Source organism: Magnetospirillum gryphiswaldense MSR-1 v2 (assembly GCF_000513295.1).
Taxonomy (GTDB): Bacteria; Pseudomonadota; Alphaproteobacteria; order Rhodospirillales; family Magnetospirillaceae; genus Magnetospirillum; species Magnetospirillum gryphiswaldense.
The window spans coordinates 2,540,864-2,595,656 of record NC_023065.1 but is presented as its reverse complement, the minus strand read 5'-3'; the positions used below and the strand labels follow the sequence as shown (position 1 = coordinate 2,595,656).

The following is a 54,793-nucleotide window of genomic DNA, read 5'->3' as shown; positions in this document are numbered from 1 at the left end:
TTCCTGTTCCGGCGAGAAGGCGTCGAAAGTCTGGGTGCTGTCGGACAGGCGCTCCATGAAGTCCATGCCGCAGCCCTCGATGCAGGACGCGGTGAACGACCGATAGGCGATGATGCCCTGGAAAATCTGCTGGGACAAAGTCGTGCGGAAGCTCGCCGGAACGGAGACCCGTCCCTTGCGATCAACCTTATTCACGATAGTGGAGAGGAAAAGTCCCATCCCCCATGTCCGCCTTGCCGAAATGTGCCCGTTATCCCCAGAACCCCCCTACCGCGACGCACACTTCGCCCTAAGGCGTCTCTCGGTGGGTTCTTATGGGATAACATGGGTAAATATGGGCGTCAATGGTATTGACTAGTAAAACCATGGTCCGAACTGGTTGTTGTCAAATCAATTGACATTCTCGCAAAGTAGACGAACAAAGCCGTACAACGCCTTGATTCACTTGAATGAATCGGCATCGAAAGGTAAACAGAAGGTAAATTTGTTCGAGAATTGTTCCCAGGCGTCGGCCCTCGCCATAGGGAGATTCCGATGGGCCGGCATGGGGGGAGAGAAGGGGGAAATTTGCGCCAGACGGCCTGTAAGCCGGGTTCTGTCCCATGGTTACCCATGGCGACGGCCATTCATCTGGGACGTCCGTTACCGGACGCCTCACGCGACCGACCCGGGCGACTACGCGAAAGCGCGTTTGGTTCCGGCCAAAAGGCCGAAAACTGTCGCCCCTATTTGGTCTTGCTCCCGGTGGGGTTTGCCGTGCCGTTCCCGTTGCCGGGTCCGCGGTGCGCTCTTACCGCACCCTTTCACCCTTACCGCTGCGGACAGCGGCGGTTTGCTTTCTGTGGCACTTTCCCTAGGGTCACCCCCGCCGGACGTTATCCGGCACCGTGCTTCCGTGGAGCCCGGACTTTCCTCCCCACACGTTGCCGTGCAGGGCGGCCGTCCAGCCGTCTGGCGCGGGCGCATCGTGGCGATTGCGGCCGGCGGCGTCAAGGATGGTGTTACCACAGTAAACAAAGAAAATTTTATGCAAAAGTCCTTGGTGTTTACTGTGTCGTCCATCGGGTGATGACCCGATAACTTGCGAGTTCCTGGGGTAAATTCTGTTTATTGACGAAGTGTTAATAAGAAAAAGCCGGTACTGCCATGGGCAGACCGGCTTTTTGCGATAAAAATACGGATATCAGCCGAACAATTTGTCGATTTCGTCCTGGCTGATGCCTTGGTTTTCCAGAGCCGGGCCGTTGAGCAGCTTGGAATCGTCGTCGCGGTGATCGTCGGGCTGCTTGGGGACGATTTCGGCGATATTCTCGGGGCCCCAGATGTCGATCATGGCGTTGACGCGGGACTCGATGTACTTCAGCGTCTTGACCACCTTGGTGATGCGCTGGCCGGTGATGTCCTGGAAGTTACAGGCCTCGAACATGGTGATGACGGTTTCGTTGATGTCTTCGGCCAGGCGCTTCACATAGGCGTCATCCCCGTGCGAGCCGATTTCGCTGGTCAGCGATTCGATCTTTTCGGCGGCTTCCAAGATGGTTTGGGTGGCGCCTTCGGTGGCCTCGACGATGGCGTCGAGTTCAAAGGTGACGGCCAGGATGCGATCTTCGTCGGAATCCTTGGGACGCAGGGCGGCGATTTCGTGCTTGGTCTGTTCAATACAGACGGCCAGGGCGCGCAGCTCGGTCTTCAGCATCGAGACTTCGGCCTGCTTTTGCGTCACCATCTCGTCCATGTTGGCGACCTGGGCGTCCAGGGGCGGGGCTTCCTCGCCGCGCATGGTGTGTTCCAGCGTGCGGATGTCGTGACGGATCTCGTTCAGAACCTTCAGCACCTCATCATTGGAGGCGCCGCCCAACATGACCGGGGTCTCGCCCTTGGCCGCCTGGGCCTTGAGACGTTGGATCTCCGCGGTAAACAGCTTGCGTTCAGTCATCATTTCGGGCCGCGCCCTCCCCCCGCCAATCTAATTACATGCAACACCGGCTTAATCCGCATCCCCATGCGTGCCGGCTGCGGCCTCGACCCAAGGGCGATAGGCGATATCGGCCCTCAAGATATGATCCGTCAGCCATCTTTTCAGAAAAACCATCAGATCGTCATCAAGAACTTGCCGTTCCCCGGCCATCCAGCGCTGGCGGGCCTCGCGCACCCGGTTTTCCAGGTCGCGGTGGCTTTGGATGTGCTGCTCGCGTTCGGGATAGCCGATCTGGGTCATCAGCGCTTCTTCGCGGTGGAAGTGGTGTTCCACGTATTCCACCAGCACATTGATGACGCTGCCGACCACGGCGCGGCTTTGGCCGGTTTCGATGGCGTCGTGCAATTGATTGATCAGGTTGATGAGGATGCGGTGATCCGAATCGATCATGGCGCTGCCGACGCTATACGTCTCGCTCCATGTCAGGACCGCCATCTCGTACCTCATCCCTGTGCCCAGCAATTCAATAGCATTGGATGGATGCTTGATACAAGCGGGCGGCGGATTACACTGCATGACGGGGCAGGGGGGCGATGGAGGCCCGAAGGTGGAGCGTTGGCGTCTGGCCACTTTTAATCTGGAAAGTCTGGACGACCGTCTGTCCGGAGCCGACGATTTCGCCGACCGTATGGCGGTGTTGCGCCCGCAATTGCAGCGTCTGCGCGCCGATATCCTGTGTCTGCAGGAGGTCAACGCCCACACCATCGACGGCAAGCACGGTCCGCGTGAAGCTACGGGCCTGGACCGTCTGCTGGAGGGCACCGCTTACGCGGACTATCACCGGGTGATCAGCCTGAACCGCGGCGGCAAACGCCCGGCGGACCGCCACAACCTTGTCATCCTGTCACGCTTTCCCCTGCTGTCCCATGGCCAGGTTTGGCATGATCTGGTGCCGCCGCCGGCGATCTTGCCGGTGACCGCGCGCCCGGCTCCCGATCAGGCCCAGGCGGTGGAATGGGATCGCCCCATCCTGTGGGCCGATGTTGATTTGGGGCATGACCGGGTGCTGCACGTGGTTAACCTGCATCTGCGTGCGCCCAGGGCGGCTTGGCTGGCCGGTCAAAAGACCGAACACGGTCGCTGGCTCAGCGTCGGCGGCTGGGCCGAGGGCTTTTATCTGGCGGCGGTCAAGCGCGCCGGTCAGGCCTTGGAAGCGCGGCTTGTGGTCGAGCAAATGTTCGATGCGCAAGGGGATGCGCTGGTGGCGGTATGCGGCGATTTCAACGCCGGCGATCGCGAGGCGCCGGTCAGAACCCTGCGCGGCGACGAGGAAGATACCGGCAACGGCCATCTGGCCGCCCGTATGCTGGTGCCGGTGGAGCGCTCCATCCCCGAAAGCCAGCGCTTCAGCGTGGTTCATCATGGTCAGCGGGTGATGCTGGATCACATCTTGGTGTCGCGCCCGCTGTTGGGCTGTTTGGCCGCGTGCGAAATCCACAACGAGACCCTGGGCGACGAACTGGTCGGTCCGGCGACGGTGTGGACCGCCCCCGACAGCTTTCACGCCCCCATGGTGGCGGAATTCATCGGCGACTGACCCATGGACGGCCTGCGCAGGGCGGCGTCGGCGCGGCGACCGAACGACACCAGATGGCGCATCAGATTCTGGCGCAGGAAAGACTTTTCCGGGTGGTTGTTGAGCAGGTCGTGGATGCGCTCGAAGCGGTCAAGGTCGCTGGGCACCCGGCAGTCATGCCGGTGCGCGGGCAGGGCGTCACCGCAGAACGGGCAGCGCGTATAAGGCATGGCATGGCCCCCTTTTGCACTCAAACCATGACCCGATCATCGATCAGGACCGGGGCCAAGGCAAAGTGGCATACGGCGGAGGCGGCCCGTTCAAGAGGATAGGGTTGTGCGCTGCAACATATACCTTAGGGGCTTGGGTTCAGGCGGCGCCGGCCCGCCCACTCAGGCACGGGACGTAACGGGAATCCTCGCTCCGGATGTGGTGGACCAGCCAGTCGCTGAGGAAGCCGTGCAGTTCCGCCGCCACCACCGCCGACGGGTCGCGGTCATAGGCGCTTTCCAGCCCGCGCACATGTTCGGCCATGATGCGGTGCGACTGGCGGTGGGCGGCCAGATCGTCATAGCCGGCGGCTTCCATCAGCCGCTCTTCCTCGCCGAAATGGTAATAGACATAGCGGATCAGCTCGCCCAGGACCAAGCCGGTGACATCGCGGGAATTGCCGGCGCTGACCGCGGCCCCCAACTGGTTGAGCAATTCGATCAGGCGGCGGTGATGATCGTCCAGATGGTCGATTCCGACGCTCATATCTTCATTCCACAGCACGATGGCCATGCGTTTCCCCCTTTCCGGTTTTTGAGTGCCCGGATTTTCAGTGGGGGAAAGCATAGCATGGTGCGCCGCAAAATGGGTAATGCCGTACGTGCAAGGCGGCATTGACCTGGCGTTACGGGCCTTCGACCAGGACGATCTCGGCTTCATCGATGCAATGGATGTCCAGACTGGGTTCATCCGTGATGGCCAAGCCGTCGCGTGGGGCCAGAGCGATGCCGTTGATCACCGGATTGCCGCGCGCCGCCACCAGATAGGCATGTCGGCCGCGTAAGGGGTGGGTGATGCGGTCGCCGGGACTGATGATGCCGCCCAAGACGCGAGCGTCCTGGTTGATCATGGGGGCCTCATCCTCGGTGAAACCCGAGGCCAACACCTGCAATTGCCCCGGCTGGCGCGGAAACTGCCGGGTTTCCCAGCGCGGCGTCAAGCCGCGTGCCCGCGGCAGGATCCAGATCTGGAACAAGGTGGTGGGCCCGTCTTCTTGGTTGTATTCCGCGTGACGGATGCCGGTGCCGGCGCTCATCACCTGAACTTGGCCGGCTTCGGTGCGGCCTTCGTTACCCAGGCTGTCCTGGTGAGTGATGGCGCCTTCGCGCACATAGGTGACGATCTCCATGTCGCGGTGACCGTGCGGGTCGAAACCGGTGTGGGCGGCGATGGTATCGTCGTTCCACACCCGCACCACGCCCCAGCCCAGGCGCTGATGGTCGAGGTAATCGGCGAAGCTGAAATGGTAATGGGCGTGCAGCCAGTCGTTGTCGAAAGTGCCCAAGCGGGCAAAGGGGCGATGGTCGAGCATGGTCAGTCCAGGGTTGTTGGACCTTGGATATCGTGGTGAAACCCGGTTTCGCCAAGGGGTGTCTGGTATTTTGCCTTATTCGGGTGTACATCCGGGCCATGACGGTGCGGCGAGGACACGATGGTGGCACAATGGCTTGAGACATTATTGAGCCGCGATCCCCTGGCGCCGCGCCGGGCGAAATTCTATCGCTGGTTCATCATGCTGGCGGTGGTCGCCTTCACCGGCGAAACCGTGCTCGATACGGTGCCGGGCATCTTTGGCGCCTGGGAGCCGGTGGTCATCCTTGCCGACCGCCTGTTCCTGACCGTGGTGGCGGTTGATTTTTTCGTGCGGCTGGCGGCGGCGTGGCTGTCGCCTGAGCGTTGGCAGGCGGTGGTGGGCTATGTGTTCAGCCCGTTCGGCCTGTTCGACCTGATCGCCTTCGCCCCCGTCGCTCTCAGCGATCTGCTGGGCTGGCCGCACGACGTCGACACCGCCTTCGGCATCCTGGCCTTTCTCAAGCTGGCCCGTTATTCCCCCGCCCTGGAAACCCTGGGGGCGGTGTTGCTGTCGGAATGGCGGCCCCTGCTGTCGGCCATGTTCATCATGGCGCTTTTGGTTCTGTTCACCTCGACGGTGCTGTATTTCGTCGAGCGGCACCTCAATCCCGGCATGATCAGCATCCCCCATGCCATGTGGTGGAGTGTGGTCACCCTGGCCACCTTGGGCTATGGCGACGTGGTTCCGCTCAGTGCCTTGGGCAAGGTGCTGGGCGCTTTTGTCGGTGTGTTGGGCCTGGGCATGTTCGCGTTGCCGGCGTCGATCCTGGCGTCGGGTTTCACCGAGGAAATGCGGCGGCGCAATTTCGTCAACACCTGGCATCTGGTGGCCAAGGTGCCGTTTTTCGCCAAATTGCAGGCGGCGCAGATCGCCCAATTGGCCGCCTTGCTGAAAATGCAGCGCATCATCAGCGGCGAGGTGCTGATGCGGGAGGGCGACGATGCCGATTGCATGTATTTCCTGATTTCCGGTCAGGTGCAGGTCAGCGGTCCCGCCGGCACCTTTGTGTTGAAGGCGGGCGATTTCTTCGGCGAGATCGCACTTTTGCAACATTGCCAGCGTACCGCCACCGTATCCGCCTTGACCCGCTGTCAGGTGCTGGTATTGGATGCCCGCGACTTCCAGCAATTCACCGACAAGTCGCCGGAGATACTGGCCACCATCCGCGCCACCGCGCAAGCGCGCCTGTCGCAAGGGGAAGAGCAGACGTCGTGAGTGAACCGAAACTGAAAGCCAAGCTGTTCATCCACGCCGCCATTCGGCGTTGCAGTTTGCAGGCGCTGCCGGCGGTGGTGGCGCATAAAGGCGACGAGGATTCCGGCACCATCCTGGTGCGGGTCTACATGGGCGGGCGGCAATGCCGGGTCTATGGTCAGGTGCGCGACGCCGAGGGGCGGTTGGGCTGGCTGTGCGCCACCGGGCCGCAGCCGGTGGACGAGGAGCGGGCCGAGGCCTATGTGGCGCGGGCGCGGGCCATCGATGGCGATCTGTGGGTGCTGGACGTGGACAGCGCCGACGGTTCGGCCCCGTTTCTCGAGCCGTTGTTCCGCGCTTGAAGTCTTGCGCCAGCCTGAAATTGGTTTAGAACCAAGCGCCGTATTGCCCCAAGTTGCGCAAAGGACATGCCATGACCCGTACCTTGATTTCTTCCGGCTCTCCGTTCGAGGAAGTGGCCGGCTATTCCCGCGCCGTGGTTCAGGCCCCGTGGGTGTTCGTTTCCGGCACCTCCGGCTTCAAGGACGGCCAGATCGCCGACAGCGAAGTCGAGCAGGCCGACCAGGCGCTGCAGACCATCGCCGCCGCCCTGGATAAGGCCGGCAGCACCATGGCCGACGTCGTCCGCGTCGTCGTCTATGTCACCGACGCGTCCTATTTTCAGACCGTCGGTCCGGTGTTGGGCAAGTATTTCAAGGCGACCAAGCCGGCCAATACCACCATCGTCTGCGGTCTGGTCGATCCGCGCATGAAGGTGGAAATCGAAGTGACCGCGCTCAAGGCGTAGCTTGCCCGAGGCGGCCCGTGCCGGGCTAACCCTTGCGGCGGCCTAAGGCGACCCAGACCCGGTGAGGCACCATCAGTGGCTCGCCGGGGAAGCGGGTGTCGAGCATGCGACCCAAATCCTGGTCGAAATCCTGGATCAGTTGCGGCGACAGCCGCCCGGCGATGCCGACGGTGCCGCGCAGGCGCGCCCGCCATTCCTGACGGTTGTGCGGTGCCGCCACGTCATAGGAAAAGGTTTCCAGATCATGGAAACCGGCGACGGCCATGTCGCCCAGCCATTGCGGATAAATGCCGGTGCCGCCGCCCATGGGCCAAACCGGATTCCATTTGCGGATCATCTCTTCGGTGGCGGCGACCACATTGCCGGGCAAAGGCAGCCAGTCGAAATGGCAGATCGCCAACAGGCCGCCGGGCTTGATCAGGCGGGCCATCTCGGCGGCGGCGGCGCGGCGGTCCAGCCAATGCCAGCATTGGCCGGCGATGGCGCCGTCGAAGGATTGCGCGGCCAAGCCGCTGTCTTCCGCCCGGGCTTCGACGAAATCAACCATCAGACCGGCACAATTGGCCCGCGCCCGCTCCAGCGCCTTGGCCGACAGGTCCAAAGCGGTGACGGTCGCGCCGGCGGCGGCGAACATGCGCGACAGATCGGCATGGCCGCAACACAGGTCAAGAATGCGCGTGTCCGGCGCGGCGAAGCCGAAATCGCGCAGGCGGTGGGCCAGAGAGTCGGGGAAGCCGGCGCGATAATCGCTGAACGCGGTGGCGTCCTGGCCATTTTCAAGAAGCATGCCCTTTGATCCCCCACTTTAGTCGGGCGCATCCCGAAACGACCATAACGTGTCGTCTGGGGTTTGTCATCGCGTATGCACAGGGTTACCATCGCTTTCACCGAAACGGAGGATGCGATGCCGACCATATTGATCACTGGTGCCAACCGTGGGTTGGGTTTGGAATTCGTCCGCCAATACGCCGCCGCTGGTTGGCGGGTGTTGGCCACCGTACGCGACCCGTTATCGGGGCGGGCGACGTCCGAGGCCGGCGGCGAGGTCTATGTGGCCGATATGGCCGACATCGGCACCATGCGCCGATTGAAGCAGACCTTGGCCGGCATTCAACTGGACGTTGTCTTGAACAATGCCGGCATTTACGGCCAGGATCAGTCCTTCGGCAGTGTCGATGCCGATGGTTTCCTGAAGGTCATGCGGGTCAACGCCCTGGCGCCGTTGCAGATGGCCGAATTGTTCGCCGATCAGGTACCGGCCGGGGGCATCATCGCCGCCATTTCCTCGAAGATGGGTTCGGTGGCGGAAAACAGCTCGGGCGGCTTCTATGCCTATCGGGCGTCGAAGGCGGCGCTCAACATGGTGATCAAAAGCCTGTCCCTGGACCTGAAGGACAAGGGGATCACCGTGCTGGCGCTGTCGCCCGGCTGGGTCCGCACCGACATGGGCGGCGCCAACGCGCCGTTGGAGCCGCCGGAAGCGGTGGCCGGCATGCGGGCGGTGCTGGATAAAGCCAAGCTTGCCGACAGTGGTAAGTTTTTCCATTTTGACGGCACCGAAGTGGCTTGGTAGGGGATGGAGATGACCAACGCCATCGACTTCTACTTCGACTTTTCCTCGCCCTACGGCTATTTCGCCGCCGATGCCATCGAGGCCGAGGCGGCGCGGGCCGGTCGGCCCTGCCGCTGGGTGCCCATTTTGTTGGGGCCGGCGTTCAAGGCCTCGGGCAATCAATTGTTGATCGAGCAGCCGCTGAAGGGCGCCTATAGCCGGCACGACTGGGATCGGTTGGCACGGCTGACCGGTATCCCCTACGCCTTTCCCGATCCCTTCCCGGTGGCCAGCGTCGCCGCCGCGCGGGTGTTCTGGTGGCAGGATGCGTCGGATGGAGTTGCGGCCAAGGCCTTTGCCCGCGCCATTTTCGCCGCTTATTTCGCCCATGGTCGCAATATCGGCGACAAGGCGGTGGTCGCGGCCATCGCCGACGAATGCGGCCATGATCGGGCGGCGGCCCTGGCCGCCATGGACGACCCGGCCTGGAAGGCCAAATGCCGCGACGAGACCGAGGCGGCCATCGGGCGCGGCGTGTTCGGCTCGCCCTTCTTCATCATCGACGACGAGCCGTTCTGGGGCTCGGACCGCCTGCCCATGGTGCGCCGCTGGCTGGAAACCGGCGGCTGGTGAGCGTTGCCGCCATTGCGCCGGCGGCGCATGCGCGCCATTGCGCCGGGCGGTGCAAGGGTATAATTCTGTGACCACAATCCGCGTTTCAGGAGAGTTCCCTTGCCCTTGCTGATCGATCTCAAGCCCGGTGAAAAAGTCATCATCAATGGCGCCGTCATCGAAAATGCCGGGGCCAACACCAAGCTTAGGATTCACAACGAATCCAATATCTTGCGGCAAAAGGAAATCCTGACCAACGAAGACACGGCGACGCCGGCGGCGCGGGTCTATTTCTGCCTGCAATGCGCCTATATTTTCCCCGACAAGCGCGACCATTACCTGAACTTGTTCGCTCACTATCTGGTGGAATATCTGGAGGCGTGCCCGTCAGCGGTGGAGATCGGTCAGGAAATCCGCGACGAGGTTCAGGCCGGGCTGTACTACAAGGCGTTGAAATCGTCGCGCAAGCTGCTCAAGCACGAGACCGAGGTGCTGAACCAGTTGGAAAAGGCGGCGCAACAGTGGAACGCCAAGCTGGGCGAAACCCCGGCCCGCGACGACAGCCAGGGCTGACGCGGTACCCGAGGCAAAGCCTGCAGACTTTTTCACGGTAGGCTAACGCCGCCCGAACAGCTTTTCGATATCGGCCAGCCCCAAGGTGACATGGGTGGGGCGGCCATGGTTGCACTGGCCGGACAGCGGTGTGGCCTCCATCTGGCGCAACAGCGCATTCATCTCGGTCACCGACAGCCGTCGTCCCGCCCGCACCGAGCCGTGACAGGCCATGGTCGCGCACACATCCCCCAACTTTTCCCGCAACTTCAGGGCCTCGCCCCATTCGGCCAGATCGTCGGCCAGATCGCGCACCAGCGCTTGGGCGTCGCATTCGCCCAACAGCGCCGGGGTTTCGCGCACCACCACGGCGCCGGGGCCGAAGGCTTCCACCACCAAGCCCAATTCGGCCAGTACGGGGGCGGCCTCGGCCACGCGGGCGGCGCCGGCCTCGCCCAGTTCCACCACTTCCGGCAACAGCAGCGCCTGGGTTTTTATGGTGCCTTCGGCCTGGGCGGCGCGCATGCGTTCCAGCACCAGGCGTTCATGGGCGGCATGCTGGTCCACCACCACCATGCCGGTGCGGGTCTCGGCGATGATATAGGTGTCGTGCACTTGCGCCCGTGCCGCCCCCAGCGGGAAATCCACATTGTCCAGGGGGGCGTTGTCTTCGGCCGCCGGCGCTTGTGGCGGCAGATGCAGGCCGGGCAGGGCTTCGGCCAAGCCCCAGTCCTGACGCGGCGCCTGGGCCGATGCCGCCTGCCAGATCTGCCCCTGGCTGGGGCGGGGCTGCCATTGGTAATTGAACCCTGGGCGGCTGGCCGCCGCCCCCAAGGCGCCCAGGGCGGCATCGCTGACCGTGCTGGCGGTGCGGTGACCGGCGGCGGCCAAGGCATGGCGAATGGCGGAGACGATCAGGCCGCGCACCAACCCGGCCTCGCGGAAACGCACTTCCGACTTGGCCGGATGGACGTTGACGTCCACCGCATCCGCCGGCACCTCGACGAACAGCGCCACCACCGGGTGGCGGTCATGGGACAAGACGTCCTGATAGGCCCCCCTGACGGCGCCGATGACCAGCCGGTCCTTGACCGGGCGGCCATTGACGAACAGATACTGATAGGCGCTGGTGCCCTTGTTGAAGGTGGGCAGGCCGGCCCAGCCGGTCAGGCGCACGCCGTCGCGCTCGGCATCCAGCGGCACGGCGTTGTCTTGGAAATCGCGACCGATGATGGCGCCCAGGCGGGCCAGCAGCGCCTCGGCCCTCTCGCCCTTTTGGCCGGCGAGCTTGAGCACCGGGCGAGTGCCGTCGGACAGCGAGAAGCCCACCTGCGGATGGGCCATGGCCAAACGTTCCAGCACGTCGACCGCATGGGTCAGTTCGGTGCGCGGCGCCTTCAGGAATTTCAGCCGCGCCGGGGTGGCGAAGAACAGGTCGCGCACCTCGACCCGGGTGCCGGACGGGTGGGCGGCGGGCACCGGTTGGCCCTTGGCCCCGCCTTCCACCGTCAAGGCCCAGGCGCTGTCGGCGCCGTGCGGGCGTGAGGTGATGGTCAGGCGCGCGACCGAGCCGATGGAGGGCAGCGCCTCGCCGCGAAAGCCCAGATGGCGGATATGGACCAGATCGTCATCGGGCAGTTTGGAGGTGGCGTGACGTTCCACCGCCAGTTCCAATTGATCGGGCGCCATGCCGCCGCCGTCATCGGTGACGCTGATCAGCGCCTGACCGCCCTCGGTCACCACCACGTCGATGCGGCTGGCCCCGGCATCGAGGGCGTTTTCCACCAATTCCTTGATGGCCGAGGCGGGGCGTTCAACCACTTCGCCGGCGGCGATCTGGTTGACCAGGGTGGGGGGGAGCAAACGGATAGGCATGGCCCGATATTACCGCGCCCGGGTTGACTTCACCATATCTTCACCACATCTCTCCTATGATACGCACAAGGGATCGGGCTTGCGAGGCTCCCATGGCGACCAAGACGATGCAGCATTCGACGAACTTTCATCCGCCGCACAAATCCCATCCGGTTTGGCTGGGGGCCGGCTTGGCGGCCATGCTCCTGGGCGGCGGCGTTGCCCTGTGGCTGCTGTTGGGGCGCGGCGAGGCCGACATCGACCCCTCCGACATGCTGTTGGCGCAGATGCAGGCGGCGGCGGCGGGCGGCAACGTTCCCGCGTTTCATGCTTTGGGCGGTCAATTGCGCGCGGTGCAGGGCAGCGGGCGCATCAATGTCGTCGCCTCCGACGTTCCCGCCAGTCAATGCGTCAAGGCCGGGTGGCGGCTGGCCAAGCTGGGGACGGTGATCGTCAACGGCGTGTTGCCGCAGCGGCTGTCGGCGGCCAAGCTCAGCGAATTGTGCGAAGGCGGCGCCACCTTGACCTGGATTCCTGATTAATCCTCAGCGAGGCGGCGGCGGAAACGGCGGGCGCCAATCGGCCAGCTTGCGTCGGCCTTCCGTCGACATCTTGCCAGCAGCGTCGATCAACGCCGTTTCGATGGAATCGTCGATGCGGTCGCGGTTTTGCCGGCCCTCGGCGAAGATGGTCGCCAGCGCCTGGGCGTCGAACGATTCGGCCCGCAATGCGTTGCGGATGCGTTCGAAGGTTTCGGCGCGATTGTGCGGGCGATCACCCAGGCGCGGCGCGCGGGCGGCGAAGCTGGCGCGCAGGATGTCGGCATCGGCGGCGGGCAGCATGGCGGCCATTTCGGCGATGATGGCGTCCGGTCGCGGCGGCGGTGGCGGCAGGGCAGGGCGCAGCCACAAGGTGACGGCCATGCCGACCAGGAAGGCGTTGAGCGCCAGCGACGCCGGCAAGACGAAGCGAAACCAGGGATGCCGCGTCATCAATACCCCGCCAGCAACAGCGATGAAGACGAGGGCAGCAGGGCCGACAGGGCCGGGCTTTGCGTCGGCTGGTGCAGGTATTGGCCGACATAGAGGCCAAGCACCAGGGCGAGACCCACCGGCACCGCGCTTTGCCGCAGCAGTACGGGCGGCGGTGGGGTGAATTCCGACAACAGGTCGAGCAGGCGGCGCCAGAAGGTAATCGGTTGCGGCTGGTCCAGCCGGGCCATGACGGCATCCATCACCCGCTGGACCTGGGCCGGGCCAACGTCACGGGCGGGGAAATTGGTCCGAATCAGGTCGTCAAGCCCATCCGGGGTCACAGCATGTCTCCCATAGTGGTGACGCCGCGGCGCATCAGTTCATTCTTAAGCGCACGCTTGCCCCGTATCAAGAGGGCTTCCATGGCGGCGACGCTGACCTCCAGCACCTGGGCCGCCTGGGGCGCACTGATTTCGGAAAAATAATGCAGGAACAGGGCTGCACGCTGGCGTTCGGGGATGGCCGTCATCGCCGCCAGGATCAGGTCGCGGGTCTGGCGCCGGCTGGCCTGCTGGGCGGCGCCAGGGCTGGTGTCGGCCAGTTCCTCCATGTCGTCCAGCCCGGTCCAGGCCGGGCGGCGGCGGCGATCCAGGCAGCCGTTGAGCACCACCCGGTAAAGCCAGGTGGAAAACTGGGCGCCGCCATCGCGGCGCCATTTGGGCGCCATGGTCCACACCTTCAGGAAGGCGTCTTGAACCAATTCCTCGGCGTCGTCCGGGTTGCCGCTGACCCGCTGGGCCAGGGCCAGCATGGCGCGGGCGTGGCGATCCATCAGCGCCTGAAAGGCTCTGCGGTCGCCGCTGGCGGTTTGTTCCAGCAGGTCGTCATCGCTGTGGCTGGGGGTCATGCCCATGCCCGCACCATCACGCACTCCACCCCAAAGAGCGGCAAAAGCTGCCGCCCGCTTCGGCAAAAATTGCCGGCGGGGCCGGCATTGTTTTCCCGCTTCTGGGGAGGAGGGCTTCTGTCGCTGCGATTTTGCCAGGGTTTGCGCCGGACCCGAATTGGCCCTGTCCTTGCAAAGGTCAGCGTGCTCAGGGGAACTTTGTACCAATAAAGTACGGTTCTGCAATAAATAAAACAACGGACACCATATTTGTGGTGCTTCCGCTATTTTTGTTTTCATTTTATCAGTATAAAAAATTTTTTCTCAAAAAATGCGCATGGTTTTTATTTGCCACTCGTGAAAGCAATTGTGAGCCGGATTGCCGGCTTACCCTTGCGATGGAGAAAAACCATGACGAGTGGTATCGGCGGGCTCGGCTCATTCAGCTCGGCCCAGTTTGAAAAGATGTTCACCCGCATCGACGTAAATGCCGATGGCGCGGTGACGCGGGATGAATTCATCGACGGCGCGCCCGACGATGTCAGCGCCGACAAGGCCGGATCGCTGTTCGATAAATTGGACAGTGAAGGCAGCGGCGCCCTTAGTCAAAGCGACCTGGCCACGGCGTTCCAGCAGATGGCCGCCAGCATGCAGGCGGGCATGATCCAGGCCCAGGCCGGTAATATGGGAGGCGGCGGCGACCGCCCGGATGCGTCGGAATTGTTCGCCAAGCTTGATACCGACGGCGACGGCTCGGTCTCGCGCGATGAATTCGTTTCCGGTCGGCCCGACGAGGTCAGCGAGGAACAGGCCAGTGCCTTCTTCGACAAGATCGCCGGTGAAAATACCGACAGCATCGACCAGCAAAGCTTTGTCGCCGCCATGCAAAAGCCGCCGCCGCCGCCCGGTGGTGGGGGTGGGCAGGGCGGCGGCCAGTCGGACGAGGTGTTCGACGCGCTGGACACCAATCAAGATGGCGTGGTCACGCGTGAAGAGTTCCTGGCCGGTCGTCCCGACGACGTCAGCGAGGAACAGGCCAGTGCCTTGTTTGAAAGTCTGGCCGGTGAAGATGCTGAATCCATCACCGCCGATCAGTTCGCCGCCGGCATGCAGGGACCACCGCCGCCGCCATCCGAATCGGATATGGCCGGGATGTCGTCGGACGATCAGGAATTGGTGGAAAAGCTGCTGGCCGTCCTGGAACAGGGAACCTCCGCCACCAGTGGCGAGACCGGCAATTCCGCCTTGCAGCAACTGATCTCGGCCATCGAGGCCTATACCAAGTCGCAGCAAAGCGGATCGTCGCTTTACTCCAACAGCACGGTGTCCGCCCTGTCGCTGAGCGCCTGATGAAAGGGGTTGGATCGGCGCGGTGAAAATATTGATTTCACCGCGCAGGGTCCGCCCCCCATGCCCCGTGTAATCGGACGGTGGAGAAACCACCCGACCGTCTCGAGAACAAGGGAAAACGCAGATGAGCCTTTCATCCGTCACCAACGGCCCGCGCCCGCAAGCCCTGCAAGACGCCCTGGCGTCGCAACTAGAAGCCAAGGGCGTCAGTGCCGAAAAAGCCCAATCCATCGGTTCAACGCTGGAAAGTGTCGCCCAATCAACCATGGCCGCCGGCGGTGGCCGCACCGATCCGTCCACCGTGCGGGCGGCATTGGATCAGAAACTGGCCGCCGATGTGGAAAGTGGCACCCTGACCGCCGACGAGGCCAGTCAGGTGGGCGCCGCCCTGGATGCCTTCGAGGCCAAGATGGCCGCCGGACGCCCATCCGGTCCGCCGCCCGCCGGTGCCGGCGGCCCGCCGCCCGCTGGTGGCGGTGGCAAGGTCGAGGAAACCAGCGAGGAAGACGAGGATGACAGCGAAAAGACCGCGCTGGAATTACTGCTGGAATCGCTGAAGGAAGCCTCGCAAGGGGCCGGCTCGGGTAAGACCCAGGATTACATGACGCAATTGGTGTCGCAGGGTTTGGTCGACATCAAGGCCTGACCGCAAGGAGACGCGCATGCTGACATTGTCCGACGATGAGGTGATGGATTTCGTCGCCAGCGGCAGCGTGCGCGCCTTCACCATATTATGTATGCGTAAATTGCCATGGCTGGCGCTGTGCGCGCTGAAGGCCCATGGCGATCTCGACCGCGCCCTGGACGGGGCCGGGCGGGTGATGCTGAGATGCTGGGAAAACGCCCCCACGTGGCCGCCCCGCTCGCGCCGGCTGGACAGCCGCCTGCTCGATATGCTGGATACCCGGGTGGACACGGATCTGCCCGCGCCCGTCGCCGCCATCACCCTGACCGACGACCATGTGGCCGCCTTGCTGTGTCAAGTGGTCGGCCAATGCGAGACCCTGCGGCAAAAGCCGCAGGGTCTGCTGTCGCGCTGGCTGGGCTGATCAGCCGACCTGGGGCAGGGTGGACAACGCTGCTTCCAGTTCCCGCTCGTCATAGGGCTGGTCCATCAGATTGCCGGCGAAATAGTCGGTATAGGCCTGCATGTCGAAATGGCCGTGGCCGGATAGATTGAACAAGATGGCTTCCGCCTTGCCCTCGGCCTTGCAACGCAGGGCCTCGACGATGGCGCCCTTGACCGCATGCGACGATTCGGGGGCGGGGATGATGCCCTCGGCGCGGGCGAAGGTCACCGCTGCCTGGAAGCATTCGGTCTGGGCATAGGAGGTGGCTTCGCACAATCCCAATTCCTTGACGTGGCTGACCATGGGGGCCATGCCGTGATAGCGCAGCCCGCCCGAATGCGAGCCCGGCGGCATGAAGGTGGAGCCCAAGGTGTGCATCTTGACCAGCGGGGTCAAATGGCCGGTATCGCCGAAATCATAGGCGTATTTGCCCTTGGTCAGGGTCGGGCACGAGGCCGGCTCGACGGCGACGATACGGGTCTTGGCGCCCTTCAGGTTCTCGCGGATATAGGGGAAGGCGAGACCGGCGAAATTGGAGCCGCCGCCGGTGCAGGCAACAATGACGTCGGGGCTGTCACCGGCCATTTCCATCTGCAACATGGCTTCCTCGCCGATCACCGTCTGGTGCAGGCAGACATGGTTGAGCACGCTGCCTAGGGCGTATTTGGTGTCGTCGCGGGTGGCGGCCACCTCCACCGCCTCGGAAATGGCGATGCCGAGCGAGCCGTTGGAAGTGGGATCGCGCTCGAGGATGGCGCGGCCCGAGGCGGTCAGCGTCGACGGGCTGGCGATGCAGCGGGCGCCATAGGTTTCCATCAAGGCGCGGCGATAGGGCTTTTGATTGTACGAGATCTTGACCATGAAGACCTCGACCTCCAGGCCGAACAGCGAGCCGGCGAAGGCCAGCGACGAGCCCCACTGACCCGCCCCGGTCTCGGTCGACAGGCGCTTGACCCCTTCCTGCTGGTTATAGAAGGCTTGGGGCACGGCGGTGTTGGGCTTGTGGCTGCCGGCGGGCGACACGCCTTCATACTTGAAATAGATGCGGGCCGGGGTGCCCAGGGCGCGCTCCAACCGCCGCGCGCGGATCAGCGGCGCCGGGCGCCACAGGCGATAGACGTCCTGCACCGGGGCGGGGATGTCGATCCAGCGTTCGGTGGACATTTCCTGGGCGATGACCGCCTGCGGGAAGATGGGAGCCAGATCGTCCGGGCCCAGCGGCTGGCCGGTGGCCGGATGCAGCGGCGGCGGCAGCGGCACCGGCAGGTCGGCGGCCAGATTGTACCAGGCCTTGGGCATCTTTTCTTCCGGCAGGAAGAACTTGACGGAATCGGTCATGGCGGACAGTTCCCTTCTGAATTGGTTTCCCCGGATCGGGCTTGTGGTCTTTGTAATCCGCCGTTCCTCAAAGGCCAAGAGTGGGGGCGAAAAGAGGTTGGCGGAAAAGTCGAAATTTTCCCCTTGCCAGCCGGTTTCGATCCGACTATAAAGCCGTCCTCCGCAGGGGGTGCACCCCGGCATATTGCGGGCGCTTAGCTCAGTTGGTAGAGCAGCTGACTCTTAATCAGCGGGTCGTAGGTTCGAATCCTACAGCGCCCACCAAGTTTAAACCCCCGGAAAGCATCGCTTTCCGGGGGTTTCGCTTTTGGCGGCAAGGTGCGTCGCCGTCTTGATCCGGAAACGTGTTCGACGGATGGGGAAATGGTGTCCCGGAAGGGATGCTTATTTAGGACCACTCGCCGAATCGTGACCGAATGATCACGATTGGGGGAGTATTTGACGGCGATCCGCTGGGGTCAAGCAAAACGTGAAGTCGCAGCCCTTTGGCCTTTGATTTCACAGCGGCTTGAACAAACAACCCGAAGGCAAATCTGGCTGGAACTGAAGACACTGGGTCACGTTACGGTGACCGAGAAGAACTTCTATGCCCAGGTCAATGCCCGCCTGAAAGATCAACAACCGTCATCCAGCCCGTCTACAGGTCGCGACCTTGTAGCCCTGGCTGCTTCTCCCCTCCCCGTGACCGTTTCGGTCAACCGCCAGAACGTGGCGTATCCGACTTCCCCCGTGGAAGCCGGCCCCACTGCCACGTTCGCTCACAACGCTCGGGCCGATCTGGACGAGCAATGGTAACGGGAGCACTTACAAATGCAGGTTGAAATGATCCTTCAAGGCAAGGGTGGTGTCGGCAAATCGCTGATCGCCTCGTTGCTGGCGCAATACATCAGCACGCCCGACCTCAAGCCTTTGTGCCTGGACACCGATCCGGTCAACGCCACTTTCAGCGGCTATCGCGCCTTCGATGTCGAAACCCTCGATATCATGGAAGGCGATGACATTAATCCGCGCACCTTCGATCATCTGATCGAGCGGATCATGACCGGCAGCGGCGAACGCATGGTCATCGACAATGGTGCCAGCACCTTCGTTCCGTTGTGCAGCTACCTGCTGCAAAACGACGTGGCCGGTCTGCTGACCGAAGCTGGGCATTCGATCCGCCTTCACTCGGTGATTACCGGTGGCCAAGCCCTGGCCGACACCATCGAAGGCTTTTCGTCGCTGTGCCGCAACATCCCCGCCGCCCCGGTCGTCGTCTGGCTGAACGAGTATTTCGGCAAGGCGGTCCACAACGGCAAGGGCTTCGAGGACAGCAAGGTCTACGACAAGCATAAGGGGCGGGTCGAGGCCCTGGTGACCATTCCGGCGGTCAAGCCGGAAACCTTCGGCCTGGACATGAACAAGATCATGACCCGGCGCCTGACCTTCGATGAGGCGGTGGCCAGCCCCGATTTCACCATCATGGAGCGTCAGCGCCTCAAGATGATGAAGCGGACACTGTTCGCCAACATGGCCAAGGCGAACCTGTGATGGATACGCCGGTCTTCGACCCTGAAACGGGCGAAGTTCTGCAAGCTGGCGGCGACACGCCGCCAGCGATGCGGGCCATGAGCCTGGACGAGGCCCGCGCCATGCTGGTGCGGGCGCATGGCGTTGCCGTGTCCAGCGACGATCCGATCCTGATGTTGGTCAGTCTGCATCAGGGCTTCATCGCCGATTACGAGGCCATGCTGAGGTGTCACGACGGCGCCATCCGCGGCTTCCTCGGCGCCACCGGCGAAGCCTGCGCCGAAGCGGTGGAAAACGTTCTGGCCAGCCTCAAGGACAAGACGGTGAAGGCGTCCATCGACAACGCCTTCGCCCTGGTCGAGCGCCAAGCCGCCACCATGGAACAGCTTCGCGCCGAACTGCGCCGGCACCGCCGCGTTCACATCGTCCTCACCGTCCTCACCCTGCTCGGCGCCGGTCTGGTTGCCGGAACCCTCACCCTGTTCATCCGTTGAAAGACACCATCATGACCAAGAAGCAAATCCTGTTCCTCGGCGCCTTCGTCGTCACCCTGGCGGCGGCCTTCGCCCTGCCGGCACTGGCGGCGGACGCCGATTGGGTGCAGCCGCTCAATGAAGGCGTCACCTCGCTGACCAAATCCCTGGTGGCCATCGCCGGCGGCGTCATCGGTCTGTGCATCGTCGGCTTCGCCATCTGGTCGGCGGTCAAACAGCGGCTGGAAGGCCCGGTGCTGGTGACCTTGTTCGCCTGCGGCCTGCTGGTCGGCATCGGCCCCGCCGCCATCATCTGGTGGATCGACCTGATGAAGCAGGGCTGACCGTCATGAAAGCGCGGTCGGTCATCTTCACCCATGTCCAATATCCCATGACCATCTTCGGTCTGCCGCCCATTCTGACCATCCTCAGTCTGGTCGGCGGCGCCGTCGCCTATGTGGTCCTGGTCCTGGCCGGCGCCGTCCCCATCGCCCTGATCGGGGCGGCTTTGGTGACGGTGATCGGGCTGGTCAAAACCCATCGGCTGGGGCGGACCGACCGCCACATCGAATCCGCTGTTCTCAGCACCTTCAAATTCTGGGGCTTCTCTTCCCGCCGAGGGCTACTCACCGGAGCGTTCCCCAAGCAACGCTCCCACACCGGGGGCCGCTCATGAGTCTGTGGCCGCTCGCGCTCGGCATGGGAAGCGCCGCCCTGGCCGCCAGCACCTTGATGGTGCCGGCGGCCAGGCGGCTGTCCTTCGGCTCGGTCGCCTTCGACTGGCTGGGCCAGGAACTGGAACTGGATCGCATCGATCCCGACGGCATGACCGTGCGGACCAAGGCCGGCACGCTCATGCGCGCCTACCGCATCGGCGGCATGGCCTATGACACCAAGCCGGAAGGGGAACAATTCGCGCTGCATCAGGGCCGCACCGATTTCATTCACGCCTGCGCCTCGCGGGGCGTGGTCATGCGCAATTTCGCCGTCAAACGCCGCAAGGAAACCCTGCTGGGCGCCATCTGGCCGTCGCCGGCGTTGCAGGAGATCGGCGATGCCGAAGCCGAACGCTACCGCAATTCCTGGGCCTTGCGCCGGTACATGACCTTGCAAGCCCAGGACATGACCAAGCTGGAAGAAGCCGACGAGAAGGTGGCGGCACTCTTGGCCAAATACCAACCGGAACGGCTGGAACGTCCGCTCGATCCGCTGGGCGACTGCCCGTTGACCGGCTTCCTCAATTTCCTGGTCTGCGGCGATCTGCGCGACGATTTGCGCGCCGTGTCGTCGAACATCTCGGCCAATCTGCAAGCATCCTCACCGATCTTCGACAAGGCCAGCGGGCAATTCACCATTCACCTGCCGCACCCCTGGCTGCACCGGATTATGGCCGTGCACGACTGGCCGGATTTGGTGTCCGGCCACCTGCTGCACGAGCTGATGGCCATCGCCGGCGAGATCGAAGTGTCGCAAGTCTGCGTGCCCCTCAACCGCGACACCGAAGTGATGCTGTTGAAGCGGGCGGCCAACAATCCGTTGGCGGCGGACGCGGCCAAGGCCGAAGCCCTGGCCTGCATCCAAATCCTGCAACAGGGCAAGACCTCGCGCCTGAACACCCAGGCGGCGATCACCATGCGGGCGCGAACGGCGGAAGAGATCGAAACCCTGACGGCGACCATCGCCCGCATTCTCGGCAATCGCCGCGTCACCTATTCGGTGCAGACCAGAGAAGCGGCGGTGATGTGGTTCAACCGCATGCCGGAACGGGAAAGGCTGGTGCGCCCGCTCAAGCTGATGGGCGAGAACGTGGCGGCGATCTGGCCGTTTGAAAGCGCCCCGGTCGGTCTGGCCGAATCGCCCTTCGGCCCGGCGCCGGTGCGCAGCTTCACCACCGGTGGCGGCCAGGATTACGCCTTCCAGTTTCACTGCAAGAACGAGGAAAAGGCCCTGGCCAATTTCCTTGTCGTCGCCCCGGCGGGTGTCGGCAAGACCAGCCTGATTATGCATCTGCTGGGCGGCTTGGCGAAATTCGACCGGGTGCGATCCTTCGTGCTCGATTCCAAGGAAGGGGCTCGTTTCACCGTCGAAGCCATGGGCGGCCAGTATCAGCCCTTCGACAAGCTGGCGCTCAATCCCCTCGATATCGAGGATACGGGGCTGAACCGCCAGCGCCTGGCGCTGCAAGTGCGGTCCATGTTGGGCGATGCCGGCCAGGATGACGGCATCGAGGACATTCTGTCCCATGTGGTCGAAACCGCCTTCACCCTGCCCATCGAGGCGCGGACTTTCGACAAAATCTTTCCCCTGACCTTTCCGGCGCAAAGCAATGCCCGCAAGGTGTTCAGCCGCTGGGTCACCGACCAGCGCGAGCGGGCGGGACTTTACGCCAACACCTTCAACGCGCCCCGCGACAGCCTTGCCAGTGTCCTGAGCCAGTCATTCATGACCGGCATCAACATGAACGAGGCACTGGAAGACCCCACCCTTGGTCCGCCCGTCGTCGCCCATATCGCCAGCGCCATCGAGCGTCTGGCTAGATCCGGTCGCACCCGTGGTTTCGCCATCTTCATCGACGAAGCGGCCAAGCTGCTGCTCAACCCGGCCTTCTGCGCCCTGGCGGCGGAAATGTACCGCGAATACCGCAAGTTCGGCGGCGCCGTCGGCATGGCCTTCCAAGACCCCGGCGCATTGCACAAATCGGGCATCGCCGATGCGGTGATCGAGAACACCGCGTCGTTCTTCTTCTTTCCCAATCCCCAGGGCAACCGCAAGGCCTATGCCGCCTTCAATCTGAACGACGAGCAAGAGGCTTTCATCTTCGGCGCCAGCGAGGGCCGCAAGGTGCTGCTGGTCAAACGCGACGCAGCCACCGGTTTCGAGGAATCGGTGATCCTCGACGTCAATCTGGCGCCGCTGGGCAAGCCGCTTCGTTTCTACCGCTCCGGCCCCGACGCCGTGCGCGATCTGCTCAAAATTCAGGAACAGTGGGGGGACCAATGGCCCGCAAATATCTGATTGCCGGAATTGTCGCCATTTCCCTGGTCGTCGCCGTGCCGTTGGCGCGAGCCGATCAGCCGGTATTCGACGGCACCATGGTCGGCAAGGCGATTGAACAAATCAAGGAAATGAAGGCTTCGGTGGCTGCTGAGTTGCAGCAACTGGCCGAGCTCAAAGAATCCGTGATGTTCCTCAACGATATCAGCAAGTTCGTCAACGAGGTGTCGGACGCCATCGGTGAGATCACCAATATCACCCTGCCGATCCCCAACATCATGAAGATGCAGGCGCAAATCAAAAGCGACATTCGCTGTCTGATGCCCGACGGCATGGGCTGGGGCATCAAGTTCACCGATTTGAACCTTGCCTCGATCTGCGAGACCTCGGGCAAGTACCGCGACGCCCTGTTCGTCAATCAAGGCAAACTGGCCAACCTGCCGTTCAACGAGCAAAAGGCGCTTCGCCATGCCGCCGCCGCCCATCGCAGCGCCCTGCTGGCCGACACTTCGGTCAGAAGCTTGGCCCAAGCCGATGTGCAGCTTCAGCAAGCGGAGAAGCTGTCCGACGCTGCCGACGATTTGCAAGCCAATTTAGGCCAGGCGCAAACCGTACAAGAGCGCCTGCACGTCCAGGCGCAAACGGAAATCCTGCAAGCCCGCGCCATGGCCAGCCAGAACCAGCTTCTGGCGCAGATGCTGAAGCTGCAAGCCGCCGGCCAAATCAAGGCCGGCCTGCCGCTGGATGATCTGAAGCTGGAAGAGGAGGGCGATCAGTGACCCTTCAACCGACCAGCCCGCAATTCTTCCAGTTTACGTTCCTCGGCCTTCATCTCGGGCGAGCGCCAGTCGGGCCACGGACCGCATTCGTGCAGGAATTTTTGCGGGTTACAGGGACCGGAAGAGGCGTTGAGAGCATTCGCCTCGGCGCGCCGCTGATCAAACGACTTCAGCGCCTTTATCTTATCCAGTCGCGGGGATACCTGGGATATTCCTCTGTAATTGTTAAACCATGGCCAATAAAGGCCATCGTACCAAGTATCCCAGGCCATCTGAATGTCATAGGCCCGTTCAATATTCTTTCGCTTTTCCGGCGGGTAACTAGCAAGAAGCTTCTTGGCGGTCTGATTATTTTTCTTCCACTCAAGCATCCAGAGATCGAAGTCAGCGGCATATTTTGCCCACTCCTTCTCTTCGGCCTCCCAGGTGTTCATCTCGAACCACACCTTTTTGGCGAATTCCCAATCGTAGAAATCCTGATGCCGGCCATGGGCAACCCCTCCCAGGGTGCCGGCCTGCGCACTCATGGAGACCAGTGATATGGCCAATAGTACTGTCCCGACTGCGATTAGCAGCGATGTGGAAACCACGTGCTGGACCTGCGAACCACTCCAGCAATACGTCAATCTGACCCAGTCTTTTACCGACGACCTCAGTACTACGCTGTACGAACCGATGCTCATGTTGTTCGCCTCTCTGGCCGGACTTTGGGTCGTCGTGTCGGCCATAAAATTGCCGCTGCGCCTCACCGATAAATGGAAAATAATTCAGGATTTTGTCTTTATTACGATAACCGGCCTGCTGTTGGGCAGTCAAGCCAACGCATTGATTTCATATGTCTATTCATCCGCACTTGCAATCATGGGCGGCTCGTCGGCGGCAGTCTTTTCCATCGCTGGCGACGGGCAGGCCAGCACTGGCCATACAGGATTGGTCGCCTTGGCGGCCAATGGTGAACTGGCGGTGGTCAAGGTCTTCCAGGCAGCGGAAACCATCGCCAAAGCTGGCGCACTGTACGAAATCCAGAACTATATCTACGCCGTCGTTCTGGTGGTGCCCTATTTCCTGCTGGTAGTGGCTTACTCATCTCAAGTTGTGGTGGCCATATTCCGCGCCACCATGGTCGGCGTCTTCGCCCCTTTCCTGTTCATGGCCTTCGCCTTCGGTTGGGGCCGCGACATGGCCAAGGCCGGAGCCAAGACCCTGCTGGCCAGTATCCTGGTGCTGTTTGCTTGCACCGCTGCCCTGGCACTAACCATCTACGGCGTAAAAGGGCTGACGCTCGAACCGACCAAGCTGGTGGGTGACGCACTCAACGATTTCGCCTCGATCAGCAATCCGAAATTCCTGGTGATTTTGTTTTTGGGCTGGGCTGGCACGGCACTAATGGCCGAGGGCACGGCGATTGCCAATTCCATCGCTCAAACCGCCCTGACCAACACAGCCGCCGGCATCATGACCGCCGGCGCTGCCGCCAGTGCCATGTTCGGCATGAAGAAAGCCCTGCCGGGAGCACAGATGGCAGGAAAGGCCGCCGGTGCGTTGGGCGCCAGCCTCGACATGGTGCAGGCGGCATCCTCCAACCCGCAAGCGGCGGGCCAGATGCTGGCGGAAAAGTTCCGAACCATCAACCAACAGAACCCAATCCAGAACCGCTTTGCCGACAAGTTCAACAAGCCCGGCGGCGGGGCCTGACGGCCCGCCCGTGTGCTGTTTCACGACAGGAGAAAGTGATGAAAGCTTTGTATCTGAGCCTCTTCCTTGCCGTCACCTTGGCGGCTTGCAGCAGCAGCCGGGAAATCCAAAAGGACGGCAGCGGCACCGACGAGATGCTGAAAAGCCCGTGCGTCTGCGTGCCGGTGCCCTATGACGCCCCGGGTTACGAGTGGGTGTCGTGATGCACCGCTTGCCCTGGCTGAAACGCCTGTTCAAAGGCAAAGCCCGCCGGCGCCGGCGACCGGCCTTATTCAATCCGGTCGATCACAGCGCCGTGCGCGCCGCCGATCCCTATGCCTTCGAGGCGGCACACCGCCGGCTGGCCTGGATGCTGCGCTTGACGGTGATGGTGGTGGTCGGCCTGGGCGGCGTCGTCATCGTCCAGGCCTCGGCGATCTCCACCCTGGTGCCGTTGAAGGAAGTCCAACTCGGTCTGGTCCGTATCGAACAGCATGGCGGCAAGACCGTGCCGGTCGATCCCGCCACCATGGTCCGGGTGCTGCCGATCACCAAGGATACGCCTGGGTTCGATCTGCTGATGGAAAGCTTCGTGCGGCGCTATGTCCGCATCCTGCTGGAAATCGACACCGCGTCGCAAGGCGACCGCATGCGCGAAGCCAACATGCATTCAGACACCACCTGGTGGAAGAAATTCACCGACGAGCGGCTGAAGGAAATCACCACCGCGCTCGACACCAAGCTCAACCGTTCCGTCGTCGTCGAAAGCGCTGACCGTATTTCCTTCCGCGACAATATCGGGCGCTACGCCGTCGATATCGTCCAGACCGACGAACGCGGCGGCAAGGTGGTCGAGACCCGCAAGCTGCGGGCTTATCTGGCCGTCACCTCACGCCCGCATACGGTGCGGGAAAGCGAAAAATTCGAAAATCCATTGGGGCTGCGCGTCCTTGATGTCTCGCTCAAGGAAAGGGGGAATTCATGATTGTTATCGCTGTTGGCGCCCTAGCGCTGCTGGGCTTGGCCGTGATGCCGGCGGAAGCGCAAACCCCGTTCGGCGGCAAGGGCCAGCCGGTGCCGGCGACGCCGCCGGCGAAGGCGCAGCCGGCCCCGGCCCCGCCGCAATCCACCGTCCCGGCACAGCAACCGCCCGTTGCTCGGGTGCCCATGTCGCCGGACATGAAGCAACAGGCGGAATTCCAGGCCGAAGGCGTGTTTCCCGAAATGAACCGCCCCGGCGCCGGCGGTCAGGTGCAGGACGCTTGGAGCGATGCCGAACCGCGTGCCGGCGTCTATGTGCAGCGGCTGTGCGAAGACTGCGTTTACAAGGTCCGCACCCGCGAATTCATGACCACCACGGTGATCCTGCCCGAAGATGCGGTGATCACCAGCGCCGATCCGGGCGATGCAATCGGCTTCTCGGTCAAGATCAAGGCCGCCAACAAGCTGGCGATCCGGCCTGCCAGTTGGGGCCAGGACACCAACGTCAACGTCTACACCAAATCGGGGGCGGTCTATCCGCTCTATGTCCGGTCCGAAACGGTCAATTCCATGAACGTCCCCGACCTTGTCGTGAAGATCGTCGGTCGGGAGAAGCCGGCGGCAATCGAGGCGCCGGCACCGGTGGTTGACGACACGGAAAAGAAGGAGCCGGCCAAGCCAGGGGCGCCGGCGCTGCAACAAGGTGCTGTCCCCAAGAAGGACTTCGTCCGCCACGTGCCGGTGGACCCGGCCAAGTTCCACGGCTGGGGCGATTACAAGCTGTGGGGCGATGACAGCCTGAAACCGGAAACCGTCTGGCGTGACGACTTCTTCACCTACATCCGCTACGGCGCCAAGTGGGACGGTATGGAGCTGGCGTCGGGTTACGTCACCCTCGACAGCATTGATGAATTAGTGAACACGCACGTCGAAGGTACGGTGTTCGTTATCGAAAGCACAGCGCCGCTGATCACATTGAAGAACGGCAAGCGCTTCCTGTGCATCCAGTACACCGGGGCGAAGCCCTGATGTCGGCGTTCTGCGATCTCGCCTTGGCCCTGGGCCTGACCTTGTCGGGCGCTTGCCAGCCGGCGGCGGCGCCGACCGATCCGTTGCCGGCGGATGATCCGGCGGCATGGACGCATCGCCCGCCGGCGCCGAAGGAGGAACCGAAGCCGCCGCCGGTGATGCCGCCGGTGATCATCCAGAAGGAAGTCATCCGAGAAGTGCACGTGCCGGTCCCGGCGCCGGTAGCGGCCCCGGCGGCGGCGCCGCCGCCCGCTCCCGATCCGCTGGAACTGGCGGTGCGGGCCAGTTATCTCCATCGCTCGGCTGGGCCGGCACCACCATCCGTTACCTTGGCGTCGTTGCCGGATGGCAGCACTGCTGCCGGCATGCCGTTGCCCTTGGGCATGTCCTCGGGCTCGGGTGCCGGTCGAGGGGCTGGCGGGACAGAATACGAGGAAGAAGGGCGCACCTCGACCAAGCCGGTGGACAATTCTCGCGTCCTTACCAACGACCGCTACGTTTGTGGAACCTTGGAATCCGCCACCAACACCCAGTTGGACGGAAGCAGCGGCGGCACCGTGGTGATCCAAGTATCACGGGACACTTTCGGCTATCACGGTCGCAACATTCTTGTCCCCAAAGGTTCGCGCCTGGTGTGCGGCTATAAGAGCCTGGAGAAAGTCGGTTCCAGCCGCTCGCCCTTCCGCTGCTCTCGGATTCTGTTGGGGGAATCTCGCGCGGAAATATTCGGGCTTAAAGCCAATGTGATTGACGTCCAAGGCCACCTTGGGGCGTCCGGGGACGTCGATCATCGTTTCGGCGAACGCTACGGCACTGCCTTTATCCTTGCCGGCGTGTCGGCGGCGGTCCGGGCGGCCACCGCCAACACCAGCGCCACCAGTTCCAGCAGCACTGCCTCAGCCACGGGCTCTTCCTCGACATTTTCCGGCAACGGCGGGGCGTTGAGCGAAGGCGGCGCCGAACTGTCGCAACGCCTGGGCGAGATCACCGCCGCCACCCTGGAACAGACCATCAACCTGTTGCCCATCCTCAGAACCTTCCAAGGCCAGCGGGTGTGCATCCGCCCCGACACCGACTGGTACATCGCTGAAATGGAGTTATAGCCATGCGTATGAAATTCGCGGCGGCACTGGTCGCTCTATTATCCCTGTCGTCACCCTGTTTTGCCCAAACCCCGCCGGCGACGACTACCCCCGGAACGGGGGCCGCCGACAAGGTGGCGGTGCCGATCTGGCCGGTGAGTACCGTCGCCCTGCCCGAACAGGCGGTGCCGGCCTCGTTCTCGCTCGGCCAAATCGAAGGGGTAGATCCGGCGCTGCTGTCGGGCGTCACCGCCAAGGGCTTCGCCCGCAAGGTCGCGGTTGAAAACCAATCCATCGGCCAAATCCTGGTCATGTCGGTGGCCAAGGGCGAGCGGGAGGAAACCATCTCGACGGAAGGTCTGACGGCGCAATTCGACGCCAAGGACACCAATCAGCTTTTCCCGGAAAAAACCATGGAGGTGAGCGGTTCCAAATCCGCCCTGGTGGCGGCGCTGGAACGCCTTGCCGCGCCGAAAGCGGACGACAAGGAAAAGCGCGAGATCAAGGACGACGTGTCGGAAAACCCGGCTTCCGGCAGTGGCGGCAACAATTCCGAAGCGGCGGGCTACAAAACCCCGACCGTCACCGCCGCGCCGGCCAATGAAGAAAAGGAGCCGGTGACCGAATACCGCACCAGCACCGACAACTGCCCGGTCAGGATCGATATGGTGCAAGGTACTGCCGTCCAGCAGAACAAAATCCAGACCTTCACCGACGGGGCGTTGACCAATGACGGTGAATGCACCGACGGCGCTCCCAGCTACCCCCTGAAGAAATCTTATCTGTCGTGCCCGGTCGATGTGGTCGATCTGGCCACCATGAAGGCTTGGCCGCAATACAGCCTCTATTACATCGACGATGCCGGCGAGAATCACCCGGTCGGCGAATGTGTTCAGGACACGGAAACCGTCTACACCATCACCGAGGACGAGGCGCAATGCCCGATCTTCCTTGATTTCACCGACGGCAAGGCGGTGCCACAAGCGGCCTTCGTCTACATCAACCGCAACAACAGCACGGTCCAGGCGCGAGGCTGCGAGAACTCGACCAAGTCGGCGGCGCTGACCATGACCGAAAGCGCGGCCAATTGCCCGCTTCGCCATGATTTCGCCGGCGGTCGCTCCTATGAATTGTCCATGTGGACCTATTTGCGCGGCGGCGTCACCTATCAAGGCGCACCGTGCACCGATACCGGACGCAGCTTCGTCCAGGAAGTCGTTTATGCCGATGCCGGCGGCAACAACATCTGCCCGGCCATCACCAACATGACGACCAAGACGGCGATTCTGCAATCACGCCGCCGCATCACCGTCGATGGCGTGCCGCAATTCGTCACCGAATGCACCCCCGACACCGCCACCACGGCGATCCTGTCCACCACGGACGGCTGCATGGACCCGTCGAAATGGACCCACGATCTGGCGGCCAACATCTCGTATGGCCAGGAGCGGTTCTATTACCTGAAGGCCGGCGGCAGTCGGGAATACGTGACCACCTGCCAGACTTCAGCGGTGAGCTATCCGCATAGCGTCACCATCACCGGCTATCAGCATCACGACGATCAATTATGGGCCTATCCGCTGATGACGGTGACCATTACCGTCAACGGATCGCCCTACACCATCGCTTCGTCGCAGGTGCTGCCCGGTGCCGCGCAAATGGTCTACCAGCCCAACGGCACCACCGACAAACCCAGCGGCTCGAAAAGCTATGACGGCTGCAATGCCTACAGCAATACCACCCGATTCGAGCGTTGGACCCGCCCCGATGAGACCGAATTTCTAAAAGATGTCGGCGCAGGCACGCCGGTTGGGCCGACCTGGGCCTGCACGTATAGCGGCGGAAGCAATGTCAGCGACTGGCCAATGGTGGCCGGCTCTGAATGGTGGGCCGCAAACGACCCGTGGGATCAAAACGATCTTTACGCAAGCTATCGCGCAACCCGTATAGCAGTCCGCGATGATGGCACGACAGTTTCCAGTCAGACCGCCACAAAAACATTCCACTGCGGACACGATTACGACGGCAAGGGTAACCCAGCCGGAACTAATCCCACCTGCCCCAGTTACCCCACATCATCCGCAGTATCCTCGTGGCGTGCCGAGCTGGGCTGGTAATCGCCATGTCGTCGGCGATCTCCATCATCCTGCGTCCGCTGGCGGCGTATTACGACGATCCGACCACCGTCGAAATGCGCATGACCCGGCCCAAGCAGGTCATCATCGACCGGCGCGGCCACGGCAAGATCATCGTGGCCGCGCCGGAACTGACCCTGGCCCGCATCGAGGACATATGCCGCAGCTTGGCCAACTTCACCGGGGTCAAGTTCGACCCCGACACCTCGCCCAAGCTGTCGTGCATAATCCCCGAGGTGCGCCACCGTTTCGAGTGTCTGGTCGGATCGTCGGCGCCCTACGGCGTCTCCATGGCCATCCGCTGCAAACATCCCTTCACCCCCACCTGGGAACAGGTGGGGGCAAGCCCTGAAATCGTCGAATACCTGAAATCCGCCATGGCGGCGGAATTGAACATGATCATTTCGGGGGCCACCAACACCGGCAAGACCACCTTCATCAACAAGCTGCTGGATTTTCTGCCCGAGGATCGGCGCGTCGTCGCCCTTGAGGATACGCCGGAACTGCACATGGACCGGTTCTGGGATGGCGTCGCCCTGCTGGCCGCCCGCGAGGCCTCGACCGCCTCGGGCATGATCGACTGGCGCCAACTCTATGATCACCAGATGCGCATCACCCCCGATAACGTGATTTTCGGGGAGATTTCAACGCAGAACGCCTTTGCCGCCTTGGGCTCGCTCAATTCCGGCATCACCGGCTTCATGTGCACCATCCATGCCGCCAGCCCCTATCAGGTGCTGCACCGCAAGTTCGACCAGAACATCGCCTGGTCGGGCCAAAGCATGCCCCGCGTGCCCGAATTCCTGGCCGAGCTGGTGGACGTGATCGTCCAGATCAAGCGCAGCAGCGATGGCTGGCGCCGCATCACCGACATCTATGAACCGTGCCATGACCGCTGGGTCATGAAGGACGGTCACTTTCTCGAAAGGAACGCCGCATGATCGTTCTGGCCATTCCCTTTGCCGTTGCCGGCGCTTTTGCCGCCTTGTTCTATGCGTGGCAGGAAATCTATGGATTTCACGCCACGCAGGGCGATTCCTGGGCCTGGGTGTGGAAGTACCTGCAAGCCTATGGCCAGCCCCCCGGCTTCATCCAGTGGGGCATCTTCGGCGCCACCGCCGGCACTATCGCCCTGATCCTGCTGATCCAGGCCATCGCCATGCGGATCGGCGGCCAAACCCGGCACGGCAGTTACGACGAAAAGAACCTGCACGGCTCGGCCCGCTGGGCCAGGAAGGCCGACGTCAAGGAAGCCGGGTTGCTGCGTAAGACCGGTGTCGTCGTCGGCGGCTGGCCCAAATGGCGCGGCGCCAAGACCCTGCGCCATGATGGCCCCGAACACATCTTGACCTTTGCCCCCACCCGTTCCGGCAAAGGTGTCGGGCTGGTGCTGCCGACCTTGCTGTCGTGGCCGTCTTCCGTCCTGGTGTTGGATATCAAGGGCGAGAACTGGCGGCTGACCTCGGGCTGGCGGGCCAGCCAGGGTCAACGCATCCTCAAGTTCGATCCCACGGCGGAAGAGGGGGCTTGCCATTACAATCCGTTGGCCGAGGTCAGGATCGGTACCGGGCACGAGGTCGCGGACGCCCAGAACATCGCCACCATGATCATTGACCCGGACGGCAAGGGCTTGGCCGATTTCTGGCAGAAATCGGGCTATGCGTGGCTGACCGGGGCCATCCTCTACACCCTTTACAAAATCCGCCGCGACGAAAACCGCATCGCCTCCCTGCCCGACATTGATGCCGTGCTGACCGCTGTCGGCGAAGGCCTGGATTCCCTGCTGGCCGACATGGTGTCGGTCGAGGCCGGGACCGAAGCGGCGACACGGCTGATCCAGGCGGCGGCGCAGGAAATGCGCGACCGCGCAGCGCAAGAACGCTCCGGCGTTCAATCGTCGTCCAAGGTCGATCTGTCGCTGTACCGCGACCCGATGATTGCCCGGAACATTTCCGGCTCGGATTTCCGCCTGGATGAGTTGATGAACAGCGAGGTGCCGCTGTCGCTCTACATCATCATTCCGCCGTCGGACATTGATCGGCTGCGGCCCTTGCTGCGCATCATCCTCAACTTGTTCATGCGCCGGCTGATGCAGAACGTCGGCGCCGATGGCAGGGCCACCCATAAACACCGCCTGTTGCTGATGCTCGATGAGTTCACCTCCATCGGCAAACTGGAAATCTTTGAACGCTCGCTCGCCTTCATGGCTGGGTATGGGCTGAAGGCCTTCCTGATCATCCAGGACCTTCTTCAGCTTCAAGGCACCTACGGCAAAGAAAATTCCATCATGGGCAATTGCCATATCCGCATTGCCTATGCCCCCAACGACGTGACGACGGCGAAAACGCTGTCGGATATGTGCGGCAAGGCCACCATCGTTCAGACCAAGCGCAGCCGCAGCCGGCGGGCGCTTCAGGTCATCGGCGGCAACGTCACCGATAATGTGTCTGAGGTCGGGCGCCCCTTGCTGACGCCGGACGAATGCATGCGCCTGAAAGCGGCACGCAAATCCAGGCGCGATCCCGAAAAGATCGTCGAGGCCGGCGACATGCTGGTGTTTTCGGCAGGCGCCCCGCCGATCCTGGGGCGTCAGCCGCTTTATTTCTTCGACAAGACACTGCTGGCGCGCTCGCGCATGGCCCCGGTCGGCACCGTCGAGGCCGCCAATGACGAAAGCGTCCCCCAGGCCGAACCACCGATGCCGTCACCGATCACCGCCCGGCTGCGCGCCGCCGGCCAATCGTAAGGAGGAAACATGTTCAATCAGAACACAATCATGGTCACCGGTCGCCTGGGCGCCGATGCCGAAATCAAGACCCTGACCAACGGCAAGGTGGCCACCTTGTCATTGGCCGTCGATCACAACTTCAAGAACCGCGCCGGCAAGTGGCAGACCGAAACCTCGTGGTTCCGAATCGTCACCTATTTGCCCTGGCTGATCGACAACGTGCTGGCCAGCGAAGCCACCAAGGGCCGGATGATGTTCATCCACGGCGCGCTGCGAGCGCGGGCGTGGGAACAAGACGGCAAGAAAATGAACATCGTCGAGATCGAGGTCGATCCCACTGGCGGCATCGTCCCGATCACGGCGGACAGCCCGGCCATGAACATGGTGCACCTGGCTGGCCGCCTCGGCGGCCATGCCGATATCAAAACCTTGCCGGGCCAGGACGGCGGCAAGGTGGCGTCGTTCAGCTTGGCAGCGGATCGGTCCTACAAGGACAGCGCCGGCCAGTGGCAGAACAAGACCGACTGGCTGCGCGTCGTCACCTTCACCCCGTCGCTGATCGACAAGGTTCTGGCCAAGACCGCGACCAAGGGGCGGCTGATGCTGGTTCAGGGCGCGCTGCGTTCCCGCGAATGGGCGGATAGCGACGGCGAAATCCGCCATTCCGTCGAGATCGAAGTGGATGGCGCCGGCGGCATCACCCCGGTGCTGGAAGACAAGCCTTAACCCCAGGAGGACATGACATGGACGACAAGGAAATTAATCAGGCCGTGGCCAGCCAGATTGCCGACATGGCCAGCGCCGGCAAGCCGGTGCCCGTCGATCCCGACGATGCCGAAATGATGGGCGCTTTCGTGGAAACCGCGCTCGATGCCGACGACGCCCTGGAAAGCCGCTTCGACCATGTGGCCGAAGGGGGCGAAGAATGAGCAATTATCGCGACGAAATCGCCGCCGAGATCATCGCCCGCATCGAGGCCGGTACCGCGCCCTGGCTGAAGCCGTGGCGTGCCGGCGCCCTCGGCGTCGGCCCCTTCAATCCGATTACCGGCAAGCCCTATCGCGGCATCAACGATCTGTGGCTGGGTATGCAGGGCCGAGCTGACCCGCGCTGGATGACCTATCGTCAGGCAAGTCAAGCGGAAGCCCAGGTGCGCAAGGGCGAGAAGTCCACCACTATCGAATACTGGCAGTGGACCGACCGCACTGCGGTGAAGGATGCCGACGGCAAGGCCGTCCTCGATGCCGAAGGGCAGCAGCAATACGAGACGGTCAGGCTGGACCGCCCCAAGGTCTTCCTGGCCAAGGTGTTCAACGCCGAACAAATCGACGGCTTGGCCCCCTATGTGGCCCCGGCGCCGGCCTTTGATCCCATCAAACGGGCGGAAGCCATCATTGAGGGCGCCGGTATCCCGGTGCTGCACGATCAGCATGATCGAGCCTTTTACCGCCCTTCCACCGACAAGATCCATCTGCCGCCCATGGCGATGTTCCACAACGCCGCCTCCTATTACGATACGGCGCTGCACGAACTCGGCCACGCCACCGGCCACCCCAGCCGATTGAACCGCGAATTCGGTCCGTTCGGCTCCGAGGTCTATGCCCGCGAGGAACTGAAGGCCGAAATCGCCAGCTATATGCTGGCCCGTGACATGGGGATTTCGTTCGATCCGTCGAACCATGCGGCATACGTCGAATCCTGGCTCAAGGTGCTGCGTGAGGACAAGAACGAGATTTTCCGGGCCGCCCGCGATGCGGAGATCATCAAGACCTGGGTGATGGAGCCGGAACGGCGGCCTGAGTTGGAGCGCGGTGCCGGTCAAGGTTTGGCCGTGCTGGCGCAAGCCCAGACGGTCGAAGTTCCAAAGGAACTGAGACTTTACATCAAGGAATTGGAAGCCGCCGGGACACCTGAGGAACGTAGGGCGGCGGTTGAAAGGTACGGGATCAGCCCCAAAAGTGTGACCGAATTTGTGGAATTCGCCGTGAAGCAGGCTGCGGAAGACCGGTTAACGAACCAAGCCATCTCCGATTATTTGTCGCGTCAGACTGAAATCGCTGAAAGCGCAGCCTTTGCACAAGCTGATCGTTTCCAAGAAACGCAGGAAAAGGCCATGTCGAAAATCTACATCGCCGTCCCTTATGACGAAAAGAACGAGGCCAAGGCTGCCGGGGCCAAATGGGACCGGGGCGCCAAGTCCTGGTATGTCCCGGAGGGAACCGACCCCGCCGCTTTCAGCAAATGGGCGACGGCGGCCAAGGCGCCGGCGCCGGAACTGTCGCCGGTGGAGGAATTCGCCCAGGCCCTCAAAACCCACGGCCTGATCGTCAAGGGCGATCCGGTCATGGATGGCCAATGGCACCGCTGCCCGGTCGAGGGCGACAAAGCCAAGCAAATGAGTGGTTCCTATATCGGTTACCTGGATGGCCGGCCCTCCGGCAACATCACCAATTACCGGGCAGGCGGGACAACCAAATGGGTGGCTGCCGGCGTGTCGCTGACCGACGCTGAACGAGCGCACATCCAGGCCGAGGCGGCGAATGTCCGCGCCGCCCGCGAGGCTGAACGCCTTGCCGCCGCCGAAAAGGCCGCGAAAAATGCCTATGGGGTGTGGCAGAACCTCCCCGGTGAAGCCAACCCGGAAAACAGCCCCTACCTTGCCGCCAAGGGGGTGAAAGGCCACGGCGTCAAGGTGAACGGCGAAGGCCACATGATCATTCCGTGCCGGGATGCGGCGGGACGCCTGTGGAACATCCAGACCGTCACCCCGGAGAACAAGCTGTTCCTCAGGGACAGCCGCAAAGAGGGCACCTTCCACGTCCTGGAGGTGACCGGCAAGGGCACTCTGGATGCCCTGCTCCCACTCAAACAGGGCGTCATCATCATCGCCGAAGGTTATGCCACCGCTGCCACCATTTTCGAGGAAACGGGCCGACCGGTGATTTCCGCCTTCGATTCCTCCAACCTCAAGGCTGTGGCCGAAGCGGTGCGGGCCAAGTTCCCCGACCGTCCGATCCTGATTGCTGGCGACAACGACCATGCCAACGTCCACGGCAATGTCGGCATGGTCAAGGCCGAGGAAGCGGCCAAGGCGGTCGGCGGCAAGATGGTCGCCCCCAGCTTCACCGCCGAAGAAAAGGCGCAGAAACTGACCGACTTCAACGACCTGCACCAGTCACGCGGTGCCGGATGGGTCCGTCGAACCATCGAGGGCGCCCTGTCGAAAGCCCAGGGCCAGGAACGCGGCATCGCCTGATTTCAAGACAGCAACGGCCCGCCCGGCATCGCCGGCGCGGGCCGTCTTCATCTTCAACGACGGGAAAGACCATGGCCACCGAACGTCACCGCCAGCTTGTTTCATTCACGCCCGAGGAATTGGCGACGGTCAAAGCCCAGGCCGGCCAGTTCAAACTATCGGTTTCGGAAATGCTGCGCCGCTTTGCTCTGGGCCAAACCCTGCCCGATCCCTCGGCCTTCACCGGCGCCCAATCCATCCGCGATCTGTTGAAGGTGAACGCCGATCAGGCCCGCCTCGGCAATTTGCTGAAACTGGCCCTGGATGAAAGTGACGGCACTTGGCCAGCGGCCATGGTGGCGCGGATCGACGGGCTGATGGTCCAAATCCAGGATACCCAGGACCAGTTGAAAGCCACGGTGAAGGAAATCCATCACCAGATTCACCCCAGAGCGGGCCGATGATCGCCAAGCGCATCGACCGTAAGCCTGAAATCCGCGACGACTATGCCAACCTTGGCCGCTATATCGCCGCCGCCAAGGAGAAGGGCGAGAAGCTCGACAAGTTCTGGATCGTCAATTGCGACGCCGGCGCTGATCTGAAAGACCTGGACACCGCCCTGATCGAGATCGAGGCGACACGGACGCTGAAGCCCGGTATTGCCGACAAGACCTATCACCTTGTCGTGTCCTTCCACCCCGGTGAAGAAAACCAACTGACCCAGGATCAGTTGCAGGATATCGAACGCAGCTTCGCCCAGGCGCTGGGCTACGGCGACCACCAGCGTGTCGCCGGCACCCACATCAACACCGACAATTTCCACATGCATGTGGCCTTCAACAAAATCCACCCGGTCACCGGGCGCTGCCACACACCCCGGCAAGACTTCAAGACCTTGGCCAAAATCGCCCGCGAGATGGAACAGAAATACGGCCTGACCGTCGATAAGGGCATGACCGATGCCGGCGCCGAACGCAACCCGGTGTCACGCAAGGCCAGGGACTATGAGGCCAAGACCTGGCAGCAAAGCTTTGAGCGCCATGTGGTCGAACACAAAGCCGAGATCATCAAGGTGATCGACGGCGCCAGCACCTGGGCCGAAGTGCATGAAGGGCTGGCACCCTATGGTATCGAGCTGAAGAAGCGCGGCGCCGGCCTGGTCGTGGCGCAGGTGGACGGCAAGGGCCGGATGAAGGCCAGCACGCTTGACCGCTCCTGCTCGCTGGCCAAGCTGGAAAGCCGCCTGGGGCCATATGCGGCGCCACCCGAACGGAACAAAGCCAATGCCCCGCCGAAGAAGAAGGCGTATCAGCCCAAGCCGATGACCCGCCACCCTGGCCAGAACCGGCTTTGGCGCGCCTATACGCAGGCCAAGAAGCCGGGCTTCCTTGGCCGCGTGCTGCATATCAGGAACTGGAAGGATTACCTGCTGGCCGAAGCCCACAAGGATGCTTTGGCCCTGGCCATCGTGCTGACCTATAAAGAACTGTTCCACATGCTGGATGAGGCCACGACCCTCCAGCGCCGGCCCTATCAGCCGCCGCGCAGCATGGCGCCGGCCTTGAAGACCTGGTTGTCGGCCTCGGCCTGGACGCCGCCGGAAACGCCCTGGCTCAAACGCGATCTGCGCGACATGGATCTGAAAGCGGATGAGCACGGGCGGGTGATCTTCCCGTTTCGCGACGACAAGGGGCATATCTGGGCGGTGCGGGCCATGGATGGCCAGGGCCGCACCGCCGATTTGGGCGACACGGATAAAAACATCACCCACGTGATCGATCCCGGCGGCGATCTCGCCCGCGAGAAAGCCGCCTATGGCGGGCCGGTGATCATCACAGCGGACTGCCTATCTGCCTCAGTCCTGCACAAGGATACCGGCGCCCCGGTGATCGTGGTGCCGAAAACTGGCCATCTGCCGGCACGGGCGGCGGATGTCCGCCTGCACCATCCCAAAAGCCGCATCGTGATCGCGAGCCCGACCCGCAACCTTCACGCCGATCAGGCGGCGGCTGTGGCCGCCGGCGAGCTGGTGGTGATCGACGGCATCCAAGCCCAGGCCAAGATCGTTGCCGATCTCGCGAGCAAACGCCCGGTCGCTGTCAATCCGGTGCTGGCCAGGGACATGGGGGCATTCGTGGAGGACGCGCTGTCGCTGGATGACGTCCTGGGCGACCAGCCGAAGACAGGCCGGCGGAAAACCACCGGTAAGGATAAGGTTGACCCAATCCGATGACGGCTTTGCGCCCAAGCTGGTCATTCCTTGGTTGGCGACAGTTCCCGAAAAGCGGACATAGCATTCAAGATGCGCGCGCTGGTCGTTGTTGGCCCGTCTGGCCGGCGCGCTCACCACGCTGACCGCCACCCTGGCCGACCGTCAGGACGCCCGCGCCCGCGACAGCGAGTTCATCAAGGCGGGGCGCAGCAACACCCGCGCAATGTCCTGCTGGTCATCGCCGGACTTGGCATTGTCGGCGGCATCGGCTTCATGGTGTTCGGCCACGTTGACGGCAACACCGCCGTCGGCGGCTGCATCATTTCCGTCGTCACCTTGCTGGCCGGCAAGTTCGCCTTCGACTTCGAGTTCGGCGGCTCGGCGGATCCTGAGCAGACGCGGAACCTGCTGGCGCAAGCGCCGCCCATCGGCAAGTAGCCCGTATCGACGTGTCAGAATTCCAGTCTTCCGGCGAGAAAAAGACTCCGACCGGGCGCCGCGATAGGCTGGGTGGTGACGCCCTGAGGCAACGGATTGACGTGCTGCTGGTATCGCTTGTCCAGAAGGTTTGTGACTCCCATGGACAGGTGAAAGCGCTCGGTGACCGAGGTGCGCGCAAACAAGTCGAAGACGGCATATCCGCCGGTTGGGCCGCCGGTGTCTTGGCCCGATCCGGTCGTGGTCGAATCGTCTACCCGATGCTGGCCGTCGGCGAAGCGCGTCGCCGCCCCAAGAGTGATCGGGTGGTCGGCGAAAGCGAGCCGCCGTTCGATTGCGGCCTCACCATGTAGGGGAGCGACCTGATAGAGCGGGCGTGAATCCGTCAGATTGTCGCCGTGGGTCCAGTCCAGGCGCAGGCGAAGGCCCAGACCGGGCATCGCATTCCACCGTCCCTCGGCGGCCACGCCGGTCATGGCGACGTCAACATTGCGATAGATGATGCCGCCGTCGGATTTCAGGATGCCGGACTGCCCCCTGGCGCGGTCGGGGGTGATGAAATCAGCGATTCGGTCATGCCACAGCTTCCCGGAGATTTGCCAGGTCCCCGATACGGCAGCGGGGGACAAATACCCTTTCCACCCCTGGGCCCTGCGTTCGCCGCCAAGCTCGATTGCATGGTGCGCCTCGGGGGCGAGACCTGGATTGCCCACCTGGATCAGGGCCGTTGGTCCCGAACTGGCGAAAAATCGCTCTCCGGGGTCGGGCGTGCGGACCAGTCGCCGGACCTCGCCATAGACATCCCCGTCGGCGATGGCGTGGGTATAGCGCAGCTTGCCGCTGAGATTGATGTCCACCGGATCGTTGCGAGTACCCGCGCCGTAATAGGTGTCGTAGAGCTCCTGGGCCGCTCGGTTGTAGGATGCCGCGCTGGCGCCCGATGCGGCGGGCACCTCATGCGCCATGCCGACGGAGTTGTGGACGACGTCGAGCCGAAGGCCGGCGGCCAGTCTGTCTGCCTGACCGACGGGGCGAGTTCCTTCGAGGGCGATTGCGGTCGTGGCGATTTCCGTGTCAGGCAGCCGGTAGGAACTCCGGCCCTGGGTAACTCGGCTTGTGTCCAACACCGTAAGGTATTTCAGCAAGCTCGCATCGAGAATGAGGGCGCCCTTCCACTCGGCGGCCTTGAACTCGCCACGCACATGGCCGCGCCAGGTGATCCAGTCTCCTTCATAGCGAAGCCCCAGGGCGCCCGGTGCGCGTAGAGTGAAGTTGTCCGCAGCGTAGGTGATGCTATCCACGCTGGCCGCGATCTCAAGGCGGTCAAAGACAGAGCCCATCGGGGCGTGGTCGATCCGGATGGTTCCCAGACCGTGCTGGAACTGGGGGGCGTCGGTGGCGCTGTGGGGCGTTCGCGATTCCTCGAAATTGTCGAGCAAGCCAAAAACCGTCAAACCTGTGCGAGGCCCCAGCGGATGGGTAAGCACGGCTTGGGGACTGACGCGTTCATAGCCATAATTCACCCGTTGCCCCGTACCGTCGCGATAGGGATTGGCCCGGTCGGCGCGAAGCCCAGCCCAAAGAACGGTGTCATCAATGGCCTGCCGGGCGGCGATGCCCGAGAAAGCAACGTCTCCAGCGCTTTCAAGCCCCGCCATCATCCCCGTCGCCGGCCCGCCCTGGTGGATGACTTCCGGCGGCGGGGGATGCCTTGGCGAGATGAATGGCGTAGCCGTCAGAATGGACGGCAACAGAATTGGACGCGGCACATCCTCGCCGGCATGCCGTTGCATGAAGCGGGTCTCGACGAAGCTGGGAGTGGCGAACAGCCTGGGTACGGGCGTTTCCGCCTTGGCGGCGGAAATCACCAGCGAGCATATCAGAAGTGAACCGGCGGCGATTCGTGGCGTCATAACTAGGGGATCACCGTTATTGGCGCGGCGAAGATATAGCCTCTACCACGAGCCGGCTTGATCACAGAGCTTTCCTCATCCGACGTCGCGATTTTTCTTCGCAAGCGACTGATGACGGCCTCAAGACGCCGGTAATCGTAATCCTCCTCGCGATGCCCGAGCGCCTTGGCGAATTGCTGTCGGCTGACGATGTCCGGCGCGGCTTCCGCAAGCGGGCGCAGCAGAAGCATTTCGGTCGGGGTCAAGGTGATCCGTTCACCCTTGGGCGTCATGATCGTCATGGTGGACAGGCTCAGGGTCCAGCCCGGCGCGCGATGGTCGGCCACGGCTGGCGAAATGCGCCTGCGGATGCTCTCGATGACGGCACACAATTCCCGCATGTCGACCGGCTTGGTCAGGTAGGAATCGGCCCCTTTTTCCAATCCGCTGATCCGGTGATGCTGGCTGGATCGTGCGGTGAGCATCAAGATCCGGATTTCGGGATGAGACATGCGAAGGCGGTGGGTGATGGACAGGCCGTCCTCGCCGGGAAGCCCCAGGTCAAGGACGGCAATCTCGATGTGATGCACCGCCAGCACCTGGTCGAGGCCGGCGCCATCGGCGGCGATGAAAACCTCGTGTCCGGCCCGCTGCAAATGGAACTGCACTTCTTCGCGGAAGTCGGAATTGTCCTCGACCAGCACTATTCGCATTGGCCGGCCTCCTGCTTCGCTCCGGCCTGTTCCGTATCGGTCGGTAGCCAAGCCAGGAAGCAGATTCTTCCCTTCGTATTTTCCTCCAGTTGCACCCATCCCCCATGTCGTTCGAAGATGTACCGGGTCAGGTAAAGCCCCAATCCCATGCCGGCTTGGCCGGCTTCCTCGCTGCCGCGAACATATTTGTCGAAAATCGTGGTTTCGATGTCGCGCGGAATTGCCGCCCCATCGTTGACGATCGACCAGCACAGGCCGCTTCGGCCGTCATGGAAACGAGGCGAAACGTCCACTTCGATGGGCGAATTGCGGGGGGAATACTTCACCGCGTTGTCCAGCAGATTGAGGAGAGCGAAACGGAGCATGCGCTCGTCCGCCTGGACCGAAGGAAGTGTGGTGCCGGAGCGAACCGCTACCCGCTTTTCCCCCTCGGGACCAAGAAGCTCGACACTTTCCTGCATCAGCCCTTCGATATTGATCGGATGGCGGGCGGGTTCGCTGTAATCGGCCTCCAGGTTCTGGCGATGAGTGGCCAAATCCAGCATGGCCTTCAACCGCTCGACCGCACCCCCGATCCGGTCATAGCGCTTTTCGCGATCGGGCGACGTATCGGTATCAAGGACCCGAAGCGTCTGGTTCGCCGCATCGATGACAGCCACCGGGGTAAGAATTTCGTGGCCGATCATGTCCAGCAGACGCTCGCGCTCGATCCTCATTTCCCTTTCCATGCTTCCTTCCTGCCGCGCTCTTTCAGCAACGGCTTCGGCGACGAGTTTGTCCCGCTGAGCGCGATGAGCGCGCAGGAAAAGGCTTGAATGCAGGATCGCGAAATGAATCACGCTTCCGCACAGCGAGCTTATGAGAGACAGCTTCGTCGGCTCGGTAAGGCCAAGGGCGGCCGTCAGCGTCGTAAAAAGCAGCCCGGCGTAAAATGTATAGGCGAGCGCGATCAGCCGGCTTTCGGCATCCCGATTGCGCCAAAGGGAGATCAGGGGTTTCAGAAAGACAAGAAGTGACGCGATCATCGCGAGCAATAGCAGCGGCGCAAAGGCAGAGTAGTAAGGCGTAAACGCGGATATTGCCGTGGCGCCGCCCAATAGGGCCATGCCCCAGATCACCCGATCAGACCAGGGGAAACGGCCCGGCAGCCGAAGAACCTGGGCATAGAAGCGAAAGCCGAAGATCGCCCCCAGTCCCATCGTGGCCCCCAGCATCTGGTTGGCGATCAGCGGGTGATCGGGCAGCGCGAATTGCGCCAGCAATCCGTCGATGGCAAAAAAATGCACGCCGATCAATGACACGTAGCCCGAATAGGTCAGGTAAATGCTCTGGCGGTTGATGGCGAAGCCGATCAGGTTGAGGAGCGTCACCGTCAGAAGGGCGCCGTAATAGAGGCCGAGCAAGGCGGACTCGCCGCTGACGGCGTGCTCGAAAGCGGAAGGCTGCCAGAAGCGGGGCAGCACGGTCATCGCGCTGGTGCTCTTGACCCTCAGATAGAGACGGCTTTTTCCCGCCGGGATGTGGAGCGGGAAAAGAAAGTTCCGGTATTCCTCCGTTCGGGCCGAGAACGGGAGCCTGTCGCCGGCCGTCGCCCCGTGCCGCACGCCGTCGGGGGGCAGAAGGTAAAGGTCGAGGTGGTCGAGATAGGACGGCATGACTTCAAGTAGCCACCTCTCCGGGGCGCCTTCCGGCAGGACCAGATCCATGCGCAGCCAGATGGTGTCCGGAGTATAGCCAAGCCCCACATTGCCGGGGATCGGCTTGAACCTTCCCGCCGCGTCAATCCCGATGATCTCGTCCAATGTCCGGGTGCCCTCGGGATCGCGGAAGATCGCCATATGGCCGCGCCCGTCCACGTCGCCGGCCCGACCGTCGAGCACCACGGGAGAGGAAGCCTGGGCAGAATCCACAAGTACCGCCAGCAGCCCAAGGATGGCCAGGACCTGTAAAATCACGCTCAGAGCCTTTCGGCGGCAAGACAACATCTGATTATCCCATCTGCCTCAAAAAACATCCTTTGAATGAAATCGTGTCAGCCAATGTCAGCTTCGGTCAGGGAAGGTCAGGCTCATCAGCTAACATCATGTTTTTACACTGTTTTTCATTGCAGGCACCTATTTCGAACAATACTATATCCAACGGCGATGATGGGTCGAGGGCGAGAAGCGGCATGGGCAAGGTTTTGCACAAATCCGGTCAATCAACGGGTCGGGTCTTTGCCCCGATGATGGCGCTTGAACCGCGCATCATGTTCGACGGCGCGGCCATGGCCGAGGCGGTGGACGCGCATTCGGATGGGGCGGATGCCGTCATGCCGGTCGCGGTGACGGCCAATCCGCGCGTTCTGCTGCTGTCCTCGCGCGTCGCCGATGGCGACGATCTGGCGCTTGCGGCCAAGGATGATGTGCTGGTGGTGCGCTATGACGCCGAAGCCGACAGCCTGGATGCCATCCTGGCCCGTGTTTCCCATGCGCTGGACGGGCGGCAGGCTTCGTCCATCGCCCTGGCCTCGCACGGCGCAAACGGCGCATTCGAGCTGACGGCGCAATACGGCGTGTCGCTGGCGGGACTTGCCGGCGACGACGCGCTGCAAGCCTTCATGAGGGGGCTGGGGGCACAAATCACCGAGGGCGGGCGCATCGACCTGCTGGCCTGCGGCGTGGCGGGCGATAGTGTCGGAAATGCACTGCTGGCTTACCTGTCCGACATCACGGGGCGTTCGGTTGCCGCGTCCGCCGATTCCACAGGCAATGCGGCGTTCGGCGGCGACTGGCACCTGGAAGCCGGCGATGTGGATGCGTCCCAGTATTTCCATGCGGCGGCACTGGCGGGGTTTGACGGATTGCTTGCCAATCCCGAAAGGGTCGCGGATATCAACCCTGGCGTAAATAGTAGCAACGTAGGTATGCCGGTCAACGTGAACGGCACCCTGTATTTTAGGGCCAATGACGGCACCAACGGTATTGAGCTGTGGAAATACGACAGGATCAACGCGCCCAGCATGGTCGCGGATATCCGCGCCGGCGCAAACAGCTCTGGCCCAAACAATTTGGCCAACGTGAACGGCACCCTGTATTTTGGGGCCAATGACGGCACCAACGGTACTGAGCTGTGGAAATACGACGGGACCAACGCGCCCAGCATGGTCGCGGATATCAACCCCGGCGCAAGCAGCTCTACCCCAGAATATATGACCAACGTGAACGGCACCCTGTATTTTGGGGCCAATGACGGCACCAACGGTCAAGAGCTGTGGAAATACGACGGGATCAACGCGCCCAGCCGGGTCGCGGATATCAACCCCGGCGTAAACAGCTCTACCCCAGAACATCTGACCAACGTGAACGGCACCCTGTATTTTAGGGCCAACGACGGCACCAACGGTAATGAGCTGTGGAAATACGACGGGACCAACGCGCCCAGCAGGGTCGCGGATATCCGCGCCGGCGCAAACAGCTCTTCCCCTGGCAATATGATCAACGTGAACGGCACCCTGTATTTTGCGGCCAATGACGGCACCAACGGTACTGAGCTGTGGAAATACGACGGGATCAACGCACCCAGCATGGTCGCGGATATCAACCCCGGCGCAACCGGCTCTAGCCCGTCATATCTGACCGACGTGAACGGCACCTTGTATTTTTCGGCCAGCGACGGCACCAACGGTAATGAGCTGTGGAAATACGACGGGACCAACACGCCCAGCATGGTCGCGAATATCGGCCCCGCCGGAAGTCCCGGTACCATAGAATTTATAACCAACGCGAACGGCACCCTGTATTTTTCGGCCGGCGAAGGCAACGGCGATCTAGAGTTGTGGAAATACGACGGGATCAACGCGCCCAGCAGGGTCGCGGATATCTGGCCCGGCGCAACCGGCTCTTCCCCTACCAATATGATCTACGTGAACGGCACCCTGTATTTTTCGGCCTCTGAAGGCTCCAATGGTAGAGAGCTGTGGAGATACATCCCGCCCTCCACCGCGTCATGTCGTCGTCGTCGTCGTCGTCTCCGCCCCCCCCGCCAAGGACGGGGGAGGCCGTCTCGGTGAAAATCCAGGCTCCGATTGCTCAGACAGGCGATACCGGTGCTTCCCTCGTCACCGCCGTGCGGGCACCTGCGGGTGAATTCGCTCAAGGGGTTCAGGGCAATTTCCAGGCGATGCGGCACCTGAGCACGACCGGCGGCAACGGTTTCCAAGTGGCCGTGGGAACACCCTCGGTCAACGCCGTCCGAGACGGTGCGCTTTTCGTGCAAAAGGGAATCCCTGCGGTTCTGCCGGAAAGCCGGATGGTCAATTTCTCCATTCCGATCGATGCCTTTGGGCATACCAGCGCTGAGGCCAACATCACCTTGGCCGCCAAGTTGACCGATGGGCGCCCGTTGCCGGCATGGCTTTCCTTCGATTCTGCCAAGGGGGTTTTTGTCGGTGAAGCGCCAGAAGGCTTTAACGGCGCCCTGTCGGTGGTGGTGGTTGCCCGTGACAATGCCGGTAACGAGGTGGGCACGACCTTCGAGATTCGGGTCCGCGGCGGTGGCGGCGTCATTCAGAACAACGCGCCGCCGGCCTCCGAGAACCAGCCGCCGCAGGGCGAGGTGCCGCAGGCGCCCGGCCAGCAGGGCGAACTGGCGCCCGACCCGACCGCGCCGATCATCAAGCTGTCGGAATTCGGCCCGAGTCAGACCTTTGGGGGCCAGACCTTCGCCGGCAAGCCGACCTTCCAGGAAGAACTCCGCATGGCGAGCCGTCTGTCCGGCGCCCGTCAGGCCCAATTGCTGGCTGCGGCCCGCGCCGTCGCCCGCACTGCGTAAGCACTCAAGGGGATCACTTCGTTATGACCGTCGTCACCACTCGCATGGCCCGCCTGCTGGCCGCTGTTTCCACCGCTGCCCTGCTGAGCGCCTGCGCCGTGACGCCAACGCCGTTCACGGCCGATGAGTTCTCCGCGCGTGCCAAGGCCGACCGCGCAGCCATGTTCGAAGGCCAGGAGGTGATAGCCAAGCCGCTGACCCTGGCCGATGCGGTGGCCCGCGTGCTGAAGTACAATCTGGACAAGCGCGCCAAGATGATGGAAGAGGCGCTGGCCTTGGGGCAGACCAGCCTGGACCGCTTCGACCTGCTGCCCAAGCTGACCGCCAATGCCGGCTATACCGAGCGATCCGAGCCCAACGCCACCCGGTCGCGCGATCTTTATACCCAGACCACCAGCACCTCGAACCCCAGCTATTCGGCGGATCGCTTCTCCGTCACCAGTGACCTGGGGCTGACCTGGAACATCCTGGATTTCGGCGTGTCCTACTTCACGGCGCACCAGAACGCCGACCGCGCCCTGATCGCGAGTGAGAGGCGACGCAAGACCATCAATAATCTGGTCCAGGAGGTGCGCTTCACCTTCTGGCGGGCCGCCGCCGCACAAACCTTGAAGGCCAAGGTGACCGACACCATCACCTCGGCCGAGAAGGCGCTGAAGGATTCGGAAAAGGTCGAGGGCGAGCGCCTGAAGAACCCCATCGAAAGCCTGCGCATCCAGAAGACCCTGCTGGAAAGCATCCGCCAGCTGGAGGCCATCGACCAGGAACTGACCTCGGCCAAGGCCGAACTGGCCGCCCTGATCAACGTGGCGCCCGGCAGCGATTTCAAGCTGGATGTGCCCGCCAATGGCGGCATGAGCGTGCCCGAATGGCCCATGGACATCGGCGCCATGGAACAGGCCGCCATGATCAACAACCCGGATCTGCGCGAACAGGATTACCAAAGCCGCATCGCCCTCGACGACACCCACAAGGAGATCCTGAAGCTTCTGCCCGGCATCACCGTGTCGTTCTCGCGCCAGTACGATTCCAATTCGTTCCTGGTGGACAACCGCTGGAACGATGTGGGCACCAAGGTCACCTGGAACCTGATCAACCTGCTGGCGGCGCCCGACCGCATGGCCCATGCCGACAGCGCCGAGAAGGTGGTCGAGGCCAAGCGCATCGCGCTGCGCATGGCGGTTCTGGCCCAGGTCCATGTGGTGTCCCACCAATTCGCCAGCGCCGCCAAGCAGTTCGAGCGCGCCGACAAGCTGTGGGGCATCGAGAAGCGCCTGGCCGATGCCGCCGGCAACCAGAGCCGCGGCGGCACCGTCAACGAAATCGAGCGCATCAGCACCGAGACCTCGGCCATCGCCGCCGAACTCCGCCGCTTCCAGACCTACGCCCAGATGCAATCCTCTTACGGCAAGCTGCAATCGACCATCGGCGCCGATCCGGTGCCGGAAAAGGTGGCCTCGCACTCGCTGGACGGCTTGTCCGGCGCCATCGTCCTTTCCATGCCGCCGGCGGTGAAGGCCGATCCGGCGCCGGTGACTGCGCCTGAGGTACAGGCCGCCGCTGCCGAGCCGGAGCGGGAGGACGTGGTGCGCGACGGGTTATTCTGGCTGGGCCGCAAGATCGCCGCCCTGGCCGAGCAGGCCGATAGCCACTGACGTGATTAGCCCCATTGCCCTCAAGCGCTGGGTGGCGCCCCTCCTGTGCCTTCTGTCCTTCGGGGCCGAGGCGCAGGAGCCGGTGATTCCCGTGCAACTGGTCGCGGTGAATTACACCACCCTGTCGGCGGAGCTGCCCGCCAAGATCGACCGTATCACCGTCAAGGAAGGCGAGCGCTTTAAGGAAGGCCAGCAACTGGTGGCCTTCGATTGCACCATCCAGCGGGCTCTGGTGGATGAGGCCAGTGCCGTTTTTGCCGCCGCCGAGAAGTCCAAGGCAGTGTACAAGCGGCTGCTGGAGCTCAACTCCACCGGCACGCTGGAGGCGGAAAAATCGGGCTGGGACGCGGCGGTGGCGCAGGCCAAGCTTAACTCGGCCCGTGCCGTGGCTTCCAAATGCGGTATTTCCGCGCCGTTCGCGGGCAGGGTGGTGGAGCAGAAGGCCCGCGCCCATCAATACGTCCAGGTGGGCCAGGCCATCCTGGAGATTCTGGATGATTCCGTGCTGAACGCCGAATTCATCGTACCCTCGTCGGCGGTGACGACCTTGAAGCCCGGCACCTCTCTTCAGATCATGGTGGACGAGACCAGGAAGACTTATCCGGGCCGGATCGCCCGCATGGGCGCCAAGGTCGATGCGGTCAGCCATTCGGTCAAGATCACCGCCGAGATCAAGGGCGACTTCCCCGAATTGATGGCGGGAATGACGGGAAAAATCAGCATGGCCCCGCAGTGAGCGAGGCGCTCGTCACCCTGCTGGGGATCGAGGAGCAAGCGCTGAATGCGCGCACCACCATCCAGCTCGCTTTCGTCATGGTCAACGACACCCGCGCCCTGGCTGAATACCATCAGGCGGCGCTGCATATGGCGGACAAGGGGGTGGTGGCGGTTTCGGGAGTGTCCTCGGTGGAGGAGAACGCGCCCTTCACCTTGTTCTTGCAACGGATGTTCAAGCTCCATGAGGCCGGCAAGGAAATTTCTTCCGCCGAGCGCGAGGAATGGGCGGATTGGCTGCCGCCCAAGCCATTGTTCCTGCCGCTGAAGGATGCCGACGGCAAGCGCCTGGGCACGCTGCTTCTGGCCCGCGACGAGGATTGGGACGAAGGCACCACGGCGATCGTCCAGCGGCTGACCGATGCCTACGCCTTCGCCTGGGCGGCCAAGCACCAATCCGCGCCGTTGTCCCAGTGGCGCCACCGCCTGACCAGCCTGCCACGCTGGAAGCGGATAGTGGCGGCGGGAATCCTCCTGGCCCTGATCTTTCCCGTCCGCCTGTCAGTCCTGGCCTCAGCCGAGATCGTCCCCTCGGACCCGGCGGTGATCCGCGCCCCCCTGGAAGGCGTGATCGAATTGGTCCGCGCCCAGCCCAACCAGAGTGTCGTGGCGGGTGACGTTCTGTTCGAACTGGACCGCACCACCATCGCCGGCAAGCTGGAGGTGGCGGCCAAGGTCCTGGATACGGCCAAGGCTGAACTGGACCAAGCCACCCAGCAGGCCTTCTTCGACCCCAAGGCCAAGGCCGGCTGGGCGGTCCTCAAGGCCAAGGTGGAGGAGAAACAGGCCGAACGCGCCCAGCTCGAAGACCTGATGACCCGCGCCCAGGTCAAGTCGCCCCGCGACGGTCTCGCGGTGATGGACGATCCCAGCGAATGGATAGGCCGCCCGGTCAGCGTGGGCGAAAAGGTGCTAGCGGTGGCCGATCCTCGTCAGGTGGAGGTGGAAGCCTGGCTGGCGCCCGCTGATTTGATCCCGTTGGAGCCGGGCGGGAAAGTGGTCCTGTTCCTCAACACCGCCCCGCTGTCACCCGTCGTGGCCACGCTGTCCTATGTGGCTTTCGAGGCGACCTTGAAGCCCGACGGGGTGTTGGCCCATCGGGTACGGGCGAAGATTGCCCATGACGACGCCATCCCCCGCATCGGATTGAAGGGCACTGCCCGCCTGGATGGCGACCGGGTCTCCCTGGTCTATTGGCTGTTCCGTCGACCGCTGGCCGTGATCAGGCAATGGCTTGGATGGTAGCGATGTCAGCGGTCGAGCCGCCTTTGCTCCAGTTCCTCGGTGCCTCGGCGCCAGTCCTCCGCGAGCAGTCCAAGCTCGACGTTCTCCAGAACCAGGCGGGGAGCCGGGCTGGTCTTGCAGGGGGACGGAACCAGCAGGCGTGCCACGTCCTCGATGCCGCGACGCTGGCCCGGTGTGCTGAAGCGTTCGACTTCGATGGCGATATCCTTGGCGGCTTTTGCCAATTCGCAATCGGATTCGGCCATGGCCGAGGAGGTGAAGGCCAGAAACGCGGTGGTGACTGCCCAGATCCTTCTCATCTCCGTGTCTCCATGGGGGGGCGGGAATGACAACAGAGATGGGTATTCTGCCGACGCTACGCACCGAGCTGTCCTTGCATCCCGGCCCCGCCGGAGCCGACGGCTCGCCGTCCTGGACCATCCGCGACCCGGTCCGCAACCGCTTTTTCCGCATTTCCTGGCCGGCCTTCGAGATCCTTAGCCGCTGGTGGGCCGAGACGCCCGCCAAAATCGCCGAGGCGGTATCGGCCGAAACCACGCTTCATCCCACGGACGACGACGTAAAGGGCGTGGCCGAGTTTCTGGTCGCCAACCAATTGACCCGACCGGCAGGTCCCCAAGACACGCAAAGGCTGGTGTCGCGGGCCGAAGCCGAGAAGCAGTCCTGGTTCCACTGGCTGATGCACCATTACCTGTTCTTCCGTATCCCCCTGGTCCGGCCCGATCACTGGCTCGACCGGACACTGCCGTTGGTGCGCTGGCTGGGATCGCACGGGTTCCAGGTGACGACCATGATGGCCCTGACCATCGGTCTGATACTGGCGGGACGGCAATGGGATCTGTTCGTCGCCACCCTGGTGGACACCTTCTCGCTATCGGGGCTGGTGTCCTATGGCATCGCGCTCACGGTGGTGAAGGTGATCCACGAGCTTGCCCATGCCTACACCGCCAAGAACCATGGCTGCCGCGTGCCCAGCATGGGGGTGGCCTTCCTGGTGCTGTGGCCCATGCTCTACACCGACGTCAACGACACCTGGATGCTGCCCGAGCGCAAGAAGCGCCTTCAGGTCGGCTCGGCGGGTATCCTGGCCGAACTCATCATCGCTGCCTGGGCAACCCTGGCTTGGGCTTTCCTGCCCGAGGGGCCATGGAAACAGGCGACCTTCGTGCTGGCGGCGCTGACCTGGATCTCGTCGCTGGCCATCAACCTCAGTCCCTTCATGCGCTTCGACGGCTATTTCATCGCCATGGACGCGATGGAGATGCCGAACCTGCACCCGCGTTCCTTCGCCATGGCACGATGGTGGCTGCGCAACGTGCTGTTCGGACTGGGCACGCCGCCGCCGGAGCCTCTGCCCGCAGGCAGGCGCCGGGCGCTGATCGCCTTTGCCGTGGCGGTGTGGATCTATCGCCTGGTGCTGTTCCTGGGTATCGCCGTCATGGTCTACCACTTCTTCATCAAGGCCGTGGGCATCATGCTGTTCGTGGTGGAAATCTGGTGGTTCGTTGCCCGGCCCATCTGGGCCGAGGTACGGGAATGGGAGAAAGTGAAGACGACCATCATGGCGGGAACACGTATCCGCTGGACGCTGGGGACGCTTGGAGCCCTCATCCTGCTCGCCCTCATCCCCTGGCAGGGCAGTGTGAGCGCGCCAGCGGTGATGAAGGGAAGCCGGTCCGCCGCCCTCCATTTGCCCTTTCCGGCCCGGCTGGAAGCAATCCACGTTTCCCATGGGCAGGCGGTGAAGCCGGGCGACGTGCTGATGAGCTTCACCGCCCCCGACATCGCCTTGCGCAAGGCGGTAGCCCAGGCCCGCATCGACGGCAAGACCGCCGAGTTTGAAGCCGCCACCCTCGATCCTTTGCTGCGCGACCGTGCCGGCATCGTGCAAGAGGATCTGCGCAAGGCCCAGGCCGAGCTGGCCGTCCTGGAAGCGGAAGCAAATCGCCTCGCTATTCTCGCCCCCATGGAGGGCCGAATCCTCGATATCCTGCCGGACATGCAGCCCGGCGACTGGCTTTCACCCCGCCAGAAGCTCGGGCTTGTCCTGGAAAATTCCGCCCCGATCGCGGTCGCCTATGTGGCCGAGGACGATCTTGCCCGTATCCAGGGCGGCGCGGGCGCCACCTTCTCCCCCCACGCGATGGAAAGCGCGTCCCGGCCCGGGCGCGTACAGCGGATCGATCCGTCACCCGCCAAGACCCTGCCCGACGGGGCGCTGGCCTCCGTCCATGGCGGCGACATTCCCGCACGGGTCTCGGGTCAGACCGTCATCCCCGACGGCGCCATCACCCGGGTGACCATCGCCCTCGAAGGCCCGCCGCCCGCCCATGAGGAAATCGGGACAATCTCCATCGAGGCCGAAAACTCCAGCCTCATCGGCCGGCTGGCCAGGTCGGTCATGGTCGTGCTGATCCGTGAATGGGGGGCGTAGCAGTGACAATTTTGTATTCACTACAATCCGATTCGCCCTGCGCCCTCATGCCGCCGACACGGCGAATGCCAGAGAAGCCGATCGGGCTGCCAAGACCGGTCGGATCCGCTGGAATGACGCCGCGATTGGGCACCGACAACATCATATCCCATTGATTCTTAAACAGAGAAGGTTTGCTGTCAGCCTCCGTCCCTCCAGCGAATTGCCCCAGTTCTGTAAATTGCATGAATTCTAGCGAGGTCGAACAGACGTGGCCATCCTGGAACCCCCGTATTGGTCGGCTGCAGCTACGCGACGCCTGAGAGCTGCGCCACTTCAGGTAGATTAGCCCATAAGGCGCGGCTCGGTCGATGGGGCAGAAGCTGGCCGACAATTCTACGCGATTACCACCCTGAAGCGGCCTGACCGCTTTCGTGAAGAGTTTCGGGCGCCGGGAGGCGTACGAAAGTCTCCGAGGAACGAACCCGCGGGATGCAAAGACAGGCCTATGGGGATTTCGTTTTCCGGCTGGTCCTGGCGCCGGCGCAACGGCTGGTCGGAAGGGGCCGGTTTGACGCGGAGAGATCGTCAGGTTGGGCTGTCGAGCCCCCTTCCGGAAGGCCAGGATGGCCGCGAACCCGCGTGGCGTCGAGGGTTTCGGAGAAAAGCGCATACGGGATCGTCATCCGACGCGTGGCGCCTCGGGTGCCTGGAGTGGTCAGGCCATGCCGGATCATGGCGAACTCTCCCGGTTCGGCAGTGCCGCGACGGGCGGCGCACGAGGCTGGTGTCCCCGTTCGAAAAGCTCGATGACCACCATGCGCCCGCCACAGCAGGGACATGGCCGCGAGGCATCGGCGGGTTCATCCGGGACATCGGCTTCTGCCGGCGGGGCGACGGCCAGAAGCGCGCGAATGCGTTCGAGGCTTGCCTTTCGGCAGGACGCGGCAAGCAGGCCGTAATGACGGATGCGATGGAATCCGCGCGGCAGGATGTGCAGCATGAACCGGCGGATGAACTCGCTGGCAGGAACTGTCATGACGCGTTGCCGGTCAGCCCCCTCGCGTCGGTAGTCCTTGTAGCGGAAGGTGACGCCGTTCTCGTCGAAGTCGATGAGGCGGCGATCCGAGATAGCGACGCGGTGGGTGTAGCGCGCCAGATAGGCGAGCACGGCCTCGGGGCCGCCGAAGGGAGGCTTGGCATAGACGACCCAGCGTTTCTTTCGGACCGGAGAGAGATGCCGCAGGAATGTTCGCCTCTCGGCCAGATGGGCGATAGCGCCAAAGAAGGCGAGTTGGCCGGAATCGTGAAGCGCGATCAGACGCGTGAGAAATAGACGACGGAACAGCGCGCCCAGCACCCTGACGGGAAGAAGGAAAGCCGGACGGGACGACACCCATCTCCCGTCGGGCGCGATGCCGCCGCCGGGAACGATCATGTGCACGTGGGGATGATGCGTCAGAGCCGAACCCCAGGTGTGGAGAACGGCGGTAATGCCGATTCGGGCGCCCAGATGCTTCGGATCCACCGCGATCGTCAACATCGTCTCCGAGGCGGCGCGGAACAGCAGGTCATAAAGCATCGCCTTGTTGTGAAAGGCGATGCCGGCGACCTCGTCCGGCAGCGTGAAGACGACATGGAAATAGCCCACGGGGAGCAGATCGGCTTCCCGTTCCGCCAACCATGTCCGCGCGGCGGCTCCCTGACACTTGGGGCAATGTCGATTGCGACAGCTGTTATAGGCGATCCGCCAATGCCCGCACTCCTCGCAGGCTTCGACGTGACCACCCAACGCGGCGGTACGGCAATGCTCGATCGCCGACATGACCTTGAGCTGATGCAGGCTCAGATGGCCGGCATGGGCAGCCCGGTAGGCCGGTCCGGCAACTCGGAAGATATCGGCGACCTCGAGCGAGGCCCGCAACCGCTTAGCCGTTGGGCTCGGTCTCTTCGACCTTGAACAGCGCCAGCCTGTCGAGCGGGCTGACCACGGTGCGCACCGTCCGCGTCGCCACCTTGGTGTAGAGGGCGGTGTTCTCCAGCTTGCTGTGGCCGAGCAGGACCTGAATGACCCGGATGTCGACTCCGTCTTCCAGCAGATGGGTGGCAAAGCTGTGGCGGAGCGTGTGCGGTCCGACCCGCTTGGCGATCTCCGCCGCCTGGGCCGCCTCGACCACAATACGGTGCAGTTGCCGGGTGCTGATCGGCTTCATCGTGTGCTGTCCAGGGAACAGCCAACCATCGCGATGCATGACGCCCTGCTGACGTCCGAACGCCCACCATTGGCGCAGCAGAGTGAGCAGATCGGGCGACAGCATCGCGTTGCGAGACCGGCCGCCTTTGCCGCGTTCGACCCGTATCAGCATGCGTTCGCTGTCGATATCACGGACTTTGAGCGCGGACACCTCGGCGACGCGCAGACCCGCGCCATAGGCGACCGACAAGGCCGCCTGGTGCTTGAGGCACGTCGTCGCATTCAACAGGCGGGCGACCTCTTCCCGGCTCAGCACCATTGGCAACTGGCGTGGATGGGATATCCGCATCAGCTTGCGCGCCAGATCAGGCCGGTCGATCGTATGGGTAAAGAAGAACCGCAATGCCGAAACGATGCTGTTCATCGTCGGCACCGGCACGCCGGACTCACGCTGCTCCAGCTGGAACTGGCGAACATCCTCCGCTGTGGCCGTGTCGGGCGAGCGCCCCAGGAATGCG

The 54,793-nt window shown here is 63.0% G+C and carries 58 protein-coding genes, 1 tRNA gene and 1 other RNA gene (2 of these 60 cut by a window edge); 39 read left to right on the top strand and 21 right to left on the bottom strand.

Translation table 11 applies throughout. The annotated features are described in order from the left end of the window. The 4 genes from mraZ to MGMSRV2_RS12275 all read right to left on the bottom strand — a co-directional run. Positions 1-219: the 5' portion of a division/cell wall cluster transcriptional repressor MraZ gene (mraZ, locus tag MGMSRV2_RS12290; RefSeq protein WP_024080665.1), read on the bottom strand. Its footprint begins 261 nt before the window's first position; 219 of the gene's 480 nt are visible here — the first part of the coding sequence; its start codon is at positions 217-219; the stop codon falls past the left edge of the window. A gap of 349 nt (positions 220-568) precedes the next feature. After that, an RNA gene (rnpB, locus tag MGMSRV2_RS12285) (RNase P RNA component class A) lies at positions 569-955 on the bottom strand. Between the two features lie 228 nt (positions 956-1,183). Further along, the gene (locus MGMSRV2_RS12280; RefSeq protein WP_024080664.1) at positions 1,184-1,939 is read right to left on the bottom strand and encodes a protein phosphatase CheZ; all 756 of its coding nucleotides are present in this window, start codon (positions 1,937-1,939) and stop codon (positions 1,184-1,186) included. Between the two features lie 48 nt (positions 1,940-1,987). Then, positions 1,988-2,413, bottom strand: coding sequence for a bacteriohemerythrin (locus MGMSRV2_RS12275; RefSeq protein WP_024080663.1), 426 nt, complete (start codon positions 2,411-2,413; stop codon positions 1,988-1,990). Between the two features lie 112 nt (positions 2,414-2,525). Here MGMSRV2_RS12275 and MGMSRV2_RS12270 point away from each other — a divergent pair, with 112 nt between their 5' ends. Then, positions 2,526-3,515 (top strand): endonuclease/exonuclease/phosphatase family protein, encoded by a 990-nt coding sequence (locus MGMSRV2_RS12270; protein WP_041634446.1) that lies wholly within the window; start codon positions 2,526-2,528, stop codon positions 3,513-3,515. On the opposite strand, the gene MGMSRV2_RS12265 is transcribed toward MGMSRV2_RS12270, so the two are convergent. The 3 genes from MGMSRV2_RS12265 to MGMSRV2_RS12255 all read right to left on the bottom strand — a co-directional run bounded on the left by MGMSRV2_RS12265 (position 3,479) and on the right by MGMSRV2_RS12255 (position 5,076). Next, positions 3,479-3,724, bottom strand: coding sequence for a hypothetical protein (locus MGMSRV2_RS12265; protein ID WP_024080661.1), 246 nt, complete (start codon positions 3,722-3,724; stop codon positions 3,479-3,481). The genes MGMSRV2_RS12270 and MGMSRV2_RS12265 overlap by 37 nt on opposite strands. Before the next feature lie 139 nt (positions 3,725-3,863). After that, positions 3,864-4,277, bottom strand: a complete 414-nt coding sequence (locus MGMSRV2_RS12260; protein WP_024080660.1) for a bacteriohemerythrin — start codon at positions 4,275-4,277, stop codon at positions 3,864-3,866. A gap of 112 nt (positions 4,278-4,389) precedes the next feature. Beyond that, on the bottom strand, positions 4,390-5,076 hold the full coding sequence (locus MGMSRV2_RS12255) for a pirin family protein (protein ID WP_024080659.1): 687 nt from the start codon (positions 5,074-5,076) through the stop codon (positions 4,390-4,392). A gap of 147 nt (positions 5,077-5,223) precedes the next feature. Here MGMSRV2_RS12255 and MGMSRV2_RS12250 point away from each other — a divergent pair, with 147 nt between their 5' ends. The 3 genes from MGMSRV2_RS12250 (at position 5,224) to MGMSRV2_RS12240 (ending at position 7,120) form a co-directional block, all read left to right on the top strand. Beyond that, positions 5,224-6,333: a cyclic nucleotide-gated ion channel gene (locus MGMSRV2_RS12250; RefSeq protein WP_242410678.1), complete on the top strand. Its 1,110-nt coding sequence runs from the start codon at positions 5,224-5,226 to the stop codon at positions 6,331-6,333. Beyond that, a complete protein-coding gene (locus MGMSRV2_RS12245; protein ID WP_024080657.1) occupies positions 6,330-6,674 on the top strand; it encodes a DUF1491 family protein in 345 nt (114 codons plus the stop codon). Before MGMSRV2_RS12250 ends, MGMSRV2_RS12245 begins: the two co-directional genes overlap by 4 nt. Before the next feature lie 71 nt (positions 6,675-6,745). Further along, positions 6,746-7,120, top strand: coding sequence for a RidA family protein (locus MGMSRV2_RS12240; RefSeq protein ID WP_024080656.1), 375 nt, complete (start codon positions 6,746-6,748; stop codon positions 7,118-7,120). Positions 7,121-7,145: 25 nt separating this feature from the next. Here MGMSRV2_RS12240 and MGMSRV2_RS12235 read toward each other — a convergent pair whose 3' ends face one another. Next, the gene (locus tag MGMSRV2_RS12235; protein WP_024080655.1) at positions 7,146-7,907 is read right to left on the bottom strand and encodes a class I SAM-dependent methyltransferase; all 762 of its coding nucleotides are present in this window, start codon (positions 7,905-7,907) and stop codon (positions 7,146-7,148) included. A gap of 117 nt (positions 7,908-8,024) precedes the next feature. Here MGMSRV2_RS12235 and MGMSRV2_RS12230 point away from each other — a divergent pair, with 117 nt between their 5' ends. The 3 genes from MGMSRV2_RS12230 to MGMSRV2_RS12220 all read left to right on the top strand — a co-directional run bounded on the left by MGMSRV2_RS12230 (position 8,025) and on the right by MGMSRV2_RS12220 (position 9,857). Further along, positions 8,025-8,693, top strand: a complete 669-nt coding sequence (locus MGMSRV2_RS12230) for an SDR family oxidoreductase (protein WP_024080654.1) — start codon at positions 8,025-8,027, stop codon at positions 8,691-8,693. Between the two features lie 9 nt (positions 8,694-8,702). Then, on the top strand, positions 8,703-9,305 hold the full coding sequence (locus tag MGMSRV2_RS12225; protein ID WP_041634445.1) for a 2-hydroxychromene-2-carboxylate isomerase: 603 nt from the start codon (positions 8,703-8,705) through the stop codon (positions 9,303-9,305). Between the two features lie 99 nt (positions 9,306-9,404). Further along, positions 9,405-9,857 carry a flagellar biosynthesis repressor FlbT gene (locus tag MGMSRV2_RS12220; RefSeq protein ID WP_024080652.1) on the top strand — a complete coding sequence of 151 codons (453 nt, stop codon included), beginning with the start codon at positions 9,405-9,407 and terminating at the stop codon, positions 9,855-9,857. A 42-nt stretch (positions 9,858-9,899) separates the two neighbouring features. Here the strand turns inward: MGMSRV2_RS12220 and mutL are convergent, their stop codons facing one another. Beyond that, positions 9,900-11,711 (bottom strand): DNA mismatch repair endonuclease MutL, encoded by a 1,812-nt coding sequence (gene mutL, locus MGMSRV2_RS12215; protein ID WP_024080651.1) that lies wholly within the window; start codon positions 11,709-11,711, stop codon positions 9,900-9,902. A gap of 92 nt (positions 11,712-11,803) precedes the next feature. On the opposite strand from mutL, the gene MGMSRV2_RS12210 reads away from it, so the two are divergent. After that, entirely contained in the window at positions 11,804-12,232 is a 429-nt protein-coding gene (locus MGMSRV2_RS12210; protein ID WP_024080650.1) for a hypothetical protein, read from the top strand. A 3-nt stretch (positions 12,233-12,235) separates the two neighbouring features. On the opposite strand, the gene MGMSRV2_RS12205 is transcribed toward MGMSRV2_RS12210, so the two are convergent. Genes MGMSRV2_RS12205 through MGMSRV2_RS12195 form a run of 3 tightly spaced genes read right to left on the bottom strand, consistent with a single transcriptional unit; the run spans position 12,236 to position 13,571 of the window. After that, complete coding sequence (locus MGMSRV2_RS12205; protein WP_041633601.1) at positions 12,236-12,682, bottom strand: periplasmic heavy metal sensor; 447 nt, start codon at positions 12,680-12,682, stop codon at positions 12,236-12,238. Beyond that, positions 12,682-13,005, bottom strand: coding sequence for a hypothetical protein (locus MGMSRV2_RS12200; protein ID WP_024080648.1), 324 nt, complete (start codon positions 13,003-13,005; stop codon positions 12,682-12,684). The genes MGMSRV2_RS12205 and MGMSRV2_RS12200 overlap by 1 nt, the downstream gene beginning before the upstream one ends. Then, positions 13,002-13,571: an RNA polymerase sigma factor gene (locus MGMSRV2_RS12195; protein ID WP_242410677.1), complete on the bottom strand. Its 570-nt coding sequence runs from the start codon at positions 13,569-13,571 to the stop codon at positions 13,002-13,004. Before MGMSRV2_RS12195 ends, MGMSRV2_RS12200 begins: the two co-directional genes overlap by 4 nt. Before the next feature lie 390 nt (positions 13,572-13,961). Here MGMSRV2_RS12195 and MGMSRV2_RS12190 point away from each other — a divergent pair, with 390 nt between their 5' ends. From MGMSRV2_RS12190 to MGMSRV2_RS12180, 3 genes are all read left to right on the top strand, one after another. Next, complete coding sequence (locus MGMSRV2_RS12190; RefSeq protein ID WP_024080646.1) at positions 13,962-14,900, top strand: EF-hand domain-containing protein; 939 nt, start codon at positions 13,962-13,964, stop codon at positions 14,898-14,900. A 124-nt stretch (positions 14,901-15,024) separates the two neighbouring features. Continuing rightward, positions 15,025-15,546: a hypothetical protein gene (locus tag MGMSRV2_RS12185; protein WP_024080645.1), complete on the top strand. Its 522-nt coding sequence runs from the start codon at positions 15,025-15,027 to the stop codon at positions 15,544-15,546. Between the two features lie 16 nt (positions 15,547-15,562). Then, on the top strand, positions 15,563-15,949 hold the full coding sequence (locus MGMSRV2_RS12180) for a hypothetical protein (protein ID WP_024080644.1): 387 nt from the start codon (positions 15,563-15,565) through the stop codon (positions 15,947-15,949). On the opposite strand, the gene MGMSRV2_RS12175 is transcribed toward MGMSRV2_RS12180, so the two are convergent. Then, on the bottom strand, positions 15,950-17,308 hold the full coding sequence (locus tag MGMSRV2_RS12175; RefSeq protein ID WP_024080643.1) for a TrpB-like pyridoxal phosphate-dependent enzyme: 1,359 nt from the start codon (positions 17,306-17,308) through the stop codon (positions 15,950-15,952). Positions 17,309-17,496: 188 nt separating this feature from the next. On the opposite strand from MGMSRV2_RS12175, the gene MGMSRV2_RS12170 reads away from it, so the two are divergent. From MGMSRV2_RS12170 to MGMSRV2_RS12140, 8 genes are all read left to right on the top strand, one after another. Beyond that, positions 17,497-17,572: transfer RNA gene (locus MGMSRV2_RS12170), tRNA-Lys, on the top strand. A gap of 174 nt (positions 17,573-17,746) precedes the next feature. Then, positions 17,747-18,103, top strand: coding sequence for a hypothetical protein (locus tag MGMSRV2_RS21135; RefSeq protein ID WP_144084303.1), 357 nt, complete (start codon positions 17,747-17,749; stop codon positions 18,101-18,103). Positions 18,104-18,130: 27 nt separating this feature from the next. Beyond that, positions 18,131-18,838, top strand: coding sequence for a nucleotide-binding protein (locus tag MGMSRV2_RS12165; RefSeq protein ID WP_242410676.1), 708 nt, complete (start codon positions 18,131-18,133; stop codon positions 18,836-18,838). Further along, positions 18,838-19,311 carry a hypothetical protein gene (locus MGMSRV2_RS12160; RefSeq protein ID WP_011899524.1) on the top strand — a complete coding sequence of 158 codons (474 nt, stop codon included), beginning with the start codon at positions 18,838-18,840 and terminating at the stop codon, positions 19,309-19,311. The genes MGMSRV2_RS12165 and MGMSRV2_RS12160 overlap by 1 nt, the downstream gene beginning before the upstream one ends. An 11-nt stretch (positions 19,312-19,322) precedes the next feature. Continuing rightward, positions 19,323-19,634, top strand: a complete 312-nt coding sequence (locus MGMSRV2_RS12155) for a hypothetical protein (protein WP_106001518.1) — start codon at positions 19,323-19,325, stop codon at positions 19,632-19,634. 5 nt (positions 19,635-19,639) lie between these two features. Continuing rightward, positions 19,640-19,966 (top strand): hypothetical protein, encoded by a 327-nt coding sequence (locus MGMSRV2_RS12150; RefSeq protein ID WP_011899522.1) that lies wholly within the window; start codon positions 19,640-19,642, stop codon positions 19,964-19,966. Then, on the top strand, positions 19,963-22,305 hold the full coding sequence (locus MGMSRV2_RS12145; RefSeq protein WP_011899521.1) for a VirB4 family type IV secretion system protein: 2,343 nt from the start codon (positions 19,963-19,965) through the stop codon (positions 22,303-22,305). The genes MGMSRV2_RS12150 and MGMSRV2_RS12145 overlap by 4 nt, the downstream gene beginning before the upstream one ends. Beyond that, complete coding sequence (locus MGMSRV2_RS12140) at positions 22,287-23,063, top strand: hypothetical protein (protein ID WP_011899520.1); 777 nt, start codon at positions 22,287-22,289, stop codon at positions 23,061-23,063. Before MGMSRV2_RS12145 ends, MGMSRV2_RS12140 begins: the two co-directional genes overlap by 19 nt. Here the strand turns inward: MGMSRV2_RS12140 and MGMSRV2_RS12135 are convergent. After that, positions 23,057-23,590 (bottom strand): hypothetical protein, encoded by a 534-nt coding sequence (locus MGMSRV2_RS12135; protein WP_011899519.1) that lies wholly within the window; start codon positions 23,588-23,590, stop codon positions 23,057-23,059. The genes MGMSRV2_RS12140 and MGMSRV2_RS12135 overlap by 7 nt on opposite strands. A gap of 13 nt (positions 23,591-23,603) precedes the next feature. Here MGMSRV2_RS12135 and MGMSRV2_RS12130 point away from each other — a divergent pair, with 13 nt between their 5' ends. From MGMSRV2_RS12130 to traI, 13 genes are all read left to right on the top strand, one after another. Next, the gene (locus MGMSRV2_RS12130; RefSeq protein ID WP_011899518.1) at positions 23,604-24,758 is read left to right on the top strand and encodes a hypothetical protein; all 1,155 of its coding nucleotides are present in this window, start codon (positions 23,604-23,606) and stop codon (positions 24,756-24,758) included. A gap of 38 nt (positions 24,759-24,796) precedes the next feature. Further along, positions 24,797-24,961, top strand: a complete 165-nt coding sequence (locus MGMSRV2_RS21630) for a hypothetical protein (RefSeq protein WP_024080640.1) — start codon at positions 24,797-24,799, stop codon at positions 24,959-24,961. Next, positions 24,961-25,722, top strand: coding sequence for a VirB8/TrbF family protein (locus tag MGMSRV2_RS12125; protein ID WP_011899516.1), 762 nt, complete (start codon positions 24,961-24,963; stop codon positions 25,720-25,722). The genes MGMSRV2_RS21630 and MGMSRV2_RS12125 overlap by 1 nt, the downstream gene beginning before the upstream one ends. Further along, positions 25,719-26,747 (top strand): TrbG/VirB9 family P-type conjugative transfer protein, encoded by a 1,029-nt coding sequence (locus tag MGMSRV2_RS12120; RefSeq protein ID WP_011899515.1) that lies wholly within the window; start codon positions 25,719-25,721, stop codon positions 26,745-26,747. The genes MGMSRV2_RS12125 and MGMSRV2_RS12120 overlap by 4 nt, the downstream gene beginning before the upstream one ends. Continuing rightward, positions 26,747-27,850 carry a TraB/TrbI/VirB10 family type IV secretion system protein gene (locus MGMSRV2_RS12115; protein WP_011899514.1) on the top strand — a complete coding sequence of 368 codons (1,104 nt, stop codon included), beginning with the start codon at positions 26,747-26,749 and terminating at the stop codon, positions 27,848-27,850. Before MGMSRV2_RS12120 ends, MGMSRV2_RS12115 begins: the two co-directional genes overlap by 1 nt. A 2-nt stretch (positions 27,851-27,852) precedes the next feature. Beyond that, the gene (locus MGMSRV2_RS12110; RefSeq protein ID WP_011899513.1) at positions 27,853-29,946 is read left to right on the top strand and encodes a hypothetical protein; all 2,094 of its coding nucleotides are present in this window, start codon (positions 27,853-27,855) and stop codon (positions 29,944-29,946) included. Positions 29,947-29,951: 5 nt separating this feature from the next. Beyond that, entirely contained in the window at positions 29,952-30,905 is a 954-nt protein-coding gene (locus MGMSRV2_RS12105; protein ID WP_011899512.1) for a CpaF/VirB11 family protein, read from the top strand. Then, positions 30,902-32,710 (top strand): type IV secretory system conjugative DNA transfer family protein, encoded by a 1,809-nt coding sequence (locus tag MGMSRV2_RS12100; RefSeq protein WP_011899511.1) that lies wholly within the window; start codon positions 30,902-30,904, stop codon positions 32,708-32,710. Before MGMSRV2_RS12105 ends, MGMSRV2_RS12100 begins: the two co-directional genes overlap by 4 nt. 9 nt (positions 32,711-32,719) lie before the next feature. Then, positions 32,720-33,418, top strand: coding sequence for a single-stranded DNA-binding protein (locus tag MGMSRV2_RS12095; RefSeq protein ID WP_011899510.1), 699 nt, complete (start codon positions 32,720-32,722; stop codon positions 33,416-33,418). 17 nt (positions 33,419-33,435) lie between these two features. Beyond that, on the top strand, positions 33,436-33,621 hold the full coding sequence (locus MGMSRV2_RS12090; protein ID WP_024080639.1) for a hypothetical protein: 186 nt from the start codon (positions 33,436-33,438) through the stop codon (positions 33,619-33,621). Then, on the top strand, positions 33,618-35,948 hold the full coding sequence (locus tag MGMSRV2_RS12085; protein WP_024080638.1) for a zincin-like metallopeptidase domain-containing protein: 2,331 nt from the start codon (positions 33,618-33,620) through the stop codon (positions 35,946-35,948). Before MGMSRV2_RS12090 ends, MGMSRV2_RS12085 begins: the two co-directional genes overlap by 4 nt. 71 nt (positions 35,949-36,019) lie before the next feature. Next, on the top strand, positions 36,020-36,391 hold the full coding sequence (locus MGMSRV2_RS12080) for a plasmid mobilization protein (protein WP_024080637.1): 372 nt from the start codon (positions 36,020-36,022) through the stop codon (positions 36,389-36,391). Then, complete coding sequence (traI, locus tag MGMSRV2_RS21130; RefSeq protein ID WP_024080636.1) at positions 36,388-38,160, top strand: TraI/MobA(P) family conjugative relaxase; 1,773 nt, start codon at positions 36,388-36,390, stop codon at positions 38,158-38,160. The genes MGMSRV2_RS12080 and traI overlap by 4 nt, the downstream gene beginning before the upstream one ends. A 141-nt stretch (positions 38,161-38,301) precedes the next feature. Here traI and MGMSRV2_RS22200 read toward each other — a convergent pair whose 3' ends face one another. Beyond that, on the bottom strand, positions 38,302-38,427 hold the full coding sequence (locus MGMSRV2_RS22200) for a hypothetical protein (RefSeq protein WP_277911421.1): 126 nt from the start codon (positions 38,425-38,427) through the stop codon (positions 38,302-38,304). On the opposite strand from MGMSRV2_RS22200, the gene MGMSRV2_RS21950 reads away from it, so the two are divergent. Continuing rightward, positions 38,413-38,577 (top strand): hypothetical protein, encoded by a 165-nt coding sequence (locus tag MGMSRV2_RS21950; RefSeq protein WP_024080163.1) that lies wholly within the window; start codon positions 38,413-38,415, stop codon positions 38,575-38,577. The genes MGMSRV2_RS22200 and MGMSRV2_RS21950 overlap by 15 nt on opposite strands. Before the next feature lie 14 nt (positions 38,578-38,591). Here the strand turns inward: MGMSRV2_RS21950 and MGMSRV2_RS12065 are convergent, their stop codons facing one another. From MGMSRV2_RS12065 to MGMSRV2_RS12055, 3 genes are read right to left on the bottom strand one after another with little or no spacing between them, the layout of a single operon-like run. Then, the gene (locus MGMSRV2_RS12065) at positions 38,592-40,490 is read right to left on the bottom strand and encodes a TonB-dependent receptor domain-containing protein (RefSeq protein ID WP_024080162.1); all 1,899 of its coding nucleotides are present in this window, start codon (positions 40,488-40,490) and stop codon (positions 38,592-38,594) included. Between the two features lie 2 nt (positions 40,491-40,492). Further along, positions 40,493-41,173, bottom strand: a complete 681-nt coding sequence (locus MGMSRV2_RS12060; protein WP_052588931.1) for a response regulator transcription factor — start codon at positions 41,171-41,173, stop codon at positions 40,493-40,495. Continuing rightward, the gene (locus MGMSRV2_RS12055; RefSeq protein WP_206777484.1) at positions 41,173-43,137 is read right to left on the bottom strand and encodes a sensor histidine kinase; all 1,965 of its coding nucleotides are present in this window, start codon (positions 43,135-43,137) and stop codon (positions 41,173-41,175) included. The genes MGMSRV2_RS12060 and MGMSRV2_RS12055 overlap by 1 nt, the downstream gene beginning before the upstream one ends. Before the next feature lie 215 nt (positions 43,138-43,352). Between MGMSRV2_RS12055 and MGMSRV2_RS21120 the strand changes: the two genes are divergently transcribed. Genes MGMSRV2_RS21120 through MGMSRV2_RS12010 form a run of 5 tightly spaced genes read left to right on the top strand, consistent with a single transcriptional unit; the run spans position 43,353 to position 49,668 of the window. Further along, on the top strand, positions 43,353-45,233 hold the full coding sequence (locus tag MGMSRV2_RS21120) for an ELWxxDGT repeat protein (protein ID WP_024080635.1): 1,881 nt from the start codon (positions 43,353-43,355) through the stop codon (positions 45,231-45,233). Next, positions 45,230-45,994, top strand: a complete 765-nt coding sequence (locus MGMSRV2_RS12025) for a putative Ig domain-containing protein (RefSeq protein WP_024080634.1) — start codon at positions 45,230-45,232, stop codon at positions 45,992-45,994. Before MGMSRV2_RS21120 ends, MGMSRV2_RS12025 begins: the two co-directional genes overlap by 4 nt. Positions 45,995-46,017: 23 nt before the next feature. Next, positions 46,018-47,649 carry a TolC family protein gene (locus MGMSRV2_RS12020; protein ID WP_024080633.1) on the top strand — a complete coding sequence of 544 codons (1,632 nt, stop codon included), beginning with the start codon at positions 46,018-46,020 and terminating at the stop codon, positions 47,647-47,649. Position 47,650: 1 nt separating this feature from the next. Further along, positions 47,651-48,385 carry an efflux RND transporter periplasmic adaptor subunit gene (locus MGMSRV2_RS12015; protein WP_011899507.1) on the top strand — a complete coding sequence of 245 codons (735 nt, stop codon included), beginning with the start codon at positions 47,651-47,653 and terminating at the stop codon, positions 48,383-48,385. Beyond that, the gene (locus MGMSRV2_RS12010) at positions 48,382-49,668 is read left to right on the top strand and encodes an efflux RND transporter periplasmic adaptor subunit (RefSeq protein WP_011899506.1); all 1,287 of its coding nucleotides are present in this window, start codon (positions 48,382-48,384) and stop codon (positions 49,666-49,668) included. The genes MGMSRV2_RS12015 and MGMSRV2_RS12010 overlap by 4 nt, the downstream gene beginning before the upstream one ends. A gap of 5 nt (positions 49,669-49,673) precedes the next feature. On the opposite strand, the gene MGMSRV2_RS12005 is transcribed toward MGMSRV2_RS12010, so the two are convergent. Continuing rightward, positions 49,674-49,967, bottom strand: a complete 294-nt coding sequence (locus MGMSRV2_RS12005; RefSeq protein ID WP_011899505.1) for a hypothetical protein — start codon at positions 49,965-49,967, stop codon at positions 49,674-49,676. Positions 49,968-50,005: 38 nt separating this feature from the next. On the opposite strand from MGMSRV2_RS12005, the gene MGMSRV2_RS12000 reads away from it, so the two are divergent. Further along, on the top strand, positions 50,006-52,102 hold the full coding sequence (locus MGMSRV2_RS12000) for a site-2 protease family protein (protein ID WP_041633553.1): 2,097 nt from the start codon (positions 50,006-50,008) through the stop codon (positions 52,100-52,102). A 712-nt stretch (positions 52,103-52,814) separates the two neighbouring features. Here MGMSRV2_RS12000 and MGMSRV2_RS11995 read toward each other — a convergent pair. Together MGMSRV2_RS11995 and MGMSRV2_RS11990 are read right to left on the bottom strand one after the other, a co-directional pair. Continuing rightward, a complete protein-coding gene (locus tag MGMSRV2_RS11995) occupies positions 52,815-54,005 on the bottom strand; it encodes an IS91 family transposase (protein WP_024080631.1) in 1,191 nt (396 codons plus the stop codon). A gap of 4 nt (positions 54,006-54,009) precedes the next feature. Next, positions 54,010-54,793: the 3' portion of a tyrosine-type recombinase/integrase gene (locus MGMSRV2_RS11990; protein WP_011899501.1), read on the bottom strand. 125 nt of this gene lie beyond the right edge of the window; the window shows 784 of its 909 coding nt (coding positions 126-909); its start codon lies beyond the right edge, outside the window — the gene reads right to left on this strand; its stop codon occupies positions 54,010-54,012.

Excerpts from the sequence above, each read along its gene's own strand:
- MGMSRV2_RS12110 (WP_011899513.1), top strand. The coding sequence starts at position 27,853 with ATGCGTATGAAATTCGCGGCGGCACTGGTCGCTCTATTATCCCTGTCG.
- MGMSRV2_RS12095 (WP_011899510.1), top strand. The coding sequence starts at position 32,720 with ATGTTCAATCAGAACACAATCATGGTCACCGGTCGCCTGGGCGCCGAT.
- MGMSRV2_RS12280 (WP_024080664.1), bottom strand. The coding sequence starts at position 1,939 with ATGATGACTGAACGCAAGCTGTTTACCGCGGAGATCCAACGTCTCAAG.
- MGMSRV2_RS12255 (WP_024080659.1), bottom strand. The coding sequence starts at position 5,076 with ATGCTCGACCATCGCCCCTTTGCCCGCTTGGGCACTTTCGACAACGAC.
- MGMSRV2_RS12155 (WP_106001518.1), top strand. The coding sequence starts at position 19,323 with ATGACCAAGAAGCAAATCCTGTTCCTCGGCGCCTTCGTCGTCACCCTG.
- MGMSRV2_RS12000 (WP_041633553.1), top strand. The coding sequence starts at position 50,006 with ATGGGTATTCTGCCGACGCTACGCACCGAGCTGTCCTTGCATCCCGGC.
- MGMSRV2_RS12275 (WP_024080663.1), bottom strand. The coding sequence starts at position 2,413 with ATGGCGGTCCTGACATGGAGCGAGACGTATAGCGTCGGCAGCGCCATG.
- MGMSRV2_RS12205 (WP_041633601.1), bottom strand. The coding sequence starts at position 12,682 with ATGACGCGGCATCCCTGGTTTCGCTTCGTCTTGCCGGCGTCGCTGGCG.
- MGMSRV2_RS12175 (WP_024080643.1), bottom strand. The coding sequence starts at position 17,308 with ATGACCGATTCCGTCAAGTTCTTCCTGCCGGAAGAAAAGATGCCCAAG.
- MGMSRV2_RS21950 (WP_024080163.1), top strand. The coding sequence starts at position 38,413 with ATGGTGTTCGGCCACGTTGACGGCAACACCGCCGTCGGCGGCTGCATC.
- mutL (WP_024080651.1), bottom strand. The coding sequence starts at position 11,711 with ATGCCTATCCGTTTGCTCCCCCCCACCCTGGTCAACCAGATCGCCGCC.
- MGMSRV2_RS12020 (WP_024080633.1), top strand. The coding sequence starts at position 46,018 with ATGACCGTCGTCACCACTCGCATGGCCCGCCTGCTGGCCGCTGTTTCC.
- MGMSRV2_RS12230 (WP_024080654.1), top strand. The coding sequence starts at position 8,025 with ATGCCGACCATATTGATCACTGGTGCCAACCGTGGGTTGGGTTTGGAA.
- MGMSRV2_RS12185 (WP_024080645.1), top strand. The coding sequence starts at position 15,025 with ATGAGCCTTTCATCCGTCACCAACGGCCCGCGCCCGCAAGCCCTGCAA.
- MGMSRV2_RS12165 (WP_242410676.1), top strand. The coding sequence starts at position 18,131 with ATGATCCTTCAAGGCAAGGGTGGTGTCGGCAAATCGCTGATCGCCTCG.
- MGMSRV2_RS12135 (WP_011899519.1), bottom strand. The coding sequence starts at position 23,590 with ATGAGTGCGCAGGCCGGCACCCTGGGAGGGGTTGCCCATGGCCGGCAT.
- MGMSRV2_RS12210 (WP_024080650.1), top strand. The coding sequence starts at position 11,804 with ATGGCGACCAAGACGATGCAGCATTCGACGAACTTTCATCCGCCGCAC.
- MGMSRV2_RS12115 (WP_011899514.1), top strand. The coding sequence starts at position 26,747 with ATGTCGGCGTTCTGCGATCTCGCCTTGGCCCTGGGCCTGACCTTGTCG.
- MGMSRV2_RS21120 (WP_024080635.1), top strand. The coding sequence starts at position 43,353 with ATGGGCAAGGTTTTGCACAAATCCGGTCAATCAACGGGTCGGGTCTTT.
- MGMSRV2_RS12160 (WP_011899524.1), top strand. The coding sequence starts at position 18,838 with ATGGATACGCCGGTCTTCGACCCTGAAACGGGCGAAGTTCTGCAAGCT.
- MGMSRV2_RS12005 (WP_011899505.1), bottom strand. The coding sequence starts at position 49,967 with ATGAGAAGGATCTGGGCAGTCACCACCGCGTTTCTGGCCTTCACCTCC.
- MGMSRV2_RS12090 (WP_024080639.1), top strand. The coding sequence starts at position 33,436 with ATGGACGACAAGGAAATTAATCAGGCCGTGGCCAGCCAGATTGCCGAC.
- MGMSRV2_RS12085 (WP_024080638.1), top strand. The coding sequence starts at position 33,618 with ATGAGCAATTATCGCGACGAAATCGCCGCCGAGATCATCGCCCGCATC.
- MGMSRV2_RS21630 (WP_024080640.1), top strand. The coding sequence starts at position 24,797 with ATGAAAGCTTTGTATCTGAGCCTCTTCCTTGCCGTCACCTTGGCGGCT.
- MGMSRV2_RS12190 (WP_024080646.1), top strand. The coding sequence starts at position 13,962 with ATGACGAGTGGTATCGGCGGGCTCGGCTCATTCAGCTCGGCCCAGTTT.
- MGMSRV2_RS12120 (WP_011899515.1), top strand. The coding sequence starts at position 25,719 with ATGATTGTTATCGCTGTTGGCGCCCTAGCGCTGCTGGGCTTGGCCGTG.
- MGMSRV2_RS12265 (WP_024080661.1), bottom strand. The coding sequence starts at position 3,724 with ATGCCTTATACGCGCTGCCCGTTCTGCGGTGACGCCCTGCCCGCGCAC.
- MGMSRV2_RS12150 (WP_011899522.1), top strand. The coding sequence starts at position 19,640 with ATGAAAGCGCGGTCGGTCATCTTCACCCATGTCCAATATCCCATGACC.
- MGMSRV2_RS12065 (WP_024080162.1), bottom strand. The coding sequence starts at position 40,490 with ATGACGCCACGAATCGCCGCCGGTTCACTTCTGATATGCTCGCTGGTG.
- MGMSRV2_RS12125 (WP_011899516.1), top strand. The coding sequence starts at position 24,961 with ATGCACCGCTTGCCCTGGCTGAAACGCCTGTTCAAAGGCAAAGCCCGC.
- MGMSRV2_RS12180 (WP_024080644.1), top strand. The coding sequence starts at position 15,563 with ATGCTGACATTGTCCGACGATGAGGTGATGGATTTCGTCGCCAGCGGC.
- MGMSRV2_RS12105 (WP_011899512.1), top strand. The coding sequence starts at position 29,952 with ATGTCGTCGGCGATCTCCATCATCCTGCGTCCGCTGGCGGCGTATTAC.
- MGMSRV2_RS12225 (WP_041634445.1), top strand. The coding sequence starts at position 8,703 with ATGACCAACGCCATCGACTTCTACTTCGACTTTTCCTCGCCCTACGGC.
- MGMSRV2_RS12260 (WP_024080660.1), bottom strand. The coding sequence starts at position 4,277 with ATGGCCATCGTGCTGTGGAATGAAGATATGAGCGTCGGAATCGACCAT.
- MGMSRV2_RS12145 (WP_011899521.1), top strand. The coding sequence starts at position 19,963 with ATGAGTCTGTGGCCGCTCGCGCTCGGCATGGGAAGCGCCGCCCTGGCC.
- MGMSRV2_RS12100 (WP_011899511.1), top strand. The coding sequence starts at position 30,902 with ATGATCGTTCTGGCCATTCCCTTTGCCGTTGCCGGCGCTTTTGCCGCC.
- MGMSRV2_RS12235 (WP_024080655.1), bottom strand. The coding sequence starts at position 7,907 with ATGCTTCTTGAAAATGGCCAGGACGCCACCGCGTTCAGCGATTATCGC.
- MGMSRV2_RS12080 (WP_024080637.1), top strand. The coding sequence starts at position 36,020 with ATGGCCACCGAACGTCACCGCCAGCTTGTTTCATTCACGCCCGAGGAA.
- traI (WP_024080636.1), top strand. The coding sequence starts at position 36,388 with ATGATCGCCAAGCGCATCGACCGTAAGCCTGAAATCCGCGACGACTAT.
- MGMSRV2_RS12140 (WP_011899520.1), top strand. The coding sequence starts at position 22,287 with ATGGCCCGCAAATATCTGATTGCCGGAATTGTCGCCATTTCCCTGGTC.
- MGMSRV2_RS12240 (WP_024080656.1), top strand. The coding sequence starts at position 6,746 with ATGACCCGTACCTTGATTTCTTCCGGCTCTCCGTTCGAGGAAGTGGCC.
- MGMSRV2_RS12195 (WP_242410677.1), bottom strand. The coding sequence starts at position 13,571 with ATGACCCCCAGCCACAGCGATGACGACCTGCTGGAACAAACCGCCAGC.
- MGMSRV2_RS12130 (WP_011899518.1), top strand. The coding sequence starts at position 23,604 with ATGGCCAATAGTACTGTCCCGACTGCGATTAGCAGCGATGTGGAAACC.